The organism is Bartonella sp. AP88HLJMH (assembly GCF_042195605.1).
Taxonomy (GTDB): Bacteria; Pseudomonadota; Alphaproteobacteria; order Rhizobiales; family Rhizobiaceae; genus Bartonella.
The window spans coordinates 1-57,671 of sequence record NZ_JBHIOR010000010.1 but is presented as its reverse complement, the minus strand read 5'-3'; the positions used below and the strand labels follow the sequence as shown (position 1 = coordinate 57,671).

The 57,671-nt window shown below is 37.4% G+C and carries 47 protein-coding genes, 1 tRNA gene and 2 pseudogenes; 34 read left to right on the top strand and 16 right to left on the bottom strand.

The features are described from left to right. Positions 1–717 precede the first annotated feature (717 nt). The 6 genes from ACFIMA_RS06155 to ACFIMA_RS06130 all read left to right on the top strand — a co-directional run bounded on the left by ACFIMA_RS06155 (position 718) and on the right by ACFIMA_RS06130 (position 5,182). Complete coding sequence (locus tag ACFIMA_RS06155; protein WP_375613710.1) at positions 718–1,800, top strand: quinone-dependent dihydroorotate dehydrogenase; 1,083 nt, start codon at positions 718–720, stop codon at positions 1,798–1,800. Between the two features lie 137 nt (positions 1,801–1,937). After that, a tRNA-His gene (locus ACFIMA_RS06150) sits at positions 1,938–2,014 on the top strand. Between the two features lie 317 nt (positions 2,015–2,331). After that, a complete protein-coding gene (locus ACFIMA_RS06145; protein ID WP_375693214.1) occupies positions 2,332–3,675 on the top strand; it encodes an MATE family efflux transporter in 1,344 nt (447 codons plus the stop codon). Between the two features lie 316 nt (positions 3,676–3,991). After that, positions 3,992–4,180: an NADPH-dependent FMN reductase gene (locus tag ACFIMA_RS06140; RefSeq protein WP_375612108.1), complete on the top strand. Its 189-nt coding sequence runs from the start codon at positions 3,992–3,994 to the stop codon at positions 4,178–4,180. Between the two features lie 637 nt (positions 4,181–4,817). Continuing rightward, positions 4,818–4,991: a hypothetical protein gene (locus ACFIMA_RS06135; protein WP_375693213.1), complete on the top strand. Its 174-nt coding sequence runs from the start codon at positions 4,818–4,820 to the stop codon at positions 4,989–4,991. A 65-nt stretch (positions 4,992–5,056) separates the two neighbouring features. Then, positions 5,057–5,182: a hypothetical protein gene (locus ACFIMA_RS06130; protein WP_375693212.1), complete on the top strand. Its 126-nt coding sequence runs from the start codon at positions 5,057–5,059 to the stop codon at positions 5,180–5,182. A gap of 777 nt (positions 5,183–5,959) precedes the next feature. Here ACFIMA_RS06130 and ACFIMA_RS06125 read toward each other — a convergent pair. From ACFIMA_RS06125 to ACFIMA_RS06110, 4 genes are all read right to left on the bottom strand, one after another. Next, positions 5,960–6,082: a hypothetical protein gene (locus tag ACFIMA_RS06125; RefSeq protein WP_375631524.1), complete on the bottom strand. Its 123-nt coding sequence runs from the start codon at positions 6,080–6,082 to the stop codon at positions 5,960–5,962. 95 nt (positions 6,083–6,177) lie between these two features. After that, complete coding sequence (locus ACFIMA_RS06120) at positions 6,178–7,398, bottom strand: MFS transporter (protein WP_375693211.1); 1,221 nt, start codon at positions 7,396–7,398, stop codon at positions 6,178–6,180. A 10-nt stretch (positions 7,399–7,408) separates the two neighbouring features. Next, complete coding sequence (locus tag ACFIMA_RS06115) at positions 7,409–8,152, bottom strand: hypothetical protein (RefSeq protein WP_375693210.1); 744 nt, start codon at positions 8,150–8,152, stop codon at positions 7,409–7,411. A 24-nt stretch (positions 8,153–8,176) separates the two neighbouring features. Next, the gene (locus ACFIMA_RS06110; RefSeq protein ID WP_375678045.1) at positions 8,177–8,830 is read right to left on the bottom strand and encodes a radical SAM protein; all 654 of its coding nucleotides are present in this window, start codon (positions 8,828–8,830) and stop codon (positions 8,177–8,179) included. Positions 8,831–9,290: 460 nt separating this feature from the next. Between ACFIMA_RS06110 and ACFIMA_RS06105 the strand changes: the two genes are divergently transcribed. From ACFIMA_RS06105 to edd, 7 genes are all read left to right on the top strand, one after another. Further along, the gene (locus ACFIMA_RS06105; protein WP_375693226.1) at positions 9,291–9,896 is read left to right on the top strand and encodes a hypothetical protein; all 606 of its coding nucleotides are present in this window, start codon (positions 9,291–9,293) and stop codon (positions 9,894–9,896) included. 116 nt (positions 9,897–10,012) lie between these two features. Further along, a complete protein-coding gene (locus ACFIMA_RS06100) occupies positions 10,013–10,309 on the top strand; it encodes a class I SAM-dependent methyltransferase (RefSeq protein WP_375678057.1) in 297 nt (98 codons plus the stop codon). Between the two features lie 456 nt (positions 10,310–10,765). Beyond that, positions 10,766–12,193: a glutamine synthetase family protein gene (locus tag ACFIMA_RS06095; RefSeq protein ID WP_375631532.1), complete on the top strand. Its 1,428-nt coding sequence runs from the start codon at positions 10,766–10,768 to the stop codon at positions 12,191–12,193. An 11-nt stretch (positions 12,194–12,204) separates the two neighbouring features. Continuing rightward, on the top strand, positions 12,205–13,488 hold the full coding sequence (locus tag ACFIMA_RS06090; protein ID WP_375631799.1) for an NAD(P)/FAD-dependent oxidoreductase: 1,284 nt from the start codon (positions 12,205–12,207) through the stop codon (positions 13,486–13,488). Between the two features lie 120 nt (positions 13,489–13,608). After that, positions 13,609–15,081 (top strand): glucose-6-phosphate dehydrogenase, encoded by a 1,473-nt coding sequence (zwf, locus tag ACFIMA_RS06085; RefSeq protein ID WP_375685906.1) that lies wholly within the window; start codon positions 13,609–13,611, stop codon positions 15,079–15,081. A gap of 10 nt (positions 15,082–15,091) precedes the next feature. After that, positions 15,092–15,844, top strand: a complete 753-nt coding sequence (gene pgl, locus ACFIMA_RS06080; protein ID WP_375631536.1) for a 6-phosphogluconolactonase — start codon at positions 15,092–15,094, stop codon at positions 15,842–15,844. 55 nt (positions 15,845–15,899) lie between these two features. Further along, positions 15,900–17,723, top strand: a complete 1,824-nt coding sequence (gene edd, locus ACFIMA_RS06075; protein ID WP_375631538.1) for a phosphogluconate dehydratase — start codon at positions 15,900–15,902, stop codon at positions 17,721–17,723. 66 nt (positions 17,724–17,789) lie between these two features. On the opposite strand, the gene folD is transcribed toward edd, so the two are convergent. Beyond that, positions 17,790–18,689 (bottom strand): bifunctional methylenetetrahydrofolate dehydrogenase/methenyltetrahydrofolate cyclohydrolase FolD, encoded by a 900-nt coding sequence (folD, locus tag ACFIMA_RS06070; protein ID WP_375629801.1) that lies wholly within the window; start codon positions 18,687–18,689, stop codon positions 17,790–17,792. Between the two features lie 315 nt (positions 18,690–19,004). Here folD and ACFIMA_RS06065 point away from each other — a divergent pair, with 315 nt between their 5' ends. After that, entirely contained in the window at positions 19,005–20,885 is a 1,881-nt protein-coding gene (locus ACFIMA_RS06065) for an AsmA family protein (RefSeq protein WP_375693209.1), read from the top strand. A gap of 315 nt (positions 20,886–21,200) precedes the next feature. Here the strand turns inward: ACFIMA_RS06065 and ACFIMA_RS06060 are convergent, their stop codons facing one another. Further along, positions 21,201–21,344 (bottom strand): hypothetical protein, encoded by a 144-nt coding sequence (locus ACFIMA_RS06060; RefSeq protein WP_273790383.1) that lies wholly within the window; start codon positions 21,342–21,344, stop codon positions 21,201–21,203. Between the two features lie 235 nt (positions 21,345–21,579). Here ACFIMA_RS06060 and ACFIMA_RS06055 point away from each other — a divergent pair, with 235 nt between their 5' ends. Next, positions 21,580–22,323 (top strand): 16S rRNA (uracil(1498)-N(3))-methyltransferase, encoded by a 744-nt coding sequence (locus tag ACFIMA_RS06055; protein WP_375613542.1) that lies wholly within the window; start codon positions 21,580–21,582, stop codon positions 22,321–22,323. Between the two features lie 68 nt (positions 22,324–22,391). Then, positions 22,392–23,765, top strand: a complete 1,374-nt coding sequence (locus tag ACFIMA_RS06050) for a glutamate--cysteine ligase (protein ID WP_375612076.1) — start codon at positions 22,392–22,394, stop codon at positions 23,763–23,765. A 980-nt stretch (positions 23,766–24,745) separates the two neighbouring features. Here ACFIMA_RS06050 and ACFIMA_RS06045 read toward each other — a convergent pair. After that, positions 24,746–25,344, bottom strand: a pseudogene (locus ACFIMA_RS06045) (type ISP restriction/modification enzyme); the annotation flags it as partial. A 797-nt stretch (positions 25,345–26,141) separates the two neighbouring features. Between ACFIMA_RS06045 and ACFIMA_RS06040 the strand changes: the two are divergent. After that, positions 26,142–27,497, top strand: coding sequence for an L-cystine transporter (locus ACFIMA_RS06040; RefSeq protein WP_375693208.1), 1,356 nt, complete (start codon positions 26,142–26,144; stop codon positions 27,495–27,497). Positions 27,498–27,504: 7 nt separating this feature from the next. Here the strand turns inward: ACFIMA_RS06040 and ACFIMA_RS06035 are convergent, their stop codons facing one another. Continuing rightward, positions 27,505–28,383 carry a methyltransferase gene (locus ACFIMA_RS06035; protein ID WP_375613540.1) on the bottom strand — a complete coding sequence of 293 codons (879 nt, stop codon included), beginning with the start codon at positions 28,381–28,383 and terminating at the stop codon, positions 27,505–27,507. Positions 28,384–28,578: 195 nt separating this feature from the next. On the opposite strand from ACFIMA_RS06035, the gene ACFIMA_RS06030 reads away from it, so the two are divergent. Together ACFIMA_RS06030 and grxC are read left to right on the top strand one after the other, a co-directional pair. Continuing rightward, positions 28,579–29,364, top strand: coding sequence for a ComF family protein (locus ACFIMA_RS06030; RefSeq protein ID WP_375613539.1), 786 nt, complete (start codon positions 28,579–28,581; stop codon positions 29,362–29,364). Between the two features lie 47 nt (positions 29,365–29,411). Then, on the top strand, positions 29,412–29,666 hold the full coding sequence (grxC, locus tag ACFIMA_RS06025; protein ID WP_375652335.1) for a glutaredoxin 3: 255 nt from the start codon (positions 29,412–29,414) through the stop codon (positions 29,664–29,666). Between the two features lie 20 nt (positions 29,667–29,686). On the opposite strand, the gene ubiG is transcribed toward grxC, so the two are convergent. After that, positions 29,687–30,430, bottom strand: a complete 744-nt coding sequence (gene ubiG / locus ACFIMA_RS06020; RefSeq protein ID WP_375693207.1) for a bifunctional 2-polyprenyl-6-hydroxyphenol methylase/3-demethylubiquinol 3-O-methyltransferase UbiG — start codon at positions 30,428–30,430, stop codon at positions 29,687–29,689. Positions 30,431–30,619: 189 nt separating this feature from the next. Between ubiG and ACFIMA_RS06015 the strand changes: the two genes are divergently transcribed. Then, positions 30,620–31,876, top strand: a complete 1,257-nt coding sequence (locus ACFIMA_RS06015; RefSeq protein ID WP_375629782.1) for an aspartate kinase — start codon at positions 30,620–30,622, stop codon at positions 31,874–31,876. A 2,624-nt stretch (positions 31,877–34,500) separates the two neighbouring features. Here ACFIMA_RS06015 and nhaA read toward each other — a convergent pair. Together nhaA and ACFIMA_RS06005 are read right to left on the bottom strand one after the other, a co-directional pair. Next, complete coding sequence (nhaA, locus tag ACFIMA_RS06010) at positions 34,501–35,859, bottom strand: Na+/H+ antiporter NhaA (protein ID WP_375613536.1); 1,359 nt, start codon at positions 35,857–35,859, stop codon at positions 34,501–34,503. A 146-nt stretch (positions 35,860–36,005) separates the two neighbouring features. Beyond that, positions 36,006–37,712 (bottom strand): hypothetical protein, encoded by a 1,707-nt coding sequence (locus ACFIMA_RS06005; RefSeq protein ID WP_375693206.1) that lies wholly within the window; start codon positions 37,710–37,712, stop codon positions 36,006–36,008. A gap of 354 nt (positions 37,713–38,066) precedes the next feature. Here ACFIMA_RS06005 and ACFIMA_RS06000 point away from each other — a divergent pair, with 354 nt between their 5' ends. The 8 genes from ACFIMA_RS06000 (at position 38,067) to ACFIMA_RS05965 (ending at position 46,305) form a co-directional block, all read left to right on the top strand. Continuing rightward, on the top strand, positions 38,067–39,839 hold the full coding sequence (locus tag ACFIMA_RS06000) for an SLC13 family permease (protein WP_375631555.1): 1,773 nt from the start codon (positions 38,067–38,069) through the stop codon (positions 39,837–39,839). Between the two features lie 573 nt (positions 39,840–40,412). Then, the gene (locus ACFIMA_RS05995; protein ID WP_375631557.1) at positions 40,413–41,084 is read left to right on the top strand and encodes a tetratricopeptide repeat protein; all 672 of its coding nucleotides are present in this window, start codon (positions 40,413–40,415) and stop codon (positions 41,082–41,084) included. Positions 41,085–41,088: 4 nt separating this feature from the next. Next, entirely contained in the window at positions 41,089–42,513 is a 1,425-nt protein-coding gene (gene der / locus ACFIMA_RS05990) for a ribosome biogenesis GTPase Der (protein WP_375693205.1), read from the top strand. A 1,090-nt stretch (positions 42,514–43,603) separates the two neighbouring features. Beyond that, positions 43,604–44,038 (top strand): AtpZ/AtpI family protein, encoded by a 435-nt coding sequence (locus tag ACFIMA_RS05985; protein ID WP_375612110.1) that lies wholly within the window; start codon positions 43,604–43,606, stop codon positions 44,036–44,038. 7 nt (positions 44,039–44,045) lie between these two features. Continuing rightward, the gene (locus ACFIMA_RS05980) at positions 44,046–44,804 is read left to right on the top strand and encodes a F0F1 ATP synthase subunit A (protein ID WP_375612111.1); all 759 of its coding nucleotides are present in this window, start codon (positions 44,046–44,048) and stop codon (positions 44,802–44,804) included. Positions 44,805–44,858: 54 nt separating this feature from the next. Beyond that, entirely contained in the window at positions 44,859–45,089 is a 231-nt protein-coding gene (locus ACFIMA_RS05975; RefSeq protein ID WP_005773968.1) for a F0F1 ATP synthase subunit C, read from the top strand. Positions 45,090–45,232: 143 nt separating this feature from the next. After that, positions 45,233–45,799: a F0F1 ATP synthase subunit B gene (locus tag ACFIMA_RS05970; RefSeq protein WP_273790398.1), complete on the top strand. Its 567-nt coding sequence runs from the start codon at positions 45,233–45,235 to the stop codon at positions 45,797–45,799. A gap of 11 nt (positions 45,800–45,810) precedes the next feature. Next, the gene (locus tag ACFIMA_RS05965; protein ID WP_375612090.1) at positions 45,811–46,305 is read left to right on the top strand and encodes a F0F1 ATP synthase subunit B; all 495 of its coding nucleotides are present in this window, start codon (positions 45,811–45,813) and stop codon (positions 46,303–46,305) included. 124 nt (positions 46,306–46,429) lie between these two features. On the opposite strand, the gene glyS is transcribed toward ACFIMA_RS05965, so the two are convergent. The 4 genes from glyS to ACFIMA_RS05945 all read right to left on the bottom strand — a co-directional run bounded on the left by glyS (position 46,430) and on the right by ACFIMA_RS05945 (position 52,551). After that, on the bottom strand, positions 46,430–48,652 hold the full coding sequence (glyS, locus tag ACFIMA_RS05960; protein ID WP_375652331.1) for a glycine--tRNA ligase subunit beta: 2,223 nt from the start codon (positions 48,650–48,652) through the stop codon (positions 46,430–46,432). After that, positions 48,652–49,593, bottom strand: coding sequence for a glycine--tRNA ligase subunit alpha (locus tag ACFIMA_RS05955; RefSeq protein WP_375621090.1), 942 nt, complete (start codon positions 49,591–49,593; stop codon positions 48,652–48,654). Before ACFIMA_RS05955 ends, glyS begins: the two co-directional genes overlap by 1 nt. 91 nt (positions 49,594–49,684) lie before the next feature. Continuing rightward, on the bottom strand, positions 49,685–51,379 hold the full coding sequence (locus ACFIMA_RS05950) for a tetratricopeptide repeat protein (protein WP_375612092.1): 1,695 nt from the start codon (positions 51,377–51,379) through the stop codon (positions 49,685–49,687). 95 nt (positions 51,380–51,474) lie between these two features. Beyond that, a complete protein-coding gene (locus ACFIMA_RS05945) occupies positions 51,475–52,551 on the bottom strand; it encodes a polyprenyl synthetase family protein (RefSeq protein WP_375613529.1) in 1,077 nt (358 codons plus the stop codon). A 179-nt stretch (positions 52,552–52,730) separates the two neighbouring features. Here ACFIMA_RS05945 and ACFIMA_RS05940 point away from each other — a divergent pair, with 179 nt between their 5' ends. From ACFIMA_RS05940 to ACFIMA_RS05915, 6 genes and pseudogenes are all read left to right on the top strand, one after another. Continuing rightward, on the top strand, positions 52,731–53,519 hold the full coding sequence (locus ACFIMA_RS05940; RefSeq protein WP_375612094.1) for a tRNA1(Val) (adenine(37)-N6)-methyltransferase: 789 nt from the start codon (positions 52,731–52,733) through the stop codon (positions 53,517–53,519). 192 nt (positions 53,520–53,711) lie between these two features. Further along, the gene (locus ACFIMA_RS05935; RefSeq protein WP_375612095.1) at positions 53,712–54,560 is read left to right on the top strand and encodes a S49 family peptidase; all 849 of its coding nucleotides are present in this window, start codon (positions 53,712–53,714) and stop codon (positions 54,558–54,560) included. A gap of 237 nt (positions 54,561–54,797) precedes the next feature. Further along, positions 54,798–55,706, top strand: a complete 909-nt coding sequence (locus ACFIMA_RS05930) for a 4-(cytidine 5'-diphospho)-2-C-methyl-D-erythritol kinase (protein WP_375613528.1) — start codon at positions 54,798–54,800, stop codon at positions 55,704–55,706. Positions 55,707–55,905: 199 nt separating this feature from the next. Next, positions 55,906–56,541 carry a ribonuclease HII gene (locus ACFIMA_RS05925; RefSeq protein ID WP_375629754.1) on the top strand — a complete coding sequence of 212 codons (636 nt, stop codon included), beginning with the start codon at positions 55,906–55,908 and terminating at the stop codon, positions 56,539–56,541. Between the two features lie 205 nt (positions 56,542–56,746). Beyond that, positions 56,747–57,027 (top strand): annotated as a pseudogene (locus tag ACFIMA_RS05920) (type II toxin-antitoxin system RelE/ParE family toxin). Positions 57,028–57,044: 17 nt separating this feature from the next. Then, a complete protein-coding gene (locus ACFIMA_RS05915) occupies positions 57,045–57,344 on the top strand; it encodes a HigA family addiction module antitoxin (RefSeq protein WP_375629753.1) in 300 nt (99 codons plus the stop codon). A 57-nt stretch (positions 57,345–57,401) separates the two neighbouring features. On the opposite strand, the gene ACFIMA_RS05910 is transcribed toward ACFIMA_RS05915, so the two are convergent. After that, the coding region (locus tag ACFIMA_RS05910; protein ID WP_375693204.1) for a tyrosine-type recombinase/integrase at positions 57,402–57,671 on the bottom strand (270 nt) is incomplete at its 5' end.

Genomic DNA, 57,671 nt, shown 5'->3' with positions numbered 1-57,671 from the left:
TGCTGGAAGATTGTATCAGTTTATAAATAGCAGAGCTCTAGGGTTTGCAAGATCATTTTGGTTTGGAAGTCGTTGGTATGATGTTTGAGTTCAATAATCAACTGTCATTACTTAAAATATATGTTAGGCAGAGCACTTAATAGATGCAAAATTGTATTTAATACATCAGAAATGGCAAAGAAAACAACGCAGATTATCAATAGAGTACAAATTGATTGAACATTCTGTTGCTCTAAATAGTGCAACAATAGTATGAATTTAGATGATTTTATGAACCATGTATCCTGTAAATGCTAGGAAAAAATAGCTTTATAGAACAAGCTTTGTTTCTATTGAAAACAATATTACACAAAGGAACTTTGGGAATAGAGATAATTTGCCTGCATTTTTAAGAAAATTATGAGCGTGCCTGCATAAGACGTCATAAAACCATGACTATGGTAAGAGCCATTGATGTTCCAATTCATGCTGAATTTTATAAGATTAGGATTCATATTTTAATCTTTAAAAAATGTCGAAAAAGAGAAACATTTTTTAAGAATAAAAAGTTCTTTACATAGTATAACCAATATAAACATGTATGGCTATTATGTGATGAGTTTTCTTCTAGAAGGGGAATATTATTGGGATAATATGCTTGCTTTGATTGGAAATCTTTTGTGTTAAAAGGTAGAGGTGAGGTGCGATGGATCATTTTTATGTTGTGGAGAAGAATTGATGAGTTTTTTTCGTTGTATTGGCCGTTCTGCCTTATTTATGTTGGATCCAGAGCAAGCACACGGTTTAGCGATTCTTGGGCTGAAAAGTGGATTAAATGGTTGTCAAAAGGTTATCGACAAACGTTTGTGTGTAACTGTTGCTGGTCTTGAGTTTGAAAATTTTATTGGTCTTGCAGCGGGGTTTGATAAAAATGCAGAGGTTGTAGATGGTATTTTTCGGTTAGGATTTGGTTTTACTGAAATTGGGACAGTGACACCAAAGCCTCAGATTGGAAATCCTAAACCACGGCTTTTTCGTTTAAAAGAAGATGAAGCGATTATTAATAGAATGGGCTTTAATAATGACGGACATCAAGTTGTTTACAATAGATTGCATGCGTGTAAAAAAACTGGTGTTATAGGAGTCAACATTGGAGCCAATAAGGATACGGTCGATAAGATTGATGATTATACTGTTGGTATTGCTCATTTTTATGATGTTGCTGATTATTTTACGGTTAATATTTCTTCTCCTAATACACCAGGTTTACGTGATTTACAGGCCCGTGACAGTTTGCATCTTTTGTTGAGTGCAATTTCGCAAGCGCGAAATGAGCAAGAGAACAAGCATGGATTCTCCATTCCCATTTTTTTAAAAATTGCCCCCGATTTATCAGAGAAAGAATTAGATGATGTTGCTGAAGAAATAAAACTTTCTGATTTTAATGGGCTGATTGTTTCTAACACAACTCTTTCACGCCAAGGTCTTAGTAATAGTCACTTCCGTAATGAAGAGGGTGGGCTTTCTGGACGTCCACTCTTTGAGCGTTCTACTATTATGCTTGCAAAAATGCGTCAAAAATTAGGGAAGGAGATTGCAATTATTGGCGTTGGCGGTATAAAGGATGCACAGACTGCTTTGGAAAAAGTAAAAGCTGGTGCAGATTTGATTCAATTATACAGTGGGATGGTTTATGAAGGTCCAGATCTTGTCATAACTATTCTGCAAGAGATTTTGCAGATGATGCAACAAGATGGAGTTGATAACATAAAAGGCTATCGTGATCATAGTATTGAGCATTGGGCAAAATTTCCTTTGTAAAAAACGCTTTTTTCTTCACAAAAAATTGCGAGATTTTTTTAAAGGGGCTTGCAAACTTTGTTGATCTTCCTTATGTCACATAAGCAAAGAATAAATGTTTACGAAATCGTGAACAGTTATGATACATTTGATTTTATGCGGTTGTAGCTCAGTTGGTTAGAGCGCTGGTTTGTGGCACCAGAGGTCGTAGGTTCAAATCCCACCAACCGTACCAAAAAATTTTATTGAAAATACTGAAAATGGATATACAAGACGAACAAACGGCTCGCTGAGGATCTTTTATCAATGACTGTAGTTGCTTGGGGGCATAATATTGTACAAAAAAAACGCATGGCATAAAGTCCAAAAAACCAATAAAGGGGCATTGCGCTTCTTTTTTAAGAACTGGGCATCTCCTCTTACCTTAATGCGTTCTCATTATGCATCCTTTACACAAGACTTGTGATGGAAAGACTTTACGGAAAAAATCAATGTGTTTTGTTTAAAAGATCCGAGCTTAATATGCCCTTCAATATGGAAGGGTATTTCACAATGTTTGTTGTGATGAAGCAATTGCTCTCTCTTGGCATGCCACTGGCTGTTGGGTTGATCTCTCAGATGATGATTTCCTTCACAGATGCAGCGCTTGTAGCGCATTTAGGCGTGCAAGCCTTGAGTGGTACAATGTTAGCTCTGAGTATATTTAGTTTTGTTATGTTGTTTGGGCTAGGTATTATTACCGCGGTTGCACCAAAACTTGCGGAAAGTTTTCGCAGACAAGATAGATATGCATTAAAGGCATGGTTTGATCAAGGAATATGGCTTTCCCTTGTGATTGGAATGATGAGTGCAATCATTTTACTCAATACGAGGAATATTTTGTGTCTTCTCGGCCAAGATGAGACAATTGCCAATATAGCACAGGAATATAATAGTGGCGCTGCTATAGGAGTGGTGTTTTTTTATCTTTATGTGAATAGCCGAGGATTGCTGTCAGCAATTGGTAATCCACAGCCCTTAACTTGGGTTATGCTTGCGGCTATCCTTGTGAATTTTCTTATCTCTTGGCCGCTTATTTTTGGTATAGGTTCTGCAAGCGGATTAGGTGTCTTTGGTGCAGGAATTGCGAGCAGTTTGATCCGTATTTTAATTGTTATTGCAGCAGCAATAATTTTGTCCCGCAATTCTGCTTTTCATTCTTTTCGCTTTAATTATTTGAGACCAAAGTTAGAGATTTCACGAATAATAAAATTGCTGCGAGTAGGGCTACCCATTGGTGTACGTATTCTTATTGCGGAGGGCTTTCCTTCGTTCATTGCATTCATGATTACGGTTTATGGGGTCGAATCTTTGGCCGCGCATACGATAGGGATGCGTCTCGATATGCTTATTTCTGTGGTGGCTTTGGGGATTTCCAGCGCAGCCGCGACAATAGCAGCGTGGTATAGAGCAGATAGGAATAATATGGCTCTAAAACAATTGCGTATGAGTGTCACAGTTTTTGCTGTAGCTTATGTCTTGTTTTTATCAGGGATTGTTTATCTCTCTTATGGATTCATCCTTACAACCATCTTTAATATTTCTTCAGAACGCGTTGTTGTTTTCTCTTGGAAGTTGCTTCCGTTCATTTTATTGTCTTTTGCTTTTGGCACTTTAGGAGCTATGCTCAATGGCATACTTGTGGGCTTGCTTGATACGTTTTGGTCAACAATTGTTGTAGCAATAAGTTATTGGGGGTTAGGCCTATTTGGGGGAGCGCTAATGGCGCATTTTTTTGAATATGACTTTATTGGCTATTGGCTTGGCATGATTGGTGCAAGCTTAATCGTTTCTCTCTTTAATTATATGCGCGTGGGTTATTTAATAAAATGCAATCCTATGTTTGGGGCAGAGTGAGTGTTATAAAAGCGCTTGTAAAGCACTAGCTGTGAAGGCTTAGCTACTCACCATCCATAGAGGCTGTTTTTACTTCTATGGAGATAACAATATAGGTTACAAAATTTGCTTAATATTGAAAAGAAGTGTCTTTGATTGTAGCCTCAATATTATTTGTTGAGTTTTTAAAATAATATGGGTTTAGTAAAATCATTCGGCTACAATTTAAGAGTAAGTTCGGTAGATTGGAAGAGTTTAATACCTTAAAAAATGACGAGAAAAAACGTGCTTATATTCATACGCCGTTGAGGAGGCATTTAAAAAAGTTGTTGTTTTTATAAGTCATTACCATTGTGATGCTAAAACGCATGCATTTGTCAAAACAATCGCAGACGCTAACGATGTTATTCTTGCAAGCCCTGTTTATCACGGGTCTTATTCAGGGGGATTGAAGAATGCTCTTGATAATTTAGAGTATAATGCTTTTGGGATAAAGTTTTTGGTCATCTCTCTCATGACAATATAACCCAAAATGCGTACTGCCCTGTGTATATTTGGTACCAGTTGCGCATACGCTTTATGGACAAGCTCTGCAATATCAAGTTGCTTCGGCTAAAGATGATTTTGCGTTTGAGAATGAAAACTGTACACGGAGACTTAGCAGCGTAAATGTACGGGCTTGCTGCGCACATCTTGCTGATAAAATGTACAATAAGGGTGGAGGATATGATCAAAAATGATAAGAAATACCGTTAGTTAGTCGTTGGTGGTACAGGAATATTGGCGCCCTTTGCCGGTCATAAGGGCTGAACAACGTAATTATCGCAGCGCGTTTTCGTTCTCATCAATCCAAAATTGAGCTATTTCAGACAAGGGCTAAATGTATATTTTGGAGATTATTATAAGCCATAGGTACAATTTTTAAAAGGGGGACCCCTATGGACGGGCTTGAAATATTGCATATTATGGAGGGCATTCGCCTGCACATGCATTTTCGTGTAGGTTGAGATTGAGCGGTTGGCCTTCTTACCGAAGCCTCTGCGTATTGTTCATGTTTTTGGTTCTAATGCAGAGGATAAAATAATCTCTGGATGTGCGCATCACAATAAGATTGATTCTACATCTGTAAAATTAGGTCGGAAAAGGCGATCATAGGGCCGACGGTGGTCAATGAGAAAAGTGTTTATGATCATGAGATTTGTGAGAGCCGTATTGAGAAAGAGTTTGCGCAAAATCTCGATAATGACTCTGATGTAAGATTGTTTTTTAAACTGCCAAGAAGTTTTAAAATAGCCACTCCCATTGGTTCTTATACGTCTGATTGGGTAGTTTTTTAGAGTGAGATGGCGCGCAAAAGCTTTATTTTGTACTGGAAACAAAAGGAACGAATAGCGAGTTTGATTTGCGCCTTAAAGAAATGCTGAAGATTAAATGCGGCAAGGCGTATTTTACCGCTCTTGAGACTGGTGTGGTGTTTAACGAGGCACCGGTGATGAGTTGGCGCGATTCTAAGCGGGGATGGTGGTAGAGAGAGTGGGGGCTGTGGTAAGAGTGGGCGGCACGAATGACGCTGTCTTTAGTTGCGTACCGCCAAGCTAATTTTGTGCTTTGCGAAATTCGCTAAGGCTTTTGGACGTACCGCGTTTACCGCGTAATAAAATCTTATGAATATCATGCAGAAGGCACGCAGAAATGGGTGATTGCGTGTCTAGCTTCCCAATGCCGTAATTAGGTACAGCTACATAATGAGATAGCTCTTCAATATCATCAGTTGCACTGATACTTTTTCTTTATTTTCAAACAATAATAGGTCAGATGGTAACGATTATGTCCTTTCTATCTAAGAAAAGAGTAGCACCGCTTGCGTATATGTACGAGTAAAAGTCAATCAACATTGGTCTGAGGTAACAACCGTCAATTATTTCTAATACACCTAAGGATTTCATAGCTTGCTCTAACGGTTTATATAAAGCCGCCCTTTTAAAAGGTGGATTGGGTGGAAAATTTATTGGGATATAGGCTTTATGAATCTCTCGAACTAAGCTTTCTACTATGCAGGCCCTAAGGCGTGATTGCATATATGGTCGCATCTGTTGCTGCGTTGTGTAGGCAAAGATCCTAAATGAGGAAAGGAGGGCTGCTCTTTTAATTACAAAGGAAGAATACGGCGCGTAAGTGAAGCAAAATGTATTTTGAGGAGCAGTAAAGGGGTGAGGCATTTGATGTCCAGCGGGTGACGGATTAACTGGAGTATAAGTGGGCATTGCTAGCGCGGAGTTTTTAGTTAAGAATTGCGCTCTGTGCGCTATAAGCTCTCTGCATCCTTCATATAGGCGTTGAGATCATCGCCCAATGCAACGTAAAGGGGCTGTTTTGTCTTTAGCGCTTGTTTGGCTGCTTCTATAGTGCCGCTGGCTCTATCAGCCACTATGGTGATAATTTCCTCGTCCAAAGAACAGATCAATCGATTGCGTAATAGGGTATGTGTGCCTTTTTGACCGTGTCTTTTTTTTAAAGCAGCTGTTACCTCGTGGAAGGATTGGGTGTGTCTATATGATCAGCCTGCCAAAGAAAAGGAAGCGTTATTGCGATAGCCACCAATAGTAGTCCAGCGATAAAGGTGGCAGCAAACTGCAATGATATAAAAGAACCAAGGATGCCGACCAAAAAGCTTCCGACCGGCGTTCCAGCATAGCCTATCACTCGAAAAGCAGAATTAGCTCGCCCGAGAAGTTGCTTTGGTGTGAGGCGCTGCCTGAAGGCGGTAACACCAATAAACCATAAGCTTGCTCCAACGCCAGCGATAAAGGTGACGCCCCATACGACGACAGCACTTTTTGAAAAGGCTGGAATCAACAGCAAGACAACCGTTCCTAAACCGTCAGTGAGAACAGCTAGGCGCACCGGTGCATAGCGTATACGCGGCGCAAATAGGGCACCTGCCATTGTACCAAGCGCGTAGGCTGCAAACATCACGCCATATTGGCTGCTATGTAGGCCCAGATACCGACCGTCGGTAACGAAGAAGATGAACGAGGTTAGGAATGCTCCAAATACCACCGATAGAAAGAATGTGAGTAATGTAAGGGAGGTAAGATGCCGATTTGAAAAAATGAAACGAAAGCCGGCAATGATATAACGGAAAGTGATGTTTTCTTTATCAGGTGTTGGCGATGTCGGAACAGCATGGCGAGCGGTAAAAATCAATGTGATAAAAAGCACGATTAAAAGGCCGAGAAATAGCAGTGTGCTATGCGCTAAAATGCTGCTTGTTATGACAGGGGCAAGAAAATAGGAGACCCCGAAATCTAAGAACAAGACAATAGAGTAGAAGGTCATCAATCGCTCTCCCTCCATGATAAGTGGTGGAATCGTCATTATATAAGCTTCGGCAGAAACGACGATGAATCCAGCAATGGTTGCATAGAAGAAAATTTGTTCGGCTGGAGTAATCTGTATCATAAGTAGTATGAACAGGACAATATGCAGTAGCATGAAGATGAAGAGAGCTGTGGTGGCAAGTTTTATTTTGTCGCAGCGATCAAGTAAAACGCCTGCAAGGATGCCGAAAATTGGCCACGCTAATGAGAAGAGACCTTGCGCCCAACTTACTCCGATTATGCCATATCCAGATTGTCTTGCTAATAGCGGGATGGCAGTGCGCAAAGCACCGCTGAGTAAGGCGAGCAGACTAACGGTTAGGCAAAAATAGCGTATGTTCTTGTTGGCAAAAAGCGTGAACATTCTGTTCTCCTTAAGATACCACACAGGTTTCCGCTGTTCCATCAAGTACGGCGGTTGTATTCAGCATGTTTGCGACATAGCCGTCCAAGATATTCCTGTCTTCCTGAGGTAGAAGAAAATACATAAGGTTGGAATACCATTGCCAACCACGCTGAGTCAGCTGGAGATTGTTATCACTTTCTGCGATGAGACTTGCACCTATGAGCTGTTGTAGGTTATTGTATACGAAAGAGGGAAGTGCGGTCCAGTCAATTCTTTCTTTTTTGGCATAGCCGTTATAAGGTAGCCGCATACACAAAGCTTTGGAGGCTTGTTGCTCCGCTGATACCCAATTGTAGTATACTTTGGATTTTCCTTTAAGTTGTATGTCGGTAATGTATCCGCTTCGACTGGGATTGGCTCGTGTGACGAGTGAGCTGGGAATCGACAGTGCTGACGCCCCAAAGCCAACGACATAATCGTCATGATAACCATGCAAATATTTGTGATAGCGGAAATAATTAGCTGAACTCGTTTTAGCGAGCGTTAGAGGAGTGTTATTGGCAATTTTGATATAGGAATGCCCATTACACGGCGCATAGCCGCAGCTGCGCATAACGATATCGCTAAATAATCGAAGCATCTGTCGATGCTGTAGGCTGGATGGCTTTAGCCCTTTTTGTGCGTAAGACTTATGCAGTTGCGACGTGATAGCCAGATTGTTAATTGCATAGAGGTTGATGGTTTCAGGATGAAGCTCGCTGACTTGCTTCAAATCGTATAATAGTTCTTCGGCTTGCTAGCTGTGCATGCCATATAGTAGGTCGAAACCGACATGTCCAATTATCTCTTGTGACAAAGCCACGGTATTGTTGATTTGTTCACGTGTTGAGGTGAGGTTAAACAATGATCGGAAACGCTCAATGAAACTCTGTACACCGAAGTTTATTCGGTTAACGCCGATCTCACGGGCAGCATAAAGTTTATCACGTGTGACGCTCTTCGGTTCGCTTTCCAGTGTAAATTCGGTTAAGGAAGAGAGCTCAAATTCGGCATGCAATACTTTTCCGATGTGTCGGATATTATCTGCCGACAAAAGCGATGGTGTGCTGCCCCCTATATAGATGCTGCGGATGGGCCCTCTAAGCGAGCGAATGAAATTTCCTTTGGTTCTGATCTCTGTGGTAAGCGCTGACATATAAGATTCGATTTGTTTAACGTGCTTGTAGTCCCCTTTCTGAAAGGGACAAAAGGAACAGATGATTTCACAAAAGGGAATATGCAAATAAAGAGAAATAGTATGCGCTTGTGGAATCTGCTTACTGTGCGCTAGTTTATTAAAGTCTAGGTAATCGTAAAATTCATTTGAAATAGTGCGAAATAACGGATATGTGAAGTTGTAAATCAGCTTGAGTTGATCGAATTTCACAAAAGGATGATCCACGAGTTGCATAGCTTATCTCCCCCAATTTCTTAACGCGCACTATATTATTGACGGGCGACTGGTGATCCAATTATCCGAGTGTATTACCAAAGATTTTCACGGAACATAATGAATCCTCCTTTTGTAGAAGTTATATGTATTATACATATAACTCATTATATGAACAGATGAGCTTGTTTAAGAGGCAATGGAAAGATAAAAAAATGTCTATTTATAAAAAAACTTTCTCTTGCAGTCTTATGGTATGATATTGTAATTGGTATCCTGTTTTACGTGGTCGGGCTATGGATGCCTAGGGCGAGAAAAAGCAGGGTATTTTAATGGACGTGCGGGGCATCATTGTTATGTTGCTGGGACTTGGAATTTGCGTCTGGTTATGAGATATCATTAGCGCAAAAAGATGGTTTTAAAGGTAGAGATACATTTTTTAATATCCCTGTAAAACTTCGAGAAGAGATAGAGTTATCCTATTAGAAAACATATAAATATCCAGTGTGATAATATTATCGAATTACATGACATCATCACTCTTGCACGCCATTTTGATATACTACCTAAAATCTCATTGAGATTGTGCCATGTACTGGCAAACAGGGATAGATCGTGTTTTGGTATGACTGCGGCGAAGTTACGTGCCGCATTATCTTTGCTAGAATCCAATAGGATTAGGCTTAATGGGGTGCCTTTGCATGTGGGCTCTAATTTGAATTCGACTGAGTTAATAGTATCCACCTTAACTAAGGCTGGAAAGGATATTTACGCATTGAAGGATCAAAAAAGTTTTATCAGTCTAGGCGGGGGATATTCGACTTCCACAGCGTTCTGCGATGCCGTGACGATCAATGACGAATACCCTCGTAAAATTTATGAGGCATTGTCACAATTGGGTTGTGATTTACATAAGCTTACGGTAATTATTGAATCTAGGCGTATTATATCTGAAGATTATGGTTATTTATTTTCAAATATTAGCTCTATAAAAGAGCAGAATGGTACGAACTTAATTATAATCTGGGCTCTGGGGATGTGTACTCAATCTGCACAGTATCACGAGATCATAAGTCAAAGTATGTGAAAGAAACTGATACAAAATAGATTTTACGATGGTGGAAGACCGACGATAAAGGACGTTAGTTCAAAGGAAATTGATATTATTGTGTTCTCATATCCTGATTTTTTGGCTTTTTAGATATAAATAACACATCTCCTAGTGGGCTGGAGACTATCAGATGTTGGATCCCGCATGGCGCAATTAGCAAAAATTCCTATCTATTAGATTTGGTATGCTCTACTGGATTCTCAGCTCTAAATATTGTGTGCGAAGTGCAATGTCAAGCGGTGGGAATTGATATAAGTGCAGAGTCTGTACCATCCGCTCAGAACAAGGTTGATAGCTCTGTTATGCAGACGATGGTTAAGTTTCATGTCGGAAATGCTGAGCGTATGACTTATCCTGAAAATACATTTACGCATATTACGGCGGGGTGAGTATTTGTAAGCACAGCTGTAAAGGCTACTCACCATCCTAGGGTGTTTACTTCTATGTGGATAACAATAGAGTTACAAAACTTGCTTCATATTAAAAGAAAAGTTTCTTTTCTTTTAATATGAAGCATTGCTACAACCAAAAGGAAATTAAATATCTCGCCTTTATTATTCTCGTCAATGTTTGCTTATATATGATTATTTGAATCGGAATTAGGTTACGTACAATATGGTATTTCTCGCTGTTTTATATAAGGAGAAGGTTCGCACCGATGTATCGCGTGAAATATCAATTTTTTCACTATGGTGATAGGATAACTTGTTGAGCGTAAAGTTCTTTTACCTTGATGGATCTTATAGTATTATTCAAAATATCAGTTGATAAATTTTTTTCGTGTCGTTTATGCATGGGCTGATACAATAAGAATAGGACTTGATTGTTTTTAAAGTTGGTATGTTATGGATGTAAAAAATGGTAAACAAACGAAAAGTAAGAATTTTAAACCTGTTTCTCGTTTTCTCAAAAGTTTACGTGGTGTGCACAATTGGGAACAAGTGTCACAATGGCTTGCTTTCCGTAAGGTAGAGGATATTGAATGTATTACGCCTGATCAAGCAGGGGTCCCACGGGGCAAGATGATGCTTTCTAAAAAATTTACATCGGAAACATCATTGGCATTGCCTTCAGCAGTTTTTATGGCAACAATTTCAGGGGATTATCCGGAAGATGGTCATGGTTTTGAATATCCTAAAGCAGATGGTGATTTACGCCTTGAGCCTGATCTTTCTACGTTAAGCATTGTTCCATGGGAAGATGCTCCTACGGCACAGGTGATTTGTGATCTTGTGTATCAAAATGGTCAGGTTGTGGATTACACACCACGCAATGTTTTACGAACAGTGGTTCATTTTTACACAAAAATGGGTTTAAGCCCTGTTGTTGCACCAGAAATTGAGTTTTATTTGGTACAAAAAAATCCCGATCCTGATTATCCGTTAGTTCCACCGGTTGGTCGTTCTGGGCGTTCAATTGGTGGTGGACAGGGGTACTCCATTGCTGGTGTTAATGAATTTGATGATTTGATTGATGATATTTATCAATTTTCAGAGGCACAAGGATTGGAAATTGATACCCTCATTCATGAAGAAGGAGCAGGTCAGTTTGAAATTAATTTACGTCATGGTGATCCTATTGAGTTAGCGGATCAAGTTTTTATGTTTAAACGAACAATTCGTGAAGCAGCACTAAAACATAATATGTATGCAACTTTTATGGCAAAACCCATTCAAGGGCAGCCGGGTTCTGCTATGCATATTCACCAATCGGTTGTTGATAAGAAAACCGGTATGAATATTTTTACACAGGAAAATGGTGAAGAAAGTATCTGTTTTCGCCATTTTATTGGTGGATTGCAAAAACATATGCCAGGGGTACTTGTGATGCTTGCACCTTATGTGAATTCTTATCGACGTCTTGTCCCTGATAATTCGGCTCCTGTTAATTTGCGATGGGGATATGATAATCGTACTACAGCTTTTCGAGTTCCCCGTTCTGCTCCTCAAGCGCGGCGTGTTGAGAATAGACTTCCTTCATCAGATGCGAATCCTTATTTAGCCCTTGCAGCTTCTTTAGCGTGTGGTCTTATTGGTTTGCAACAAAAAATTGAGCCGGATGAGCCAGCGATAAATAATGTAAACGCTGATAATATTGAGTTACCGCGTGGGCTCATTGAGGCAGTCAATTTGTTTGAACAAGATACAGTGATACGTGCTATTTTAGGGGATGTGTTTGTCAGTACTTATGCTGCAATCAAACGACAAGAGTTTGAAACTTTTATGGAAGTAATCAGTCCGTGGGAGCGTGAATATCTCCTGCTGAATGTTTAAATTTTATGACGATGATTGATTATAATTCAATTTCTCCAGGAATTTCTTGGTATGAAGATGCTTTAAGAGAACGTCCATCGTATCCTTCTTTTTGTGAAAACAGACAGTGTGATGTGGTCATTATTGGAGGCGGATTTACGGGTCTTTCGGCTGCTTATCATTTAGCCAAAGCTGGAGTAGATGTTGTTTTATTTGAAGCATCACGTTTTGGTGACGGCGCTTCAGGGCGCAATGGTGGACAGCTGGGAACAGGGCAACGGCAATGGGTAGAAACATTAGAAAAAAAGTATGGTTTTGAGCGGAGTAAGGCTCTGTTTGATTTGGCAGAAGAAGCTAAAAGAGATATTTTAGCTTTATGCGCAATGCCTAATTGTCCGTGTGATTTGATAGGAGGACAGCTTTCTGTAACTCATAAAAGGCGTGAGCTTCTCTCTTATCAACGGCATATTGAGGCGATGCAGCGTTATGGCTATCACGCGCTTACTTTTATGGATAAGGCTGAAACATTTGAGCGACTTGGATCAACTTTTTATTGTGGTGGTATTTATGATGCGGATACCGGTCATATAAATCCCTTAAAATTGATTATTGGGTTGGCAAAAAGAGCACAAGATGCTGGTGCTAAGCTTTATGAGAAGTCACAAGTAACGACCGTAAGGCGCAAGGGAGCACATTGGAAAGTAATAACAGAAAAAGGTAGTGTAACAGCAGAGCATGTTTTACTTGCAACAAATGGGTATAAACTTGGTCTGGAGCGTTTTATTGAAAAAAATATTGTTTCTATTCGCTCTTATATTGGAGCAACGGACCCATTACCAAAGCATAGTTCAATTCTTATAGGGGGGGAATCGGTTGATGATTCCCGTTTTATGGTTCGCTATTTTCGCAAAAGCATTGATAATCGTCTCTTATTTGGTGGTGTAGAAAGTTATGATAATAAGCATCCTCTAAATTTAGATGAACGTATAAAACGGCAAATTGTTGAAATTTATCCTCAATTACATTCTATCAATTTAAGCCATCGGTGGGGAGCAACGGTTGCCATCACAGTTGAACGCATGCCCTATGTTCGCCAACTTTTCTCAAGGATAACTTATTGTGGTGGTTATTCAGGGCATGGCGTTATGCTGGCTCCTTTCGTGGGAAAATTATACGCAGAATGGTTAACTGGAAAATATGAACGTTTTTCCTATTTCCAAGACTTAAAGATTTCATCTTTTCCGGGAGGACGCGTTTTGCGTTATCCGCTTATATTTTTAGCAATGCGTTGGTTTTCTTTATTGGATCGCCTTTAATGTAAACATTGCTTGAAATGAAGAAAATTAATGGCTTATTTAGTATCTGTCTGCTTTAATGATGAAAGCTTTTATAAGTGATATGGGATTTCATAATCGAATAGAAAAATAAATAAGTTCATGGTGCGTAAAATTATTCCAGTTTCTTCCTTTGATTGTATTGTTTTTGGTGGCAATGGTGATTTGGCGTTGCGCAAGCTTTTGCCGGCTTTGTATCATTGTCAGTGTGCTGGGCAATTCAGTGAGCCAACACGTATTATTGGGGTTTCGCGCACTTCCTTAAGTTGTGAAGAATATCAAAATTTTGTCCGCATTTCTTTAGAAAAACATATCCATCCAAAAGATCTAAATTCAACAGAACTCAATCGTTTTCTTGCACGTTTAACTTACGTTTCTGTTGATGTTACCTCAAATCGAGGGTGGGAGGATTTAGCCCTCCTTCTGTCACAAGATTCAGCGGATATTCGAGCTTTTTATTTGGCTGTTGGTTCGTCACTTTTTGCTGATATTGCGATGAAGTTGGAAAAAAATGATTTGGTGACACCACAAACACGGATTATCATTGAAAAACCAATTGGTTGCGATGTAAAAACAGCGGTTTCACTTAATGATGTATTTGCAAGCGCCTTTAATGAAGAGCAGATCTTTCGTATTGATCATTATCTTGGGAAGGAAACTGTTCAAAATTTAATGGCATTGCGGTTTGTTAATACACTTTATGAACCGCTATGGAACTCCAATTATATTGATCATGTTCAAATAACCGTTGCTGAATCTTTAGGGTTAGAGGGCCGTACAGAATATTATGAAAGCACTGGTGCTCTACGCGATATGGTTCAAAACCATATGCTACAATTACTTTGTTTGGTTGCGATGGAAATACCATTTACCAACAGTGCTAATGCTGTGCGCGATGAAAAACTTAAAGTTTTACATTCTTTAACACCGCTTGATGTCCATAATGTAGGGCAGCATACTGTACGTGGGCAGTATCTTTCTGGTCTATCAAATGGTATATCGGTAGAGTCTTATTTTGATGATCTGGGAAGAGTGAGTAAAAGTGAAACATTTGTAGCACTTAAGGTTAAGATTGATAACTGGCGTTGGGCTAATACGCCTTTTTATTTACGAACAGGTAAGCGCATGTTCACGCGAATGTCTGAAATTGTTGTGGTTTTTAAACCTATTCCTCATAATATTTTTAATGTGGGTTTAGATGAAATTTTTTCTAATCGGCTTGTAATTCGTCTCCAACCTGATGAAGGTGTAAAACAATGGTTGATGATTAAGGATCCAAGTTATGGCGGTATGCGGTTTTGTCACATTCCATTAGACATGAGTTTTGCTTCTGCATTTTCTGAACGTAATCCTGATGCTTATGAACGTTTATTAATGGATGTTATTCGTGGAGATCAAACACTGTTTATGCGTCGTGATGAAGTTGAGGCTGCTTGGCGTTGGATTGATCCAATCATTGAGGGATGGGAAGCAATACAACAGCCTGTTCATAGTTATAACGCTGGTTCGTGGGGGCCGTCTGCTTCGATGAGCCTCATGGAACGTGATAGGCGTATATGGAACAATTTAGTTTAGAGCAATAAGTATGTATAGAATGAATATTGACCGTTTAGATTTTGAAACCCCTCAGACTTTAGCCTTGGCATTAGCAGATCGAGTAGCCGCAGAGCTTAGTGTATCTGTTCTTGAGCGTAAGAGAGCAGTTTTAGCGGTGTCTGGTGGTAAAACACCAGAATTGTTTTTTCATTATTTGTCAAAAGCGGATATTGATTGGCAAAATATTATTATCACTTTGGTCGATGAACGTTTTGTCCCTACACACGATGAACGTTCAAATGAACATATGGTACGGTGTCATTTGTTACAAAATTTTGCCGAAAAAGCACGTTTTGTAGGGCTTTATCATAAAGCAATTACTGCTGAACTTGCTGCTTTTTCAGCGGCGAGTCGTGTTAATACTTTGCCTAAACCCTTTGATGTTGTTGTTTTAGGAATGGGGGAGGATGGACATACAGCTTCCTTTTTTCCTGATGCTGATCGTTTAAAGCAAGCGCTTGATCTTCGAACGCAAGCACTTGTTTTACCCCTTCATGCCAAGAGCGCTGTTGAGCCAAGACTCTCACTAACTTTGCCAGTTATTATGCAATCTCGTTGCGTTATTCTCCATTTCGAAGGTTTTCAGAAACGCGATTGTTTTGAAGAAGCTTGTCAAGACGGGTCTGAAATAGAAATGCCTATTCGGGCAATTTTGCGTAATTCCCCTCATCTCGTTCAGGTTTATTGGTCGCCTGCAGAAAATGAAATAAGTGAATCAAAATATGTGACACAAAGTGAATAAAACGTAATCTCTCTCAATGAATGAGGGGAAGAAACAATGAAAGGGGGAGAGAAATATGGCACTTTCCAAGACAATTGCTACAGTTACACGAAGAATTTATGAACGTTCTCGATCAACACGAGAAATTTACTTAGATCGTATTGCGAAAGCACAAGTTCATCGCCCCAAACGGAGTTTTTTAGGATGTGCCAATCAGGCTCATGGCTTTGCTGCTTGTGGTGCAATAGATAAAGAGCGTTTGAAGGGAAATATCGTTGGGAATATTGGCATTATCACGGCATATAACGATATACTTTCAGCACATCAACCTTTTGAAAAATTTCCTCACTTAATTAAAGAGTCGGCCCGTATGGTTGGTGGTGTTGCACAGGTTGCAGGTGGTGTTCCCGCGATGTGCGATGGTGTTACGCAGGGAAATGCGGGGATGGAGCTTTCCCTTTTTTCGCGTGAAGTAATTGCAATGGCAACAGCTATAAGCTTATCACACGATGTCTTTGATGCAGCATTGTATCTTGGGGTGTGTGATAAAATTGTGCCAGGTTTATTGATTGGTGCCCTAACATTTGGTCATTTACCAGGAATTTTTATAGCAGCTGGTCCCATGACAAGTGGTCAAGGTAATGATGAAAAAGCGAAGATACGTCAACTTTACGCGGAAAATAAAATAGATCGCCAAACACTTTTAGCATCAGAAGCACGTTCTTATCATGGACCAGGAACATGTACATTTTATGGAACAGCTAACTCTAATCAGGTGATACTGGAGATGATGGGGCTTCATATGCCTGGAGCTTCTTTTATTAATGCGAATACACCGTTGCGTGATGCTTTAACAAAAGAAGCTACGAAACGTGTACTTGAAATGACAGATCTTGGTGATCATTATAGTCCACTTGGTATGATCATTGATGAGCGTTCTTTTGTGAATGCCATTGTAGGATTAAATGCAACAGGAGGTTCTACCAATCATGCGATTCATTTGATTGCTATGGCTGCTGTTTGCGGTATTAAATTGACATGGCATGATATTGCAGAAATTTCATCCGTTGTGCCTCTTTTAGCGCGCATTTATCCTAACGGTTTAGCAGATATTAATCATTTTTACGCTGCGGGGGGAATGGGATTTATTATTCGCGAGCTTATCGAGGCAGGCTTAGTCCATGAAGATGTTTCTACGGTTTTTGGTAAAGATCTCAATGCTTATGCAATTGAAGCAAAGCTTTCTGCTGATGGTCATGTGGTGCGTGAAGCGGCTCTTAAGGAGAGTGGTGATCATAAGGTGTTAGCGGGGTGGAGAAAGCCATTTCAGCTTGATGGTGGTCTTCGTGTTTTATCAGGAGATTTGGGAACAGCTATTATAAAAGTTTCCTCTGTTAAACCAGAGTATTGGCAGATTAAAGCACCAGTCTTTGTTTTTAATGATCAAGAGGAACTACAAAAATCTTTTAAATCTGGAGTGTTGCATAATAAAGACTTTATCGCTGTTATTCGCTATCAAGGACCAAAAGCCAATGGTATGCCAGAGCTTCATAAATTAACGACCATTTTAGGCGTTTTACAAGATCGCGGTCAAAAGGTAGCATTGATAACCGATGGGCGTATGTCAGGAGCGTCAGGAAAAATTCCTGCTGCTCTCCATGTGACACCAGAAGCAGTGGATAATGGCCCCATTGCACGTTTGCAGGATGGTGATATTGTTTTTCTTGATGCTCATGAGGGTAAATTAACCCTTTTGGAGGATTTAGCAAAATTTAACGCGCGAAAAATCATATCTCCGGATCTTTCAAAAAACGAACATGGTATTGGACGCGAACTTTTTCATGTTTTTCGTCAATCCGTTAATCGTGCAGATCAAGGGGCATCTGTTTTTATGACATGAAAAATGCAAAAATAAATAAGCTGAATCATATACAATGAAACCATATACAAGGAATTGTTACAATTTTTAGAATTTTGGTATCGGCAGATTGTGTGATCGCGCGGCGGCTTTGAGTGTATTAACCATAAGCATGGCAATTGTCATTGGTCCAACGCCTCCAGGAACAGGGGTGATCGCAGCAGCTTTTTCTTTTACGTTTTCAAAATCGACATCACCAACAAGACGTGTTTTCCCTATACCTTTTTCTGGTGCAGCAACGCGGTTAATACCGACATCAATAACAATTGCACCATCTTTTATCCAGTCTTTTTTAATCATTTGTGGGCGGCCTACAGCTGCTACTAGAATATCAGCGCTTCGACACACATCATCAAGGTCACGGGTACGACTATGGGCAATTGTCACAGTGGCATTGGCTGCTGTTAAAAGGGCAGCCATAGGTTTTCCAACAATATTAGAGCGTCCAACAACGACAGCATCAAGTCCAGATAAATCTCGTCCACAGTGTTGTTCAATCATCATCATGGCACCAGCTGGAGTGCAGGGAATAATTGCATCTTCAAGTGCATTTGCCGCGAGTTTTCCTACATTAATATAATGAAAACCATCAACATCTTTTTGGAAAGCAACGGCTTGTGTTATGCGATTTGTATTCATATGAGCAGGGAGAGGCAGCTGTACCAAAATACCATGAATTTTGGGATCAGAATTTAATGTTGCAATAAGTTGAAGGAGTTCTTTTTCTTGCGTTTCTTTGGAAACGACATGTTTGATTGAAAGAAACCCACATTCTTCGGCTTTTTTATTTTTTGAGGTGACATATACTTGACTTGCAGGATCATCTCCAACGATAATAACAGCGATACTAGGTTGTATATTATAGTGATGGCGGAGCTTTGCTGTTTCGGCCTTAACTTTCACAATAATCTCTTCAGCAAGTTTTTTTCCGTCGATAATATTATTCATTCAGAGATCCTTTCGGTAAGGCTGTTTGTTTTTTTTGTAAAGCATTTTCTAATAATACGATAGAGTTTTATAGCAATATTCATATGAGAACAGTAAGAATGGTTTTATAATGTTGTGGATTTATAGTTTTGAAGACTTTTAAATAATTGCTTTATAAAGAAGCAGCAACATTGCTGTTTGAATAAATTTTGGATAAAGAACAAAAATAATGAAGATACAAAGTGGATATAGTGAATTATAGGATTATAAAAACTTTTTATGATCATTTAAGTTTGTTTTTAATCTGTTATAGGGGGATAAGTATAGAGGGATAATGTGCGCATCAGAATAATAAAATTTTTGAGCGGAGTTTTTATTACAATTATCTTTTTATTTGGAGTGGGGATTCTCGTTTTACCTTATCTTATTTCTACAGATGCGATTCGTATTCGTTTAGCGCAGGATTTAAGTGCATGGACGGGTTACAATGTGCAATTGCGTGATCCACCGCGGTTACATCTTTTTCCTTATCCTAAAGCATTTCTTTCTGGCGTTACTTTAACATCAAAAATGGATGATGTTGCGCCATTAATGGAAGCTGAATCAATAGAAGTTGATCTTTCTGTCGTCGATCTTCTTTGGGGACATATTTCTTTTTCAGAGACGCGGATTATGCGTCCTCAATTTGTTATGGAAAAGCCTGTTAAAACAATAGCAGATTTTTTTGATCGGTTTTCTCGCTCACAAGGTGCATTAGGGGTGGCAATACGTAATACGCGTGAAATATTAAAACATAATCCTGAGCATCCAGAGATAGAGCACCTTTTAAAACAACCTTTTGGACGGATTGTCATTAAAAATGGTGTTCTTGTGTATCACGATAGTTTTTCAGGAGTAGCAGACAAAATAACAGGATTAAATGCAACTTTAGATTGGCCGGAATCAACTCAGGAAGTACGGTTACGTGCAGATGCGCGTTGGCGCGGAGAGTTTACAAAATTATCACTTGATGCTTCTCAAGCATTGCTGCTTCTTGCTGGAGGCAAAAGTCATATTAGGGCAAGTCTCAATTCTGTACGTGGGGGAATAACTTTTACAGGAAAGGCTCGATTATCTGAATATTATATTTTTGACGGAAAAGTGTCAATGCGTTCTCCTGGATGGAATCAGACATTGTCTTGGGTTGGTGGAAATCAGTTTTGGGGACATAAATTAAAAATACCCATTGTATGGGAATCTCATTTTTTAGCGCAGCCAATGCATATCCAAATGAACAATGTTACATTTACGATGGGGAAAGCCAATGCGCGAGGAGCTTTAAAACTCGATTTTCAAGATTATGTACCAAATGTCATGGGCTCTTTAGCCTTTGATAATCTAGACCTTAGCCTCTTGGGTTCAATGTTTTTTTCAGGTAAAAAGAAAAATGCCTGCTTTGACATGAGAACTTTTGATTGTATTGGCGTGGATATACGACTTTCTGCGCCACAAGCTAAAATAGGAAATATTTCACTCACAAATTTAGCTGCTGCAATACAAATAAGAGATGGGCATGGTATTTTTGATCTTGGACATGCGAATATTTTTGGTGGATCTGTGCAAAGTAATATTGAAGTTACCTCAGCTGGACAGAAAGTGCGTATTGGAGGAAATATTTCAGGTGCTTCTATTGATATGCAGGAGACTTTAGAAATCTTGGGATTTATTCCATTTATACAAAGCAAAACGAATTTTACTGCAACGGTACGAACACTTGCTGATTCTTGGCCAGAAATTTTTACGAAAATGCAGGGTGAGTTAACACTGAAGATGTCTTCTGGTCGGCTATTAGGGTATGATCTGAATGAATTACAAACAAGACTTTCAAATAAACAACAATTTCTTTTAATGAATAATGATACTTTTTCAACAACATTTGATCACTGGGATATTCAGACAAGCTTTTCAGAAGGTATGATGAAGGTAACAGAGTCATTAATGCGTACAGCAGACTTGAGCTTATCCATTCAAGGAACCATTGCAACTGCTATTGCGCAAGGGAAGGAAAATGAACTGATATTACAGGCACAACTACGCAAAAACTATAGATCAGAAACTTTATGTAAAGATGTCCAATGTCTTGCTAATAGCCTTGCATGGCCTTTTACATTTTCTCTAAGCTCTAAAGGACAAAATCATGGTGATTTTTGGGTTACAAAAGATATTAACGCAGATTGAGTATCGTTTTTCATCTGTATAATATTCTATCCTATAATGGTAATTCGTCTTTTTGCAACTTAAAATTGTCTTTTAAATTTAAATCAGAGCTCCCATTATCGGAAGATTCTCTCATTTTAAATCCGTTCGTTGTGAAGCAGTAAAAACCATCCTCACCGTCATAATAAGTGAGGTTGGTATAGATAAATGACTGAAGAGAGGAATAAAAAACCTTCTTATGGAATCTTTCAAATACAAGAGATTCATAATATCGGTGCTAATCTTATAAAAATTGCTAAAAAACATTAAAATTTTAAGGAGGATGTTGGCCAGTGCTTATTGAATCGCAGAAGAAATACCATAGCCATCTTTGGTAATTGTATGCTTCCCGTCGGCTCCAACAGAACCAATTCCCACTGTAATCAAAATAAAGGCTAAGAGGGTTGTAATCGTAATAATTGTAGCTTTTTTAGCAGACATATTTTTCCTCCACGGATGCATCAATGACTGAATGCAAAGATGAATGGTGCATTATTTAAACTTTTATGAAAGCAGAATCACTTAAGGATCTATAAGTTCCTATTATTATCTCATAAAGCTAAAAAAACTCTATAATTCTTTAATATATTATAGTTCTATAGATATAATTTTTTCTTTTTGCTATATATTTTTCTTCATTTTCTCGATGACGATAGTGAGCATTGGCAAAATTTTTATGCGCATAAATTATAAACTTAAAAGATTATTTATCCGACAGACATTGGCTTTGAATGAAGAAATAAAGATAGAGGGGGCACAAGCTTCTTATCTTATGCATGTTTTGCGTATGAAAGAAGGAGCAGAAATTTTACTTTTTAATGGACAGGATGGTGAGTGGCTTGCTAAACTTATCACTGTTAAGAAAAAATTTGTTGTGGTTCAGCTTATCCATCAAGAAAGATTACAAACGACGCATTCCAATCTTATTTATTGCTTTGCTCCACTCAAAAATGCGCGGTTGGATTATATGGTGCAGAAAGCTGTTGAAATGGGGGTATCGATTTTGCAGCCTGTTATAACGCATCATACGCAGGTTACGCGTATCAATATGGCGCGTATGGAAGCCAATGTTATTGAAGCTTCTGAACAGTGTGGAATTTTATCTCTTCCTGAATGCGTATCGGCTCTATCATTAGCAGAACTTTTAGCACAGTGGGATGAGACACAGCCTTTATTCTTTTGTGATGAAGAGCATAAATCGCATAATCCATTACCTTCTTTTAAAAAGCGTGACGTTACAACACCTGGTATTCTTATTGGACCGGAAGGTGGCTTTAGTGAAGAAGAGCGGAGCTTTTTAAAAAAACATCCTTTTGTGGTTCCAATATCACTAGGTCCGCGTATTTTACGCGCTGATACTGCCGCTGTTGCTGCTTTGGCTCTTCTTAATGCTACCGTGGGGGATTGGGCAATGGATTGAGAAATCTGTAAAATCATTCTAAACAATTTATTTAAGATGATGATACCAATTATAGGATACGGTAAGTTATGGCGCTTGATATAACTGATGAAAGTGAAATTTATAACTTAGATTCTTTGGTTAGCTATTTCCAAGGGGGGTATAAAGCAGAAGATGATTGGCGCATTGGTACAGAACATGAAAAATTTCCGTTTTATAGAGATGGTTTTCACCCTGTTCCTTATGAAGGAGAGAGGGGAATCCGAGCGCTTTTAGAGAGGATGCAAAGCGCCTTAGGATGGAAACCTATTTTAGATGAAGAGAATATTATTGGGCTCGTAGGATCAGTTGATCAGGGAGCCATTTCTTTGGAACCTGGGGGACAATTTGAATTATCTGGTGCACCATTAAAATCAGTAAGCCATACATATTACGAGTTGATGGAGCATTTAACTCTTCTCAAAAAAATTGCAGAACCATTAGGTATAGGTTTTTTAGGTCTTGGAGCTAGTCCAAAGTGGACTTTAGCTGAAACGCCGCGAATGCCTAAATCACGTTATCAGATTATGACTGATTATATGCCTAAAGTGGGGTATAATGGTCTTAATATGATGTATCGCACATCAACAGTTCAGGTTAATCTTGATTTTTCATCTGAAAGTGATATGCGGCGAAAAATGCAAGTATCCATGAAGTTACAGTCCATTGCAACGGCATTATTTGCAAGTTCGCCCTTTACAGAAGGGCGCCCAAATGGCTTTTTATCGTGGCGTTCTGAAATTTGGCGTAATACGGATAATCAGAGGACAGGCGTTCTGCCCTTTGTATTTTCTGAGCGTTTTGGTTTTGCTGATTATGTTGAATGGGCCCTTGATGTTCCAATGTATTTTGTTGTGCGTGATGGTCGTTATTATGATTGTACACACATAACGTTTCGTCAGTTTATGAATGGAGCATTAAAAGGACAAGTTGCAAATTCAATTCCAAACATGGGAGATTGGATTAATCACTTATCAACGTTATTTCCTGAAGTCCGCTTAAAAAGATTTTTAGAAATGAGGGGAGCTGATTGTGGTTCTTGGAAGCGCATTTGTGCGTTGTCGGCTTTTTGGGTTGGGCTTCTTTATGATAGGGAAGCACTTAATGAGGCAGAGGCTTTGACAAAAGATTGGTGTTTTGAAGAAGTTTTAGAGTTGCGCCAACGCGTTCCTAAAGAAGGGTTAAGAACTCCTTTTCGTCAAACTATTCTTTTAGAGTTAGCACGTCAAGCTCTCGCTATTGCTCGCAAAGGCTTAAAAAATCGCAAACAGTATGATACGAATGGTTTTGATGAAACAAATTTTCTTAATCCTCTAGAAGAGGTTGTTGCAATGGGACAAACAGATGCTGAAAAATTTTTGTCCCATTACTATTCTATTTGGAATGAGTCGGTAGAACCTTTATTTTTAGAATGTGCCTATTAAATTTGAAGCAAAGATACTTCCTACTTTTTTAAAAATGCATATAACCGTGGTGGTTCATTCACTCATTTGCTCTAGAGAGCATATCCTACCTTGCTTTTAACATTTCTCATAACGGAAAGGATACAATACAAAAATTTCTTGGGGAGTGTGATTTTTATACCCAATAATATCACGATATTTCCGTAATCATAATGTTGTCCCTTTGTACAAAAGATAGTTCATAAGAGATAAAGCTTATTATCAAACATTTTTTATTCACTTGGCTAAGCCTACTTATGAATAGGTCTGAAAATTATATTTTTTACTTTTAAAAGGGATAAAAAATATAATTTGCGGCTAATAGTCAATTATTATAATTCAATATACGATGCTTATATGAAAGAGTATTTTATTATACAAAAATTACGATATCAATCTTTCAGTGCGCTAAAAAGACAGTAGAAAAAATACCGATAGATCTATGTATGTATAACTCAATTTTATTTTTATAAAAAAAGAAATATATTATGTAAATAGATAGAAATAAAGATTATTATATATAATGAATGTGTTAATTACATCATTAAATATTGATAAATAAAAAATATTATCTTCATAGAGTTATATGAAATTATAAGCTATTCATAGATAAGAAATAACTATTTGTATGCAAAGGGGTATTATATTAAAATACTATTATTCTTGATAAAGAGGCACGAGATAAAGAGATTGAGCTTGTAACGAATGAGTGTTTGAATACGCACAAAAATTCAAAAAAGCACAACATTTCTATAGCAGAATAATCTTTATCAGTATGAGCGCAACTTATTATAGGCAATTAATTATCCCCATACATTGTAAATCTGCTGTAAGACTGCTTTTAATGCTTTAAACTGTACTATTCATAAAATTTATAATATTTGTAGGCTTAAAGCCTCTCATTTTAATCATATATCCTCAGTCTTTTCCATTGTTTTCATTATCTAGAAATTTGTAATCGTCTTTGTTATGCTCTCACTAGGATAAGCAGCTTTAAAATGTGCTCGTCCTTCATCCGTAATGGCATCACGCCTCTGTAAACCAGATGTTTTTCTTTCCTTTATTGAATTTGCAAACAAATGGGATTGTTTTTCATCATGAACAGTTACAGAGATTCAACGTTTTTATAAAGATACCGTGGAAAGCATTGACCTGTATCTATTGCATCTAGATTAGGCAAATTCTTAGCTATCAATACAGAAAAAACGCTTCGTGCTCCTATGCCTGTAATTTGTATCATCCTATTTTCAACTTTTTGTCCTATCAGGACTATACGAGGCATTTGGTAAATTCCATCGTTGAGATTCCGATTATAATAAAACCACTGTTGCGTAAAAGGATGATATGAACTCTGAGTGAGGCATGCCTCTTCAAATTCAAAAACCTTTCCTCTTATTAGTTCTTGCGTAACATTATAACTCCAACTTATCTTTTTTATATCTAAAGTGACAAAATTATCTATAGCACGTGCACGTGTTGTTCGATCAGCATATGAATAGGTATCGTTAAAACGTTTTACTGCGCTATTATAAAAAGCAATCATATTATTTATATTTTCTGCTCAAGCTCCGCCCTCCAATGTTACGGCAACTCTTGCATTAAGATGTTTCATAAGAGGTCTTTCTACTCCTTTCTTATACATTTTTACTCATACGCCAGCCCTGCTTGTGACGTGCAAGCAAATGATTTTGATTGATTCAAGATAAACAGGTTTGAAATGAGAGAATCTTACGTTATTCGGGACTCTCATTTAATATGCAAAACAGTAAATTATGATTATAAATCAATATGTTGTATTTCAAAGCCTTTTTATGACTATAAAAAGAGTTTTGAAAAATAAAAAAGCTTTCATTGAGAGCAAAGAAAGAATGTATAAAAAGTATTTTCAATAAAATAATTATATTTGAAGTGCTGATCAAAGCTATTGAGAGTGCAGTCCATAAAATGAGCAGAAGTAGCTTGTTGGTGTATTTTCTAGAAAAATCATGAATGTTCGATTGTTAATTCATCCTTGCTTGGAAAGCTCGCTTCAGTTCAAATAGAAAAAGAGAGAGGTAAGGAGATTTATAGGATAAGATATGCTAGAATTATTCAATATTAAGATGCAATGAATGTTGTTTATATTTTTCTTATTTAACTATTTTATAAGAGCATAAATTTAAAGAATAAGAAAATAATTTTATTTATTTTCTTTAAACAGTTATTAGTAGATAAAAAATTCTCTTTTAATCTATAAATTAAAAAAATAATGATTTTGTAAAAGCCTTGTAAGCTTTATAGGTTAATTTTAAATATCATGCATTGATTTTGAATTATGCAGATTATTTATGTCAACCATAATAATAGTGAGCATAGACAATGACACTTAATTTTTTCGTCAATTTATTTCTATTTGTTATTTTTTTATTGTTGGTTTTTCAAAGTAAGAAAATGCAATGGAGTCTTTCACTACGTGTTATGCTATGGCTTATCCTTGGCTTGATTTTTGGAAGTGTTTTGCAGTTTATTTATGGAGAGGGTGAAAGCACTTTATTGAAATCCGTTGAATGGTTTAACATTGTCGGTGAGGGCTATATTTTATTGTTGCAAATGATTGTTATGCCACTGGTTTTTATCTCTATCGTTTCAGCAGTTGCTCATTTACATTCTGTTTATGCTGTCGGAAAGATGAGTATAATAACAATTTCAATATTGCTTTTTACAACGGCTCTTTCAGCATTGGTTGGTGTGCTTGTGGTTAATTTTTTTGGATTAACAACCGATGGTTTGGTGCATGAAGGGCAAAATGTTTCTGCTCTTCTTGAAGGTCATATTTCTAAACTTGGAGATATGAATATACCAAAGATGATTTTGTCTATGATTCCTAAAAATCCATTTGCTGAGTTGAGTGGAGCTAAACGTACGTCAATTATTAGTGTTGTGATTTTTGCGTCATTTTTAGGTGCATCGGTTCTTCTTTTAAAGAAAGATGAGCCAGAAAAAGGAGAAAAAGCGCTTTTATTTATTCAAGTGGCACAAGCTTGGATTATGCGGTTAGTCCGTATTGTGATTGCTTTGACGCCTTATGGTATTTTTGCACTTATGACGAAAGTAGGAGCAATATCGCGTATTGCAGATATTTTAAATTTACTGGTTTTTATTATTGCTTCTTATGTCGGTATTATTTTAATTTTTGGAATTCATGGTGTATTGCTTGGTATTTCTGGGATTAATCCCTTTCGTTTTTTCAAAAAGGTTTTACCAGTTTTAACATTTGCTTTTAGCAGTCGTTCAAGTGCTGCAAGTATTCCTTTGAATATTGAAGCGCAAACACAGTGGATAGGTGTACCACAATCCATTGCGAGTTTTGCAGCTTCTTTTGGGGCAACAATTGGACAAAATGGTTGTGCTGGTCTTTATCCAGCGATGCTTGCGACCATGATTGCACCATCTATGGGTATTAATCCTCTTGATCCTACTTGGATTGCTACGCTTATTGGTGTTGTAACGTTGAGTTCTATTGGTGTTGCTGGTGTGGGGGGAGGTGCTATTTTCGCTGCATTGATTGTGTTACCAATTATGGGGCTTCCTGTTACTTTGGTTGCTGTACTTATCTCTATTGAACCGCTAATTGATATGGGACGGACTGCTCTAAACGTGAGCGATTCAATGATAGCTGGAACGGTCACCAGTCAAATATTACGGACAACAGATAAAAGTATTTTTAAAAAATAATTTTAGATTATATTTTTTGGGGCTGTAAAACATCTGTAAGAGATATTTGCGCTGAACCAGGTTGTAGCGGTTTTTGTTGATTGGGATGAGGAGCCCAACCAGAGAGCCAGATGAAAGAAAAATGTGCACGAATACGTCCATCAGGATCACTAAATCGTTGTGCATAGATTTCAGCTGCGCGGAGAAAAAAACGTTTGGATACAGGGCGTCGTGAACGATTGATGAGTGCATTTTGCATTCCCATAGCTTTAAGATCGTGCATAAGGTCAAACATTGTATTATAACGTATTGTGATATCTTCAACGTCTGCTACAGGCAGGGCAAAGCCAATACGCTGTAAAAGAGCGCCTGCATCACGAATGTCGGCAAAAGGGTAGATTCTAGGGCTTGCTCCATCATAAATTTCACTTTCAGCTTGCAGCAGGCTTTCGCGCAATTCTCTTAATGTACCAGCTCCTGCCATAACAGCAAGAAATAAGCCATCTGGTTTAAGGGTATTTTTTATCTGGCTTAGAACACCAGGGGTATCATTGGTCAATTGTAATGAAAGAAGTGAAACAATAAGGTCACAGTAACTTTGAGGTAAATCAAGAAATTCTCGATGACGTAAATGAAATTTTTTATCATGGCTTTGATAAAGCGGATCGGTCTCAATGCGTTCTATGGAACAAACTTTTCCAGATTTCATTAAAGCTTGCGCAGCAAGGTCTGTATGGCTGTGTAAATCGAGAGCTAATGTAAAGAGGCGATCAACAGTGCTAAGGCGTTTATAGAGATCTTCTGCCATGTGAGAGAGTAAAAAGTCACATCCTTTTTTTGCTTTTTGAAAGGCACGTTTTCGGAATTGTTCAATGCGGTTATGATCAAAAATTAAAGGATGCGACATATTGTAGAACACTTTCGATCTATGAAAGAATATATTTTGAAAAGGTTCATTATTTGTGCAAGCTCTGTCAAGTTTATAATATGAAAGAAATAAATTTATAGAAGGTAAGAGTTTTTAAAGGAATTAAAATTATAAATTGAGGAAATACAAAGGAACTTTTGTTCTGAGGGAAACTTGTAAAAGCCTAAATTTATAATGTTGTATTTTCGAGAAGCGGCGTTAAATAGCGGAGATATACTAAGTAAGTTCGTTGAACGCTTGAAAACGATGCTTTATCCACCAATTTGTCCTGGATGTAAGCAAAATGTTTCTACTTATGGTACGATTTGCTCCGAATGTTGGAAAGATCTTCAATTTATCACAAAACCTTATTGTCCTGTTATGGGGACTCCTTTTGTTTGTGATATGGGGGATGGTTTTCTTAGTGGTGAAGCACTCCGTAATTCCCATCCTTTTTCACGTGTTCGCTCAGTCATTGTTCATAAAGGGCTTGCACGAACTTTAGTAACGCGCTTAAAATATGGTGATCATATAGAATTGGCATCATTTATGGCCAATTGGATGATGTTTGCTGGACGCGAGGTTATTGATGATTGTGATGTTATTATTCCCATTCCATTGCATTTTCGTCGTTTTTGGGAGAGGCGTTATAATCAATCTGCTGAGCTTGCACGTTATATTGCAGCATCACAAAAAAAGCTTTTAAAACCGAGTTGGCTTGTTCGTTGTCGGCATACCCGTCCGCAGGTTAGTCTTTCTTCGAGAGAGAGAAAACTTAACGTAAAAAATGCTTTTAAGGTTTCGCATAAAGTTAAAAAATATCTCAAAGGATGTTCTGTTTTGCTGATTGATGATGTATTTACAACGGGTGCAACAGTTACAGCAGCAGCTGCTGCATTAAAAGATGCAGGTGCACGACAGGTTGATGTGCTAACATTTTCGCGTGTTCTCAAAGAAGATTCTATTTTTCCCTCTTCTTAAGAGGAATTTAAAATGAATATTATTAAAAAATATTGGAGGATAATACTATGAAAGAGGTAATAATTTATACACGCCCTAACTGTCCTTATTGTACAAAAGCACGTGATTTGCTTAATAAAAAAGGCGTAAAGTATACAGATATTGATGCTTCCACATCCCTTCGCCAAGAAATGGTACAGCGTGCAAATGGACGTAATACATTTCCACAAATTTTCATAGATGATTATCACGTTGGCGGTTGTGATGATCTTTATGCTTTAGAAGCTGAGGGAAAGCTCAATTCTTTATTACAAGGCATATAATATTTGTAAATTACATATTCTTAAGACCGTTTTGCAAGAAGGAGATAGTTAACGCCCATGTCTTTTGAGCGATTCCAGCTGTCGTTTAATGGGTTATAAGTAATACCTATCTCATCAATGACAGTCAGAGCGTTTTTTGATAAGAAGTTTTTAAGTTCTAGAGGTTTTAGGAATTTTTTATAATCATGGGTTCCTTTAGGAAGCCAACGTAGAATATATTCAGCGCCTACAATAGCAAGCCCCCATGCTTTCCATGTGCGGTTGAGTGTTGAGACAAACATCAACCCTTGTGGTTTCAACATTTTTGCTGTAGCTGCTATGAAGAGATTAACGTCAGCGACATGTTCAACAACTTCCATATTAAGGATAATATCAAATTTTTCTCCTTCATTGGCAAGTACTTCTGCTGTCGTCGTGCGGTAATCAATGGAAAGGTCATTTTGAGCAGCATGGGTTTTTGCGACTTCAATATTTGTTTGTGCAGCATCAACGCCTACAACCATAGCACCAAGACGTGCCATTGGTTCAGATAACAAGCCTCCTCCACAGCCAATATCAAGAATTTTCAAATTGTGAAAGGGCGTAAGTGAAGAAGGGTCACGATTAAACTCTAAACAGATTTTTTCTCTGATGTAAGCAAGGCGTGTTGGGTTAAATTGGTGAAGAGGTCGAAATTTTCCTTGTGGATTCCACCATTCTGTAGCAATACGTGAAAAGTGATCAATTTCACTTTGATCAATAGTTGTCGGCGTTTTATCTATCATTTTGCTTTCCTTTTATTTTTAATGATCAGGTCAAGTAGATTTTATACAAAGTCAAGAGAAATTAATATAATCATAATGAAACTTGCACAAATGATAGATATTCGCTATGTCGAGAAAATGGTTAGTTGATACAGCATCTAATTCTCATTACTGTTTGAGATAAGAGATGTAAAGGTAAGAGTGTTATTAATGGCGCGCATTGTCATGAAATTTGGTGGAACATCTGTAGCAAACATGGAATGTATTCATAATGTTGCAAGGCATGTCAAAAGAGAGGTTGATGCAGGCAATGAGGTAGCCGTTGTCGTATCTGCGATGGCTGGTAAAACAAATGAACTTGTTCAGTGGACAAGTGATGCTTCCTCTATGCATAGAGATGCTCGTGAATATGATGTTGTGGTTGCTTCTGGTGAACAGGTTACGTCAGGTTTGTTGGCTTTGACACTTCGAGAAATGGGGGTGAATGCACGTTCATGGCTTGGTTGGCAAATTCCTATTCATACAGACAATGCGCATGGCCGTGCACGTATTACTAATATTGATGGATCTTTTTTAATCGAGTGTTTTCAGGAAGGTCAGGTTGCCGTTATTGCTGGTTTTCAGGGGTTATCTCCGGATAACCGGATTTCTACCTTAGGGCGTGGGGGATCAGATACAAGTGCTGTTGCTATAGCCGCTGCTGTACAAGCTGATCGCTGTGATATTTATACGGATGTGGATGGTGTTTATACAACGGATCCACGTATAGAGCCGAAAGCGCGTCGTTTACCAAAAGTAGCTTTTGAAGAAATGCTAGAAATGGCTTCTCTTGGTGCAAAGGTTTTACAGGTTCGTTCTGTTGAATTGGCAATGGTTCATAAGGTTCGTACCTTTGTGCGTTCAAGTTTTGAGGATCCTGATGCGTTAGGCATGGAGGATCCAATGAGTTCTTCTGGAACACTTATTTGCGATGAGGATGAAATTGTGGAACAACAAAATGTTACTGGTATTGCTTTTGCTAAGGATGAAGCACAAATTTCCCTTCGTCGACTTGCCGATCGTCCAGGGATTTCGGCAGCAATTTTTGGTCCCTTGGCTGAAGAAAGCATTAATGTTGATATGATTGTGCAAAATATTTCTGAAGATGGCTCAAAAACTGATATGACTTTTACTGTACCATCATCAGATGTAGAAAAAGCCGTTACACTTCTTGAAAAGAATCGCAAAGAAATTGGATTTGATGTTCTCCAGTTTGAAAGCGATCTTGCCAAGGTATCTGTGATTGGTATTGGAATGCGTAGCCATGCAGGTGTTGCCGCTACAGCATTTAAGGCTTTGGCTGAAAAGGGTATTAACATTCAAGCAATTACGACCTCAGAAATTAAAATTTCTATTTTGATTGATAGTGCTTACACTGAACTTGCGGTTAGAACATTACATGCTGTTTATGCACTTGATAAGGGATAAGTATTTTTTAGTTTCAACAGAGTTTCAATAACGTAAAGCTTTAATATATATTAATAATTTTTGTTAAGGATATTTATATTTTTAATTTAAATGGAATATTTAATACAGCAGGACTCTCTCATTTTAAACTTGTTCATGATGAATTTAAAATGGTCACTTATACATTACAAGAGAAAGATGTTTGGGTAAAAAACGGTTTAAGAAGGGATATAAAATATGCCGTCTATAAACGTTTTAGAGCCTATAGAGAGGGATGGAGAAGTCTTTACGATAAGCCTTAATAGAACTAAGGAACAATGCACTGCGTTTATTCAAAAGATGCATGTTACATGAGGGACAGCCTCGTGAATACAGATTTAATATTATAAATCTTAGAGAAATTAGAGCTCATTAGATTAGTGACGGAATTACCAAAATAGAATTGATGATGTATTTTCTAGAGATGTTTAGTTTGTTATCAAATGATTGTTTATGACTTTATGTATATCTTGAAAATTTAATTTTTTCCATATTACGAGGCAATAAAAAAATATATCTCTATAGATAATATTTATGTTGCACTATAAGTTATAAAATTACCATGTCTTATGCGTTTATAGCTTTTTCAGAAGTACTTTTCATAAAATCATGTAAATATAGATCAAAATTAATGATAATGTTATAGTGTGTTGCTTTTATGATTTTATTACTTAAATTTTTTTCATGTCTATTTCTTTTTTTTGAATTATGATTAAGATTTTCAAAGTTTTTGATACCTCCATATGTTTTTTAGGTTAACTTTCTTCCCTTAACTACTCTATTATAAGTATTTTCTGTGTCATACTGCCAATCACACATGAAATACATTCTTTCGTTTTTGCAGTATATTGTGCTAGTTTCTTATCATGTTTACATATTTTGCAAATGGTGGTCTTTGTAAGTAAAGCTCTTCTTGTGAGAAATATAGCCATATTATTTTACTCTTCTTGTATTTTATGTGGCGTTGTATAAATTCGAAAGTCTCGGAAATATTGCTTTTTAAATTATCTATGAAGAGTATTTTATGGTATCAAGAAATATAGAGTGAGCTCTTTAAACAAAAAGAAAATAAATATCAAATAAGAGCGGGAAAAGGGGAGAACAACGATATACATGCTCTATTTTTCCACCAATCATATGTTTTAGAATAGTCTAAATGACTAGGGTTTTCTTTTTTTCCGCGAGTTAATTACGTAAACTAGAGTGCTCCCTATGGAAGCATGCTTCAAGTTTAATTCTTTCATGGAGTGAGACAAGCGATGTGTCGATGATAAAAAACGGGAATATTTTTCCACTCCATTGTCAATCTAGTAGTGATGTTATGACGTTGTTATTCCAAATAAATCTTTTGTTTTTTGTTACCTGTATCAATATCTAATGTCAGTGCAGATGCATATTTGATGGTATATTGAGACGGATAAGGGGCCTACGAGCAACTCCTGTTTTTGTATACCAGATAGGAATAAGGATGTTGCGTATACCTGGTGGGGTAATTTCTGAAATGGAGATAAAACCTAATTGGGTGAGATGAAGCCATAAAAGTGAAAACCAACTTCCATTTTACAACTTCCTTTTAATTCTGCTTTACAATTTTCAAAGGTATTGACAGCAATATCTTTTAAATAATGGATATTACACATTGGTTCACATTTTTGTTTATTGCGTTATTTAAATCGTATATGCCTTTCACGTAAAAAAAAACGCTATTATAGTGCCAATTTACGCGCTTGTTTTGAAGAAATATCTCTCTCCCCAAGCCCCCACATTATGGCGCCTGTGGATGGCGTAACGTAAAGTTTATTGGGGACCACCATCTCCTTTACTTAGATCAAAGGTGTCAGCTGGTCGTCATCATTTAATTTTTAGTTTTCCTGTTGAACAGCGCTTATATGGATATGATGAAGCATTCTTATTTCTTTCTTCAAATAATCCATACTTCTCCTCGGCTTGTGACGTGTAAGAGAATAGTCTTGATTGATTCATCATGTACAGATTTGAAATGAGGAAATCATACGATATCTAGACTCCATTCAAGATTTATAATGATAAATCAAATATTTTTTATCCAAAAATAATGTGCTTTTAAGAAGATAAAAATTAAAGTTATTTAGAATACCGCAATAAAATCAGTAACGAGGAGGGTGGTTTATTGGAAAAAAATAAACCATGGAATTACTTAACTGATTATTGAATTTTGCTTATTCTTATCTGTTTCGTATGATTAAACATAAGATATTGATTTATAATAATTAATTTTTTCTTTATAGTGAATAATAGTCCCGACGAAAGGCAGCTTTTCTGAAACCACGAAGCCTTTCATATTGAAACAATTAAAATCATTTTTGTGCACACCATGAGTGGAGCCGGTGCATGAGTAAAAGAATATTGAAGAAAGGAATAAAAATATCTCTTATAAGTCTTCTTAAGAGTCAAAGGTGTTGTAACATTAGAGGCTCGTAAATAGTATGATGATGTTAGTTTTCTCCTTCATAAGTGTAAAGATGAGGCGAGACAACAGCTTTTACATTAAATATCGCCCGAACCCAACAAATGAGCGAAATCGCTTTTTAAAAGTTCTGCATAAAAATGTATTTTCAGTTAGTTTGTTAGGAACTATGAGAAATTCCTTTATTGCGCTTAATATAAATAAATCCATATCCCAGACCGATAAGGGCAGATAAACCTGAGCCACAAAGGACCCCAATTTTTGCCGCATCAAGCAGAATAATATCTTTAAAAGCGAGCATTGAAACAAAAATAGACATTGTAAAGCCAATTCCTGCTAAAAAACCAATGAGTAAAACGCCTGTCCAGGTCATATGAGGGGGGAGGCGGCATAGCCCTGATTTTACAGCTATATAACTGGCAGTGATAATACCAAGAGGCTTACCGATGAAAAGACCAATGACAACACCCAGAACAATCAAGAATGATTTGTCAGAAGAAAGATCAAAGTTTGCAAAACTTACTCCTGCATTTGCGAAGGCAAAAACTGGCATGATACCGTATGCAACCCATGGATGCAATGCTTTTTGAACACGTGTTACTGGGGCGATCATGGCCCGTTGTCCTTTGCGCATCTTTTTCAATGCTGTTGAAATATGATGCAGATCTGTTTTTGTATTTTTTTCTTGAAGAATTTGCATAGCATTACTGAGCATGGTGAGTGGCGCTACAAGAGTACGGGTAGGAAGAACGGGAGTCATCATCCCTAAGATTACGCCAGCAAGCGATGGGTGAACGCCTGTTACCATTAAACCCCACCAAATGATTGCACCAGGTAAAATGTAAAGCCATGCTGATGCAAGCCCGATCCACTGAAAAAATAGTACCAAAGCAATACCCGCTCCTGCAATCATTAAACCGCTAGGATCAATGTTTGTTGAGTAGAAAAAAGCAATAATAAGAACAGCGATAATATCGTCAATAATTGCTAATGATAGAAGAATAATATGAAGATTAGAAGGAATTTTTTTCCCTAGAAGAGCAAGAATACCTAGAGCAAAGGCAATATCTGTTGCTGTTGGCACAGCCCAACCGCGGATATGTCCCTCGTTAAAATTGAAGATAAAGTAAATAATTGCAGGAACACAAACGCCCCCTATTGCAGCAACAATTGGTAAGATTGCTTGTTTAAAATCGGCAAGAGCCCCTTCATGAATTTCGCGTCGAATTTCCATTCCTGCGACGAGAAAGAAAATAGTCATAAGGGCATCATTAACCCAGAAATGTAAATCCCATGAAAGAGTGAAATGACCCAAATTAAAGCCAAGAGGTGTATGCCAAAAAGATTCATAGAAAGCAGCATATTTAGAATTGGCAAAAATAAGTGCAGCAGCAGCAGCTAATAAAAGAACAACACCACTAAGAGCTTCAATATGGAGAAAACGCTCGATAGCAGAAAGCGCTTGATTAGTGACACGAGAAGCGCGATTAGGCAGGCGATTTGAAGATAAATCAGACATGAACAACTCCAAGCATCGTCAATTTTAGATTCTATACTCTCTGTATAAATGACTTTGTATGATACCTTCTGTATCATACAAAAGAAAAAAGAGGAATAAAGTTCTTAATTTATAGACAAGATCATCATGTTTAAAGCACAAAATGTTTAACGCGACGCTTCATTTTTAATAGTGAGATGTACTTTGCTTAAAGCCTTAGATAGATCATTTTGTAGAGCAGATTCGAGATCAACTATTGCGAGACCTTTATTATCTTTTGCTTTAATTTTAACGATCAATGTTTGTGGATTTTTAGCAAATTCTCCTAAGGATTTTGAAATTTTTTCTGCTTCGTCATGATTTTTTAGCAGAATTTTTGGGGTCTGCGTCATCATTAGATAGAAATCGTCATAAAGTTCCTTTTTTAGATCATGTTGGCTGTCATTAAGATTTTGCGCAAGATAAGAAAAAAGCTTATCAATGAAACCTGCATCCGTATATTGTATATCAATTTCATTGATGCCAAGGTCTTGAGACGCAGCAATCATTATATTTTTCTGACCAGAAAAAAGCTTTTCATCAACATCAATAACCTTAGCCGAGATGTTCCCAGATCCAACGTTTTTCATATTGAAAGACATTGTATCAAGAAAGAGCATACGTTTTTTTTCATCGTAAGAAATATCAATTTTTCCTGAAACATTAAAGCGCTCAAAGTTCAGATTTTTGAAGAACTCTAAGTCTTTTTCATTCATTTTTTTAGGTAAAACGGAAAGGTTATTGAGAGAAAGAAAAAGCTTTTTAGGGATAGGTTGTTTCCACAAACTTGGTTTGAATTGGAATGATTCGAGCGTTGCTTTCAACTGCGGTATATCAACGGTGATATTATCAACTTTGGCATCCGCTGAGGTAATGGCGAGCAGTATGTTTAGAAGAAGACCATTTTGTGCTACTTTTTCAGCGATTTTATTATTCTCTTTTCTTGCATTAAGATAAGCTTTGATTAATTTTTCAGGAGTTTGCTCAAGCGGTTTCATCTTTAAACCAGATGTTTTAAACTGCCCAAGGAAGAAAGAGCTGTTTTTTTCTGCTTCTTCAAAAATATCGACACTTATATTATTCAAAGAAATGGGGCCAGTAACGGTTTTACCTTGATTGAGAGCATTGTTTTTTCCAAAAATGATAGAGTAGGCATAGTTGATGTCGATATCATGGGCTTTTATTGTATCACTTTTAGCCATAAGTTGCATCTGTTTGGCACCATTTGCTACGACCGTTTTAAGATCCATATTTTTGATACTAACTGAATGGATATGGTTATTTCTAAAATCAGAAAGCTGGAAATTCTTGATTTCAACCGTTTCTGTTCGGTTATTTTTATTTTCTATAGAAAGTTGTATATTGGGAGCAATAATTGAGGAAAGCTCAATACGCATCATTGATTGTAAAAGACGTGATGTTATCGTTCTATCCTTTTCTTTTAAGGATACATTCCGAAGAGAAATTTGGGGAATTTGCACATGAATATTATTATGCTTTAAATCAACATTATAAAATGTAAAAGTTCCGGGAATAAAGGAAAGAGGAGGACGGGCAGAAATGGCACCAATTTTAAGTGATGTACCAGCTGGAACAGGTAATGTCACATTCTTCAAATTGATTTTACCTAGAATGCTTACTTCAGATGTTTCGGCTTTTATGGAATGACGGGCTATTTCTTTTCTTACAAAACTGTCAAGATAGGGTTTTGCAATATAAAATCCACCAACAATTATAATTGCCAAGATAGCAACAAATCCAATAATGCAAGTGAGCCAATATCTGAGGTTACTTTGATACCCACTATTAAGATTGACCATTCTTTCTTCTTTCATTTTTACCACTCTTTGAATTGAGAGTGAAGATAAATTCTTTTAAGCAACGACAAAGGTTTAAATATAGCGTGTACCAGTTTCAACAATTATCTACTCTCTATATTAGAGTTATTCTCATCTTTTTTACAATATAGCTTTATCAACTTTTATCAATTTTCTTTGGGTTCAGCACTTTATAGAAAAGCACGCATAATAAGGAGAGGCAAGTTTATGCGCATCATAATTTTTTATCACTTTAAAATTATCCTAAAATATTTCGATGTCTGCTTTTATCTTGCTGCTGTTTATAGGAATATTTAAAACATAAAAAATATGTTCTTGTTCATTATAATTTAATGGGGAGAGGTAAGTGTTATGACAGAAAATCAAATAATGGCTTTTTCGATCATTGGTCTCATGATGGTTGTTTTTATTTGGGATCGATTTCGTTATGATCTTGTTGCTATTTGTACTTTATTAATAGCTTGTGCCCTTGGTCTTGTCAGTCCGAAGGAAGCTTTTAGCGGTTTTAGTAATGATATCGTTATTATCGTGGGGAGTGTGTTTGTTGTCAGTACTGCTGTATCTCGCTCTGGTATAATGGAATTTATTATCCAACGGATATGGCCAGACGTGAAATCGGTGCGTCTTCAATTAGCTTTTTTGGTTCTTTCTGTTGTCGTATTATCAATGTTTGTTAAAAACATTGGTGCTTTGGCGATTATGCTTCCGATAGCTTTTCAGTTTGCACGTCGTTCTCAGGTTTCTCCTTCTGTCTTTTTGATGCCCATGGCCTTTGGTTCTTTGTTGGGGGGGCTTATGACACAGATAGGAACATCTCCCAATGTTGTTATTTCAGCGATGCAAGAACGTTTAGCAGGAACACCTTTTACTATGTTTGATTTTACACCAGTTGGTGCGGTTGTTGCGACGGCTGGTGTTGTATATTTGGTCTGTTTTTATTGGCTTTTGCCTGTGCGTGTGCGTTCAGGTGTATCGTTTGATGATGCCATTGATATTCGTAATTATGTTGCAGAAGTACATATTCCAATAAATTCACCGATTGTGGGAAAAAATATTGTTGATTTGGTTAAGCCATCAAGTGGTGATGTTATGGTGATTCAAATCATCAGAAACAAAGTATCTATTTCACCATTACCAGATTTTGTTTTGTCTGAAAATGATATTATTTTGCTGGAAGGATCACATACAGGGTTAGATAGCGTGATGAACTCTGCTCGTTTAGAGTTTTCTAAGGGGCGAACTATTGTTGCAGGTGATAAGGACAGTGATATTGATATTATTGAAGCAGTCATTACCCATAATTCACCTCTTATCGGTATTAGTGCGAAAGAGTTTTCTTTATTTGATCGCTATAATGTAAATTTGCTTGCGTTAAGTCGTCAACATGAAAGGGTGCGGGGAAGACTTGATGATATTATTTTCCATCTTGGAGATGTGATTGTTTTGCAAGGACAGGATGCAGTTATTCCAAATTTATTAAGAGAATTGAAATGCTTGCCCCTAGCAAAACGAAATATTGTGTTTGGAAATTTACGACATGGTTTCATCTCTTTAGCTGTTTTATTTATAGCAATTATTTTTACAGCTTTTCATATTGTTCCAGTTGCTTTTTCTTTCTTTTCTGCTGCTGCTGCAATGGTGATCTTTCGTGTTTTGCCCGCGCGTGATCTGTATCAGGCATTAGATGGCCCAATATTAGTGCTATTAGCGGCTCTTATTCCAGTGAGTGAAGCGTTAGAGAAAACAGGATGTACGGATCTCATTGGTCAATGGCTGAGCCAATTGGCAATATTTTTCCCGCCATCCGGTGCTTTAGCGCTTATGTTGGTGACAGCTATGTTGGTTACGCCATTTTTGAATAATGCAGCAACAGTGATGATGGTAGCACCAATTGCGTCAAGTTTTGCTCATTCCCTTCATTATAAGCCTGAAGCTTTTTTGATGGCTGTTGCAATTGGTGCGGGCTGTGAGTTTCTTACACCTATTGGACATCAAAGTAATATGCTCGTGATGGCGCCAGGAGGATATCGTTTTAGTGATTATCCACGTTTAGGTGCTCCATTGGCGGTGTTGATCGTTATTATTGCTGTTCCAATGCTTATGTGGGTTTGGCCCTTACAATAGGATATTTTTAGAAACTTTAAGAATCAATTATAAAAGGTTGTTAATCGTATGAAGATAAGTTGAAGGGATATACTTTATATAGAGAGCTTTAACTGAAGATTTGGAATTATACCACACTTTCATCATGACGCTTCGGTATTTTTGATACAGATAAAAATTTATCTATTTGGTTTTAGTAGATATTCGTGGAAATTTACTGTTTATTCAAGTTTTTTCAAGAATTGGTTTTTCTATTATAATTGTATAATCCAATACAACCAACGATTGTGGTTGAAGACTTTAAAAGATTATTCCTCTATATAATGGAGAGAAAGTTCGCTTGAGATGATAGGCAATCATGATAAATATTAAGGCAGTGAATTTTTCATAATATGTAAAAGCTGTAATGTGAACAAACAGGGTGCTTACATCATTTTCGATTAAGATTGTTGCAAAAATCTGATTGAATTGGCTACATGTTGATTTAAAATAAATAAACGAGCAATTTAAAGATTTTTAGTTAATTAGGGCTACCATCTTTATCCATTTATGCGTAAAAGCACAGGTGAAGTAACTTTTTTCAAGGTATGATATATGTCGTATGATAGTTTTATTGCTGAAGTGAATGCAGAATTTCGTCAGGAAAAGGCGCTTGCTTTTTGGAGACGGTATGGTTTTTCAATTATTGGAGCAGCTATTCTTTTTATATTCATGATAGTTGCTTATCAAGTTTATCATCATACACAAATAAAGAAAGCTGGTTATATTGGTGATGCATTTGTAAAGAGTCTTGATCTTGCGGATACACGTGATTTTGATAAAGCGATAAAGCAATTAGAAACTGTTAAAACTTCTCATTTTGGGGGATATCCTTTTCTTGCTCGTTTACGTGAGGCTTCTTTACTCATGGAGAAAGGTGATATTATTAAGTCAGTGGAGATCTTTGATTCTGTTGCAGCGGATGAGAAAGCACCGCAGATTTTGCAGAAAGTTGCAAAAATTCGGGCGGCTTATATTCTGGTTGATACAGGGACATTAGCTGATGTTGAAAAGCGCATTAAAGATATGGCAAGTGATACCGATCCTATGCGTATGTCTGCAAGAGAAGCTTTAGGCTTAGCTGCTTATAAGGCGGATAAAATGGATGAGGCGGTTTATTATTTTAAGAAAATTTCTGAAGAAGGTTCTTTGGGTTTAAAGATAACAGATCGGGCTCGAATGATGCTTGAGCTTATACAAGCTGAGGGCAAGGCAAATAAGGAATAAATCGATGAGCCTTACCATTGCTATCGTTGGTCGTCCCAATGTTGGGAAGTCAACACTATTTAATCGTTTGGTTGGGCAAAAATTGGCTTTGGTTGATGATAAGCCTGGTGTAACACGTGATCGGCGTATTCATGCGGCAAAACTTCAAGATCTACGTTTTGATGTGATTGATACGGCTGGGCTGGAAGAAGCAGGTGATCATACACTTGAGGGGCGTATGCGTTCTCATACAAAAGTTGCAATTGATGAAGCGGATCTTATTTTATTTGTATTTGATGCAAAGAGCGGAATAACACCAAGTGATTTAAATTTTTCTTCATTGGTTCGCAAATCAGGAAAGCCAATTGTGCTTGTTGCCAATAAGTCTGAGTCAAGAGCGGCAACAGGAGGAGAGTATGAGGCGTGGTCATTAGGTTTGGGGGAGCCATGCCCAATATCGGCTGAACATGGTTTGGGACTTAGTGATCTGCGTGATGCAATTATAGATGCTGTTGGGTCAGAGCATGTTTTTGGCAACAACAAAGAAGAAGATAGAATGATACAACCTGCATCTGTTGGTGATGATGTAAAGGATTTGGAAGAAGAGAAGCTTATTTACGATGAAAGTAAGCCCATTAGGATTGCAATTGCGGGGCGTCCCAATACAGGAAAATCCACTCTTATCAATAGTATGTTGAAACAAGAGCGATTGTTAACAGGACCAGAAGCAGGACTCACGCGTGATTCTATTTCTGTAGATTGGGAATGGCGTGGTCGTCATATTAAACTTTTTGATACTGCAGGTTTACGTCGAAAGTCGAGAATTCAAGAAAAATTAGAAAAACTATCTGTTGCAGATACTTTGCGTGCTATTCGTTTTGCAGAAGTGGTGGTCATTGTTTTTGATGCAACGATACCTTTTGAAAAGCAGGATTTACAAATTGCTGATCTTGTGATTCGTGAAGGGCGTGTTCCAGTTATTGCTTTCAATAAGTGGGACCTTATTGAAAACAGTCAGACCACATTGATTGATTTGCATGAAAAATGTGCGCGATTTCTTCCTCAAGTTCGTGGTTTGAGAGCTGTTCCTTTATCAGGACAATATGGTCAAGGGATTGATAAACTGATGGAAAATGTCATGATGATGCACCGTGTATGGAATCGTCGCATTTCGACGGCTAAATTGAACCAATGGCTTGGAACTGTTGTGGCACATCATCCACCTCCTGCGGTTTCTGGACGTCGACTTAAGGTTAAATACATCACACAGGTTAAGACACGTCCTCCTGGATTTATGATTTCCTGCTCGCGCCCCAAAAGTATGCCTCAGTCGTATTTGCGTTATCTTGTCAATGGGTTACGTGAAACATTTGATATGTCTGGTATACCCGTTCGCATATCATTACGAGCCTCTGATAATCCTTTTGCGACACGTTCCAAGAAGAAATGATAACTCTTTAATTTTTTAAGTGAATGAAATCTATACTTAAGAATCTTAAAAATAAGTTTTTTAAATGATCGTTCTTTTCATAAAAGAAAAAGTTTTATTTGCTAAAGTTTTAATTTTATTGATAATCATTTATCATGAGCGCTATTGAATAGAGTTCTCTCATCTTGATAAAGATCATTTATTTGCATGTCATGAGAAGAGTTTAATAGGGAGTATTTAAGAAAGAGTACATAATCCTCTTAATGGGTTATTAAAGTGCAAGAATAGATGCAATATGAGGGTAGGGGAATGTAATTATGATGCTTGTTTGAAAAGCAGCATTAGATTATCGTTTCATAAAAATAAAGCTTATGAATAAGCGCTTTTGCTTACGATAGTTTGTCTGAATAAAAAGCAAAAATATTTGCTGAATCTACGGATATTCAATTGTAAAGAGCGAAATTCATAAAAGTGGATTAAAATTGTATAAAGTAGTATGGTAATCGTATTTAAATTTTATTGTGTTCTATTGGCTTAATCTATTTGAAATTTTGGATTTATTAATATCTTGTATTTAAAGGACCTTCTCTTAATACCCTCAAGCTCATTTCGTGATGAGGCCTGTAATGGCGTATATAAAATACTTTGCGAATAGGATCATATAGAAACCATTGATTATTTCATTTTCATAAAATAAAAAGTGCAAGTTTATTCGAATAAAAGGAGAAAACCAACGCTCTCATACTGTTTTTAGCTTTCTATGTTCTCTTTCAAAACTAGGACTGATATAACATTGGGAGTCGGAAAATAAGATGGTATTGGTTTACACCTTTTGTTAAGTGTAAAAATGGTTGTTCTATGAGTTTTATATTATTCACGTGAACTTTTCGTTATACATTCACGGGTGCTGTCGTGAAATCGGTTTAGGTGCTTGGAATATCTTTTTAAGAAAGCATGTAAATTGAAAAATACGTTATTTCTGCAATAAAATTTATACGATAACTTGTGATAGATTTCTTTTAGTATCTTGACGAATAAATTCGGGAACAATATGATGCACACGGTTTTATAAAATGTATTCTTACGTTGCTTTTTAATTAAGGAGCCAATGATGGCGATGGGCGAGAAACCCGTTATGAGCCGTAAGGAGGCTGAAGAGGAAAAGCAAGGAGAGTGTCTTCATTCAGAGGATTTGGAATGTCGTAGTAGGAACTTAAGCGTAGCTTTAGTGCGCAAGCAAGCATTAAAGAAGCGGGAGCATAGGAATAAGCGGGAAAAATCACAAGGAAGGATGGCAGGTGCAATTAAGCTTTCCAGTGAGTTTCTGGCAAGTATTATAGTTGGTATTGTTTTGGGGTTGGGGTTTGATAAGTTAGCAGGTTCATGGCCTTGGGGATTGGTATTTTTTCTCTTCTTTGGATTTGCTGCTGGTGTATTGAGTATTCTTCGGTCTGTGGGGTATGTTTCCTCCAGTCAATTAGGAAAAAAAGGCGTATTGCGCCAAGATAAACAAAATAAAGGGGCCAATGAGAGGTCCGATAAATGAGGTTGAAGTGACAGCGCACGCTCCAGATCCTATTCATCAGTTTGAGGTTTTAAGGCTGATTAAGATTTCCATAGGAAATATGGATTTATCGTTTACAAATGTATCATTGTTTACAGTTCTCACGGTTGTTGTAACTTCTATTTTTCTCTTTATTTCATCATCGAGTCGTGGATTGGTTCCAACGCGGATGCAGTCTCTTTCGGAAATGGCATATGAATTTGTAGCATCGACTCTGCGGGAATCATCTGGTGTGCAGGGAATGCAGTTTTTTCCTTTAGTTTTTTCTCTGTTTACTTTTATTTTGGTTGCTAACTTTATTGGTCTCTTTCCTTATTTTTATACGGTTACGTCTCAAATCATGATCACGTTTTCGTTAGCAATGGTGGTAATTTTGACGGTGATTGGTTATGGCTTTTATAAGCATGGGGTCAGTTTTTTGAAACTGTTCGTTCCCAGTGGAGTTCCTGTTGTGGTTTTACCTCTGGTGACAATGATTGAGGTTATTTCTTTTCTCTCCCGTCCAATTAGTCTTTCTCTTCGTCTTTTTGCGAATATGCTTGCTGGTCATATTACGCTTAAAGTGTTTTCTGGGTTTGTTGTTTCAATGATTGGGGTAGGAATCGTAGGTGTGGGTGGTTCGATTTTACCGCTTATTATGACTGTAGCAATTACTGCTCTTGAGTTTTTGGTCGCATTTCTTCAGGCTTACGTCTTTACGGTTTTAACTTGTATGTATCTTAATGATGCAATTCATCCAGGACATTAATAGAACTGGCGGTTTTCCGTCGAATAATGCAATTTCGCTTTAAAGGAGAATAACATGGAAATGGTGCTTGCAGCAAAATATATTGGCGCTGGTCTTGCTTGCTTTGGTATGGCTGGAACAGCTTTAGGACTTGGTAATATTTTTGGTAGCTATCTTTCTGGTGCATTACGAAATCCATCAGCAGCAGATAGTCAGTTTGGACGTCTCGTCTTTGGTTTTGCTGTAACAGAAGCTTTGGGAATTTTTTCATTGCTCATTGCTTTATTACTTCTTTTTGGGGTTTAATCATTATCAAAAGGGTATATCTGTTCTTGCATGAGGAAAGATTTACCCTTTTAGGCTCTTAACTAGAGAGATGCCAGAGAGATGTTTGTCAGTTATCATCGGTTATAGAGGGCTTTAATAAGCTATTTAAAGGATGAAAGAAGATGTTTGTTTCAAGCGCTTATGCACAGAACACTGAAACGTCGATAGAACATATTAAAAAGGTAGCAGAGCATGCAAATCGTGTGTTTCCGCCTTTTGATTTTGTGCATTTTGGTTCGCATTTTTTCTGGTTGGCAATTTCTTTCGGACTGTTTTATCTTTTTATCTCCCGTGTAATTGTACCACGTATTGGCGGTGTTATTGAAACACGGCGAGATCGAATCGCATCTGATTTAGATCAGGCAATGCGCATGAAGCAAGAAGCAGACATTGTTGTTGAAACTTATGAGCGGAAATTAGCAGAAGCGCGTTTGAACGCGCAGGCTATAGCGCAGGTAGCTAGTGAAGAATTAAAAGAAAAGGCAGAGCTTGAACGGAAAGAAATTGAAGAGAGTCTAGAGAAAAAACTCGCAGATGCTGAAAAACAGATAGCAAAAATTCGGGATAAAGCGATGCAAAATGTTGGTTCTATCGCTGAAGAAGTAGCTCTTGAAATTGTGAAAAAATTGATTGACGTTGATATCAGCAAAGAGGCTGTTCGTTCAGTTGTTAAAACTGCGGATTATTGAGGAAGACAAAGATGACTGATACTTTTTGGGCATTTGTTGGGTTAGTTCTTTTTTTGGCTCTTTTAGTCTATTTCCAAATTCCACAGAGGGTTATACACCATCTTGATGCGCGCGCGAAACGTATCAAAGATGAACTGGATGAGGCTCTGCGTCTTCGTGAAGAGGCACAGGAAATATTGGCTGAATATCAACGCAAACATGCAGAAGCAGAAAAAGATGCGCAAGAAATTATTGCAGCAGCAAAGCATGAAGTTGAATCTGTTATTGCTGAGGCCCGTGCAAAAGCAGAAGAATATGTAAAAAACCGCAATAAATTGGCAGAACAAAAAATTGCCCAAGCAGAAGCGGATGCAATACGCATGGTTTCTTCATCGGCGATTGATTTGGCAATTTCTACAGCACGTACCCTTATTGCAAGGGAAATAGATTCTAACAAGGCAGATGAACTTATCAAAGAGTCTCTTGAGAAAGAATCATTTATCAAAATGAAAACATATCTTAATTAATGATATTTGAGAGATAAAGAACAGTCTCTTTGGTTGCATAATTTTCTCAATATTAATTAATAAAAGTCATAAAAAAGAAAAAATTATCTTCATTGTTTTTATCAGTTAATAGGGTATTTTGATTTTAAATGACAAGTTTTGAGAAGTCTGCAACCGATTGTGTAACAATGTGAGTGCGTTTGAGAAGAGCAAGACGGTTAGCACGAACATCAGTTTTTTTATCATTCACCAATACTTTTTCAAAAAATATATCAATCAATTTTCCAAGTGGCGCTAGCACACTGAGTGCAAATGATAAATTTGTTGCATTGATGGGAGCAAGAACCTTTCTTTCTACTTCACAGATTGCATGATAGAGCTGCTTTTCTTCTTTCTCGACAAAGAGCTCAGGATTAATTTCATTCGCTATTGTTGTGCTTTTTTGAAATTCATTTTCAAGAATATTGGCAGTACGTTTTACAGAGGCTACAAAGTTCATTCCATCGTGGGTATTGATAAAAGCGATAAGCGATTCGACACGACGTGCAACCAATAAAAAATCATCAGAATCTTTATTTAAAACGGCTTCAAGGGCATCGTAACGAGCGCCTTCCTCTTTTAGATAGATTTTCAAACGGTCATGAAAAAAGAATAACAGATCTGATAAAATATATTCTGTTTTTTCTGGAAGCAGATTCTGCAATTGTGAATTTTCTCTTTGAGAGATTTCATATTTATTTTTTTGTTGTAAGAAAAGATTCGTTGCTAACTGGAACAGCGGCATAAGATTGATTTTCCAATCTCGCGAAAGTACAAGCCTAATAATTCCCAATGCTGCTCGTCTTAACGCATAGGGATCTTTTGAGCCCGTTGGTTTTTCATTAATGAGCCAAAAGCCAACGAGCATGTCAATTTTGTCGGCGAGCATAACGGTTATAGCAAGTGGTTCTTGTGGAAGACGATCTGTTGGTCCTTGAGGTTTATAATGGTCTTCGATTGCTACAGCTACGCGAGGATCTTCCCCTTGAAGAAGGGCGTATTTTTGCCCCATAACACCTTGTAGTTCAGGAAATTCTCCGACAATTTCTGTTTGCAAATCAGCTTTTGCAAGGATGGCTGCACGTTTTGCTAAAAGAGGATCTGTTTGTATCAAAGGGGCAATTTCTTGTGCGAGTGTAGCAATGCGTTCTACTCTTTCACCTTGTGTACCTAATTTAGCATGAAAGGTTACATTCAAATGATCAAGTCGCGCCATTCTTTGATCGAGAGGTTTTTTTATATCAAGCTCAAATTTTTTTATAGAAGATTCCAATTGTTGAAGATCAGGCAAATCATGCTGATCGGTTTGCCAAAAATGAAGTGCATCAGAAAGACGGGCACGGACAACCTTACTATTTCCTTTCGAAATTTCTTTGCCTTCATCATTTGCAAGAATATTAGAAACGAGAATAAAATGATGAGAAAGTTTTACTTTTTCTCCTTGTTTGCGGGTGACAAAACATTTTTGATTGGCTCGAATGGTCAAGCGAATAATTTCTGGAGGAATATCAAGGAATGATTTGTCAAAATCACCCATCAGGATAACAGGCCATTCAACAAGACCAGCAACTTCTTCTAGGAGGGGATTATCTTGAACCAGTTCTAAACCGTTTGCAAAGCAGAGATTTTGGGCATCAGCTAAAATAATATTCTTTCGTCTTTCGGCATCCAGAATGACTTTATGGGTTTCAAGTTGAGTAACATAGTCATCAAAGCGGCGCACTTGAAATGGCTCTCCATCACTTAAGAAACGATGACCATAAGTTAAATTATTGCTTTTAAGAGAACCAATTGTAAACGGAATAACATGTGTTTCACCAATTTCTGGTCCGAAGATGCAAAGAATGTTTTGTAAAGGTCTAATCCACTTCAAAGTACCACTTTGTGCTGAATCTTTTCCCCAACGCATAGATTTCGGCCACGGAAAGTTGCGGATAATATCCGGTAAAATATCGGCAATAATTTCTTCTGCAGCTCGACCTTTTTTAACAATTTTAGCAATATAAAAATGACCTTTTTTATCATCATGTCCAATATGCGCTTCAGAAACATCATTTAATCCTGTTGCACGTAGAAAACCATCAATTACATGCTGTGGTGATTTTATACTGGGACCTTTGCGTTCTTCATGGACATCTTTGGAGCGTGTGGAAAGTCCGCGTATGTCCAATGTTAGCCGCCGAGGTGTCCAATATTCACGAGCAGCTTCATAGATCAATCCAGCATTCACAAGTTGATCTGTAACAGATTTCTTAAGATCAGCAGCAGCTTTTCGTTGCATACGTGCGGGGATTTCTTCACTGAAAAGTTCAAGAAGAAGATCAGACATTAGGCTTCTCCAGTATATATTTGTCCAGCTTCTGTGAGTAAGAAGGCTTCCCCACAACGGCGCGCGAGATTACGAACGCGAAGAATGTAATTTTGTCGTTCGGTTACAGAAATAACGCCACGTGCTTGCAAAAGATTAAAGATATGGCTCGCTTTAATACATTGATCATAGGCAGGAAAAACACAGCGATGGAATACATTTTCTTTATTTGGTTTTCCAGCATCAAGAAGTGCGCTGCATTCGCGTTCTGCATCGATAAAGTGCTGATGGAGCAGTTTTGTATCAGCAAATTCGAAGTTATAATATGAGTATTCCTGTTCTGCTTGTAAAAAAATATCTCTATAACTTATTTTGTTTTCTCCCTCCAAACCATTAAAGTTAAGGTCATAGACGTTATCAACCCCTTGGATATACATCGCTAGACGCTCAAGACCGTATGTGAGTTCCCCTGAAACAGGAGTGCATTCAATGCCGCACACTTGTTGAAAATAAGTAAATTGAGAGACTTCCATTCCATCGCACCAACATTCCCATCCAAGCCCCCAAGCACCAAGAGTGGGACTTTCCCAATCATCTTCAACAAAGCGAATATCATGCAGTTTTGTATCAAGCCCGATAGCTTGTAGCGACTTTATATAAAGTTCTTGTAGATTGAGCGGAGAGGGTTTGAGAAGCACTTGGAATTGATAATAGTGTTGTAAACGATTTGGATTCTTACCATATCGGCCATCTGTTGGACGTCGAGAGGGTTGGACATAAGCAACTTTCCAAGGGCGTGGTCCTAGAGAGCGTAATGTTGTTGCTGGATGAAAAGTCCCAGCTCCGACTTCCATATCGTAAGGTTGCAAAATTGCACACCCATAGTGTGCCCAATAATTTTGCAAAGTTAATATTAGTCCCTGAAAAGAACGTTTGGGGTTAAGATGTTCAGGCAGTTTCACGCTTTATACTCTTTATATTGAACTAAACAAAAAACAAAGTAATTTTAGTTTCTCTATTTATTATTTCATGTGGTTTATGGTTAAGCATCGTTTATTGCAAACCAAATTTCAACTTTTCTTGAATTTGTTCAGAATTTTCTGGTTTTCCGTCAATTGCGTGGTTCCATTGAAAGATTGCTTCACGTTTACGCCCAACTTTCCAATAGGCATCCCCTAAATGATCATTTAGTGTTGGGTCCTCAGGTTGTAATCTGACAGCATTTTCTAATATTTGCACTGCTTTATTATATTCTTTTAGTTTATAATAAGCCCACCCTAAAGAATCGAGAATATGACTGTTGTGAGCTTGTAAAGCAGAGGCTTTTTGTAGCATACGGAGCGATTCTTCAAGCTTCTCACCACGTTCCACAAGGGAATAGGCTAAATAATTAAGAACCTGCGGTTGATTTGGGAAAAATTCAAGAGATTTTCGCAAGTCAAGTTCTGCTTTTGGCCATTGCTTTAAACGTTCAAAAGCAATACCACGCTGATAAAAGAGTTTCCAATCGTCCTGCTGAAAGTTTTTTATCTTTGTAATAGCGTAGTCTAGAGTTTTAATGGCTTCAAGAAATTTATTATCCTGCATATAAAAAGCAACGAGCGTTATCAAAATATTACGATCATTGGGAAATTTTTTATTTAACAATGTGAGTAATTTTATTGCTTCTTTGTAATTGTTGTTATTGGCAAGAAGGAATGCAAGATGAAGTTGTCCATCTTTATAATAAGGAGATTTAGGGGATAAAGCGCGATAAAGTTTAATTGCTTGATGTGGATCGTTCAATTTAGCAGAAATGTGTGCGAGCTGAAACAGTGTTGCGTCATTTTGAGGGTATAATGCGAAAGATAATTGCTTAAAAATACGTGCAATTCGCCCTGAGTTTTTGTAGTTGAGGGCTGTTCCAAAATTATATAATACCTCGGCTGCTCCTTGTTGAGGTGTTTTAATAACTCTCTCTAAGAAAGAATTTTTTTCAATTTTTTCTTGAAAGTTTTTAAGGACTTCTCGACCTGACAACATTTGTTCGCCATGCTGGATTGTTTGAAGAGCTTGGTTGCGCATATTATGGCGCAATTGGAATGAGGCATAGGCTATGATAATACGCTCATAAGTATTAGGAGCGATAAGAGTTCCCTGTTTGTTACTCAGTGCTTTAATGAAATATTTTTTTGCATCCTTTGGCCGTTCTGCAAGGTCGCTCATAAGTGCTAGATGATAAGATATAAAAAGATCATACCAGACAGGACCTTTGAGTTTCTTAAGATCATCGATTGCCTGAGATTTTTGTCCAGATCCAAATGTAATCCAAGCGCCGATGAGTTCAGGTATTGGATTATTGGACGTAGGAAGTTCCTTTAATTTCAGAAGAGCCTTGGCATTCTTATAATCTTTTTTGATGAGACTTTCTACTGACAAAGTTAAGGAAACAAAGGGAGTTATAACATCGTTCTCTTTGAGTTTTTGGGCTTGTTGGACAGCTTCTTTAAAGTTTCCGACCGAGAGCATAGCTTCAAGGAGCTCTTTTTGTGTTTCAATGTTATCAGGTTGATAAACCAGTGCTTGTTTAAAATAATTGATAGCAAGTTCTGTTTTATTTTCATGATTTGCAACCCTTCCAGCTAAATAAGCACCTGTAAATGAGCTTGTATGAGTTGCTGCACTTATTTTACTGTAGGTGAGGGATGGCATCAGCATGATACCCACGATAAAGAGGGCAAAAAGTCGAGATACCGTTGCAGAGCACATGGAGCTAATCCTTTTCAAGATAATCAATTGATGGTGTTGTTTATAGATCATATCTCATTACTTTGTTGAGAAATACTGCGATTCTTGCAAAGAATTCAGTTTACGCGCGCAATACAAAATTCAACAGTCTCAACGAGAGCATTATAAGCAAGATTTTCATTCATGGGAACAAGAGCATCAATTGCATATTTTCCATAGATGCGTGCTTGTTCTATTGTATCTGTGATACTATCATACTTTTCCATTAAGTGTTGCGCGTGTGCGAAGGATTCATCATTATTATTGCCATCTTCAAGCGCTTTTTTCCAGAAATCTTTTTCTACCATATTCCCACGCTCATATGCGAGAATAACAGGCATTGTGATTTTTCCTTCTCTAAAATCATCCCCTATATTTTTTCCTAAGTTTTGAGCACTACCGCTATAGTCAAGTGCATCATCAATTAATTGGAAAGCTAAACCTAAGGATGTTCCATATTCACGTAATGAAGAACGCTCTTTATTTCCATAGCCAGCAATAATGGGTCCTACTTCAGCGGCTGCTGAAAAAAGTGCTGCTGTTTTTGCATCGATGATTTTGAGATATTCTGAAGGGCTGGTTTTTATATTTTTTGCGGCAGAAAGTTGCATAACTTCTCCTTCAGCAATAATTGCAGCAGCGTTGGCTAGGACAGAGAGCGCTTCTATGGAACCGACATCGACCATCATTTTAAAGGCCTGGCCCAATAGGAAATCACCAACAAGTACACTTGCTTGATTCCCCCAAATCATCCGTGCTGTAGATTTTCCACGTCGTAAATTACTTTCGTCAATCACATCATCGTGTAGCAATGTTGCTGTATGCATAAATTCAACAGCTGTTGCGAGTTTTATATGCCCGTCACTTTGATAACCAAACATATGAGCAGAAGCGAGCGTAATCATTGGGCGTAATCGCTTTCCACCTGATGAAATAAGATGGTTAGAAATTTCAGGGATCATCTCAACCTCTGATTTTGCCATAGAGAGAATAAATTGATTTACGCAATCCATATCTTTTTGAGTAAGATTGACAAGAGATTGAAGAGAAATTTGATTATTTCTTATTTGTTTTGGTTTGATAGCTGCACTCAATGTGTTTACTCCTAGAGTATTGCAATGGACATATATAAAATTTACTTTATTCATTAGCATAAAGGGGGTTTGGTTTTGACTCAAGCTTTTGATGTCGTTTAAAAGTGTTAGCTTGGAATGTTATTGGCAAGAAATGTTCTTTAGCGAGTGTAATCTTATTGTTATGAAATAATAAAAAATTTAAAATAGTAGCTGAATGGCAAAAATGCAATTTATAAAGGTGAGCATTAGGCTTTTAAATGGATAAAGCAGCGAATCAGAGTGGTGAAACAATTGACAGTTTTCACCGCGGAAAATTTTATTTGGTTCAACCCCATAAATATGGTCATCGTTCTGGAATGGATGCGATGTTATTAGCTAGTTTGGTTCCGAGTGATTTAAAGGGCAAGGTTGTTGATTTAGGTGCAGGTGCTGGAGCTGCGGGTTTGGCTGTTGCTTCGCGTTGTCTGAAAGTTCATGTTACCTTAGTTGAACGTTCAGCTTTTATGGTATCTTACGCTCAAAAAACGCTTATGCTAAAACAAAATAAACAATTTGCTAGCCGAATTTGTTTGCTAGAAGCAGATGTTACCTTCAAAGGGAATGCCCGTATAAAAGCAGGTTTGATAGATAATAGCTTTGATTTTGCGATTATGAATCCACCTTTTAATAATCCCACCGATCGTAAGACACCTGATAAACAAAAATCTGAAGCACATGTTATGTCTGAAGCAATGTTTGATAACTGGTTGCGGAGTGCAGCAGCTATTGTTAAGCCAGGTGGATACTTAGGGCTCATTGCACGTCCACAATCGTTGACAGATATCTTGCATGCTTTAGAAGGGCGTTTTGGTGGTATTTGTATAATTCCTGTGCATGCCCGTGCGAAAACAGCAGCAATTCGTCTTTTATTTTACGCAAAACGAGGAAGCAGAGCAGCTTTATCTATTTTACCGGCATTGGTTATACATGAAGGTAATGACCATACTTTTTCACCTCGAGTTGATGCAATTAATAATGGATATATAAGCTTGTGGGAACTTTTCTAATAGTATCTTGTGTTTTTTAGTTTATTATTTAAAGTCTACACTTTGTCATTAGGGAGGCTTAGCTTTTGGGTGAAGTTATATTTCTGATTGTAATGTGGGGGTTGATTGGCGCTTTTGGATGGTATCACGTTGTTCCTTTTTGTTGTCCTTGCCTATTTAATTGTTCTTAATTTATAAGGAGATTTTGTTTTGATGGATTTTATTAAAAGTTTTATTCCACGCCGTTTTTCTTCCGATAAACTTGAAATTCCTGTGGTGCGCCTTCAAGGAGCAATTATGGATTCATCAGCATCTATATCTCGTACCCTTTCCCTCAGTAGGTGTGCAAATCTTTTAGAGAAGGCTTTCGCACACAAAAAGTCACCGGTTGTTGCACTTATTATTAATTCTCCTGGTGGTTCACCTGTACAATCGCGTTTTATCTTCAAGCGCATTCGTGACTTGGCAGAAGAAAAAAATAAAAAGGTTCTTGTGTTTATTGAAGATATTGCAGCATCTGGTGGTTATATGATTGCTTGTGCAGGGGATGAAATTTTTGCAGATCCTTCTTCAATTGTTGGTTCCATTGGAGTGGTTTCAGCTTCCTTTGGTTTTCCGGAACTTTTGAAGAAAATTGGTATCGAACGGCGTGTATACACAGCAGGAAAGAACAAAGTTACATTAGATCCATTTCAGCCAGAAAAAAAGGCGGATATTGAGCATTTGAAATCTCTCCAACTTGAAGTGCATCAAACTTTTATCGATTTGGTTAAAGAACGGCGTGCTGAAAAATTATCAGATGATTCGAATCTCTTTACAGGAATGTTTTGGAGTGGAAAACAAAGCGTTGGGCTTGGTCTGGTTGATGGATTGAATGATGTACGTTCTGTTATTAAGGAGCGCTTTGGTAATGATGCAAAACTTCGACTTATTATGCCTCCAAAAAGTTTTTTAGGACCTAAAACGCCTTCAGGAGTGACGGCACATACGGTTTATACAGTCGTTGATAGTGCATTGATGGCAGCAGAAGAGCGAGCTCTTTGGCAGCGTTATGGTTTGTGATGGAAAGGATCATTCAAGCCAGAGAGATTTTTATCTAAAAACAGATACTAGAAGAAAAAAGGCTTGCAATGATACGAATGAGAACATGTCGTTTATTTTGTATGAGAACTCTTTATATTTATTGTTTTTTAGAAAACGATTAAGAATATTCCAAGCTGTTTATAGGGCTCGTGCTAAAAGTATGGGTAAAAGGGGGAAATTTTTAAAAGAACCCTATGTAAGTGAATATTACGTCATATGATATCAAATGTACAAACTTCGTTCCAAAGACATTCCTATTTATTTACACCTATTAAATTGAATTTAGCTCTACATGTTGTGGGGCAACGTGCTGATGGGTATCATTTAATAGAAAGTTTGGTTTATTTTAGTCTTAGCGGTGATTGTCTACACTATGCACCTTGTGAAAATAATCAGTTTGTTTTGACGGGGTCGTTTGCAAAAGGGCTTGTTTCTCATTTAGACAATTTGGTTATTCGCGCAAGGGACTTTATGCATAAGACTTTTCCGGAATGTGCTCAACCTGCTTTTTTTCGGCTTGTAAAAACATTACCTGTTGCTTCAGGCATTGGTGGTGGCTCAGGTGATGCAGCTGGGGTTATCAGCATGTTGCGTCGGCAGTGGAATCTTGATTGCCCTTACGAAGAATTAGCAAAAAAGAGCTTAGTTCTTGGTGCTGATGTTCCCATGTGCCTTTGTGCATTAGAATATCAGCAGCCGCTTTTGGTCAAAGGAATTGGTCAAGAGATGATACAAATAAAAGAAGCTTGTTCATTAGCAATGGTATTGGTTAATCATGGACAAGAGATTTCAACACAAGCTGTTTTTAAAGCGTTAGAGAAGCGTCATAATCCTTCTTTAAAAATTAATACAGACGCTTTAAAGAGTGTTGATTCATTAGTTGAAGTTTTACAAGAAACGCGTAATGATCTTTTTTCTCCTGCATTAAAAATAGCACCTCAGTTAGCTGAAGTGTTATCTATATTAGATGAATGTGGGGCTCTTTTTTCCCGTATGTCTGGAACGGGAGCAACTTGCTTTGGCATTTTTAAAAATAAACAAACGGCGCAACAAGCAGCTCTTTTTATCAAATCAATGTACCCAAATTGGTTTGTAAAACCTATCATGACTTTAGGAAATATTTGATAAATAAATATAAAAGCTTTTATTTTATCATGATTTTATTATACATAATAAAAGAGGGTAACCAAAGAAATGTGTTTTTTTATTTTTTGTGCAAGAATTCGTGGAATGTTTGAAGAGCCATTTAAAACTGTAATGCTTGCAAAAAATGATCAGGCTACAGAAATAGATGTATGTTTGTTGTATTTGTGATGTATCAAAGATGTTTAATTTGCCGCTTCAACCAAATTTTTCGTGCGAATTGGATTTGCAAAAACAGGGTTTTTTTCACATAGCAGGTGTTGATGAAGTAGGACGGGGGCCTCTCGCTGGACCTGTGGTAACAGCAGCCGTTATCTTGGATAGAGATCGTATTCCTAATGGGTTAAATGATTCAAAAAAACTTTCTTTTTTTCAACGAAATAGACTTTATCATGAAATTTTGCAAAGTGCATTAGCGGTTTCAGTCGCCAGTCTTTGTGCTCGTACAATTGATCAATCTAATATTAGAAAAGCAACGTTAGAAGCAATGCGTCGCTGTATTATAGGATTAGCCATTCCAGCCCACTATGTCCTTGTTGATGGGCGTGATATTCCTTCTGAGTTGTCCTGTCCTGCAATGGCATTGATTAAGGGCGATCAGCGTTCAGTTTCAATTGCAGCCGCATCTATTATTGCGAAAGTAACGCGTGATCGGATGATGGAATGTACAGGACAAGTTTATAAAGGGTATGGTTTAGAGAAGCATGTAGGTTATGCAACGCTAGCGCATCGTACAGCTCTTGATAAATATGGACCAGTTATAGGATTACATCGTTATAGTTTTGCACCACTAAAAGAGTGTAAAAAAGGTAATTAAAATCAGTGATTTACTACAAGAGTAAAGGGTTTTATAATTCATTGATTCTATTATGTTTTTTGAGTGTCTATCCCTAACCTTTTTGAAGCTTTTTATCACTTATTCCTATCTATTTTTTCCAGATATAGAATCAGATATTTCTAACATGGGCTTAACTCTTATTTGTTATTAACCGTATAGCAATGATATACGACAAGGGGCGGTAATGGCAATTGTGAGTTTTAAATATAAGGGCTTAAAATTATTTTATACAACAGGTTCCACAAAAGCTATTTGACCAGATCACTTAAAAAATTACGCGTTATCTTAACGGCTTTAACAAGTGCTACTACGCCTGAAATGTTGAGAGCGCCTGCCTTTAAAATACACCCTCTTAAAGGTGAACTTACAGGGTACTATTCTATATGGATGAATGGAAATTGGCGTGTTACTTTTCGCTTTATAGGAACAGATGTGGAGCTTGTTGATTATCAAGATTACCATTGATGAGAGGAATGAAAAAAATGACGCATAACCCCGCACATCCGAGTGAAGTTCTGAAAGTAGCTTTCTTAGAAGAAATGGGGATAACAATACAAAAATTAGCTGATCATCTCCATATGACAAGAGCTTCTTTATCAAGAGTGATTAACGGACATGCTTCTATAAGTACCGAGCTTGCTATTAAATTAGAATTAGCTGGTTTTAGTAAAGCAAAATTTTGGTTGGATATGCAAACAAACTATAATTTATGGCAAACAAAGCAACAGGCACAACCACCTATTTCTCTTCTTGTTTTTGATACACCTCAAACGCCGCTTTGATTTCGTTAATAATTTTGATGGTGCTTTGGTTTGTTTTTTTAGCTGCCGCCCATTGCTCTAACTTTTTTGTAGCTTTTTGATTGCTTCTGTTGCAAGTCGTTTTCTATCGGCTGTTTTGGTACAAAGGGATGCCATTTTATCTTCGCTCCAGCCAAAAAGCGCTTTCATTTGTGAAACCGTAGCACCAGCATTGGCAGCACGTTTTGCTGCTAATTTTCGCAATCGGTGCGCTGATTTTTTAATACCCGCTGCATTACATGCTTCACGAAAGAGGTTGCCAAAACTTTCTTTGACAAGCTTATTTCCACCTTTACCACAAATGAATGT

Coding starts and splice junctions, on each gene's coding strand:
- ACFIMA_RS05940 (WP_375612094.1), top strand. CDS start 52,731: ATGGATAAAGCAGCGAATCAGAGTGGTGAAACAATTGACAGTTTTCAC.
- ACFIMA_RS06095 (WP_375631532.1), top strand. CDS start 10,766: ATGGATGTAAAAAATGGTAAACAAACGAAAAGTAAGAATTTTAAACCT.
- grxC (WP_375652335.1), top strand. CDS start 29,412: ATGAAAGAGGTAATAATTTATACACGCCCTAACTGTCCTTATTGTACA.
- ACFIMA_RS06040 (WP_375693208.1), top strand. CDS start 26,142: ATGACACTTAATTTTTTCGTCAATTTATTTCTATTTGTTATTTTTTTA.
- ACFIMA_RS05995 (WP_375631557.1), top strand. CDS start 40,413: ATGTCGTATGATAGTTTTATTGCTGAAGTGAATGCAGAATTTCGTCAG.
- folD (WP_375629801.1), bottom strand. CDS start 18,689: ATGAATAATATTATCGACGGAAAAAAACTTGCTGAAGAGATTATTGTG.
- ACFIMA_RS06015 (WP_375629782.1), top strand. CDS start 30,620: ATGGCGCGCATTGTCATGAAATTTGGTGGAACATCTGTAGCAAACATG.
- nhaA (WP_375613536.1), bottom strand. CDS start 35,859: ATGTCTGATTTATCTTCAAATCGCCTGCCTAATCGCGCTTCTCGTGTC.
- ACFIMA_RS06035 (WP_375613540.1), bottom strand. CDS start 28,383: ATGTCGCATCCTTTAATTTTTGATCATAACCGCATTGAACAATTCCGA.
- ACFIMA_RS06090 (WP_375631799.1), top strand. CDS start 12,205: ATGATTGATTATAATTCAATTTCTCCAGGAATTTCTTGGTATGAAGAT.
- ACFIMA_RS05925 (WP_375629754.1), top strand. CDS start 55,906: ATGTTTAATTTGCCGCTTCAACCAAATTTTTCGTGCGAATTGGATTTG.
- glyS (WP_375652331.1), bottom strand. CDS start 48,652: ATGTCTGATCTTCTTCTTGAACTTTTCAGTGAAGAAATCCCCGCACGT.
- ACFIMA_RS05970 (WP_273790398.1), top strand. CDS start 45,233: ATGTTTGTTTCAAGCGCTTATGCACAGAACACTGAAACGTCGATAGAA.
- ACFIMA_RS06000 (WP_375631555.1), top strand. CDS start 38,067: ATGACAGAAAATCAAATAATGGCTTTTTCGATCATTGGTCTCATGATG.
- ACFIMA_RS06055 (WP_375613542.1), top strand. CDS start 21,580: ATGCGCATAAATTATAAACTTAAAAGATTATTTATCCGACAGACATTG.
- ubiG (WP_375693207.1), bottom strand. CDS start 30,430: ATGATAGATAAAACGCCGACAACTATTGATCAAAGTGAAATTGATCAC.
- zwf (WP_375685906.1), top strand. CDS start 13,609: ATGGTGCGTAAAATTATTCCAGTTTCTTCCTTTGATTGTATTGTTTTT.
- ACFIMA_RS06145 (WP_375693214.1), top strand. CDS start 2,332: ATGTTTGTTGTGATGAAGCAATTGCTCTCTCTTGGCATGCCACTGGCT.
- ACFIMA_RS05945 (WP_375613529.1), bottom strand. CDS start 52,551: ATGCTAATGAATAAAGTAAATTTTATATATGTCCATTGCAATACTCTA.
- ACFIMA_RS05935 (WP_375612095.1), top strand. CDS start 53,712: ATGGATTTTATTAAAAGTTTTATTCCACGCCGTTTTTCTTCCGATAAA.
- ACFIMA_RS06060 (WP_273790383.1), bottom strand. CDS start 21,344: ATGTCTGCTAAAAAAGCTACAATTATTACGATTACAACCCTCTTAGCC.
- ACFIMA_RS06050 (WP_375612076.1), top strand. CDS start 22,392: ATGGCGCTTGATATAACTGATGAAAGTGAAATTTATAACTTAGATTCT.
- ACFIMA_RS05985 (WP_375612110.1), top strand. CDS start 43,604: ATGGCGATGGGCGAGAAACCCGTTATGAGCCGTAAGGAGGCTGAAGAG.
- ACFIMA_RS06155 (WP_375613710.1), top strand. CDS start 718: ATGAGTTTTTTTCGTTGTATTGGCCGTTCTGCCTTATTTATGTTGGAT.
- ACFIMA_RS06005 (WP_375693206.1), bottom strand. CDS start 37,712: ATGAAAGAAGAAAGAATGGTCAATCTTAATAGTGGGTATCAAAGTAAC.
- ACFIMA_RS05930 (WP_375613528.1), top strand. CDS start 54,798: ATGATATCAAATGTACAAACTTCGTTCCAAAGACATTCCTATTTATTT.
- der (WP_375693205.1), top strand. CDS start 41,089: ATGAGCCTTACCATTGCTATCGTTGGTCGTCCCAATGTTGGGAAGTCA.
- ACFIMA_RS05965 (WP_375612090.1), top strand. CDS start 45,811: ATGACTGATACTTTTTGGGCATTTGTTGGGTTAGTTCTTTTTTTGGCT.
- edd (WP_375631538.1), top strand. CDS start 15,900: ATGGCACTTTCCAAGACAATTGCTACAGTTACACGAAGAATTTATGAA.
- ACFIMA_RS06110 (WP_375678045.1), bottom strand. CDS start 8,830: ATGCAACTCGTGGATCATCCTTTTGTGAAATTCGATCAACTCAAGCTG.
- ACFIMA_RS05915 (WP_375629753.1), top strand. CDS start 57,045: ATGACGCATAACCCCGCACATCCGAGTGAAGTTCTGAAAGTAGCTTTC.
- pgl (WP_375631536.1), top strand. CDS start 15,092: ATGTATAGAATGAATATTGACCGTTTAGATTTTGAAACCCCTCAGACT.
- ACFIMA_RS06120 (WP_375693211.1), bottom strand. CDS start 7,398: ATGTTCACGCTTTTTGCCAACAAGAACATACGCTATTTTTGCCTAACC.
- ACFIMA_RS05950 (WP_375612092.1), bottom strand. CDS start 51,379: ATGTGCTCTGCAACGGTATCTCGACTTTTTGCCCTCTTTATCGTGGGT.
- ACFIMA_RS05975 (WP_005773968.1), top strand. CDS start 44,859: ATGGAAATGGTGCTTGCAGCAAAATATATTGGCGCTGGTCTTGCTTGC.
- ACFIMA_RS06030 (WP_375613539.1), top strand. CDS start 28,579: ATGTTGTATTTTCGAGAAGCGGCGTTAAATAGCGGAGATATACTAAGT.